The 48,943-nt window shown below is 66.6% G+C and carries 48 protein-coding genes, 2 tRNA genes and 1 pseudogene; 36 read left to right on the forward strand and 15 right to left on the reverse strand.

Translation table 11 applies throughout. The features are described from left to right. A partial coding sequence (locus ACTIF2_RS24720; RefSeq protein ID WP_439499790.1) for a tripartite tricarboxylate transporter substrate-binding protein occupies positions 1–754 on the reverse strand: 754 nt, incomplete at its 3' end. 68 nt (positions 755–822) lie between these two features. After that, positions 823–1,587, reverse strand: coding sequence for a GntR family transcriptional regulator (locus ACTIF2_RS24725; protein ID WP_439499791.1), 765 nt, complete (start codon positions 1,585–1,587; stop codon positions 823–825). A gap of 90 nt (positions 1,588–1,677) precedes the next feature. Here ACTIF2_RS24725 and ACTIF2_RS24730 point away from each other — a divergent pair, with 90 nt between their 5' ends. From ACTIF2_RS24730 to ACTIF2_RS24750, 5 genes are all read left to right on the forward strand, one after another. Next, a complete protein-coding gene (locus tag ACTIF2_RS24730) occupies positions 1,678–1,965 on the forward strand; it encodes a UxaA family hydrolase (RefSeq protein ID WP_439499792.1) in 288 nt (95 codons plus the stop codon). A gap of 189 nt (positions 1,966–2,154) precedes the next feature. Further along, entirely contained in the window at positions 2,155–3,345 is a 1,191-nt protein-coding gene (locus ACTIF2_RS24735) for a UxaA family hydrolase (protein WP_439499837.1), read from the forward strand. A gap of 94 nt (positions 3,346–3,439) precedes the next feature. Further along, positions 3,440–4,489 carry a YeiH family protein gene (locus ACTIF2_RS24740; RefSeq protein WP_439499793.1) on the forward strand — a complete coding sequence of 350 codons (1,050 nt, stop codon included), beginning with the start codon at positions 3,440–3,442 and terminating at the stop codon, positions 4,487–4,489. Between the two features lie 35 nt (positions 4,490–4,524). Then, positions 4,525–5,454 carry a hydroxyacid dehydrogenase gene (locus tag ACTIF2_RS24745; protein ID WP_439499794.1) on the forward strand — a complete coding sequence of 310 codons (930 nt, stop codon included), beginning with the start codon at positions 4,525–4,527 and terminating at the stop codon, positions 5,452–5,454. Next, entirely contained in the window at positions 5,451–6,416 is a 966-nt protein-coding gene (locus ACTIF2_RS24750) for an Ldh family oxidoreductase (RefSeq protein ID WP_439499795.1), read from the forward strand. The genes ACTIF2_RS24745 and ACTIF2_RS24750 overlap by 4 nt, the downstream gene beginning before the upstream one ends. A 111-nt stretch (positions 6,417–6,527) precedes the next feature. Here ACTIF2_RS24750 and ade read toward each other — a convergent pair whose 3' ends face one another. Beyond that, complete coding sequence (ade, locus tag ACTIF2_RS24755) at positions 6,528–8,228, reverse strand: adenine deaminase (RefSeq protein WP_439499796.1); 1,701 nt, start codon at positions 8,226–8,228, stop codon at positions 6,528–6,530. Between the two features lie 122 nt (positions 8,229–8,350). On the opposite strand from ade, the gene ACTIF2_RS24760 reads away from it, so the two are divergent. From ACTIF2_RS24760 to ACTIF2_RS24775, 4 genes are all read left to right on the forward strand, one after another. Continuing rightward, the gene (locus ACTIF2_RS24760) at positions 8,351–9,049 is read left to right on the forward strand and encodes a metal-dependent hydrolase (protein ID WP_439499797.1); all 699 of its coding nucleotides are present in this window, start codon (positions 8,351–8,353) and stop codon (positions 9,047–9,049) included. Between the two features lie 266 nt (positions 9,050–9,315). Next, a complete protein-coding gene (gatC, locus tag ACTIF2_RS24765; protein ID WP_439499798.1) occupies positions 9,316–9,603 on the forward strand; it encodes an Asp-tRNA(Asn)/Glu-tRNA(Gln) amidotransferase subunit GatC in 288 nt (95 codons plus the stop codon). Between the two features lie 151 nt (positions 9,604–9,754). Continuing rightward, positions 9,755–11,269 (forward strand): Asp-tRNA(Asn)/Glu-tRNA(Gln) amidotransferase subunit GatA, encoded by a 1,515-nt coding sequence (gatA, locus tag ACTIF2_RS24770; RefSeq protein WP_439499799.1) that lies wholly within the window; start codon positions 9,755–9,757, stop codon positions 11,267–11,269. Between the two features lie 45 nt (positions 11,270–11,314). After that, positions 11,315–11,521, forward strand: coding sequence for a hypothetical protein (locus tag ACTIF2_RS24775; RefSeq protein ID WP_439499800.1), 207 nt, complete (start codon positions 11,315–11,317; stop codon positions 11,519–11,521). 214 nt (positions 11,522–11,735) lie between these two features. Here the strand turns inward: ACTIF2_RS24775 and ACTIF2_RS24780 are convergent, their stop codons facing one another. Together ACTIF2_RS24780 and ACTIF2_RS24785 are read right to left on the reverse strand one after the other, a co-directional pair. Beyond that, positions 11,736–14,921, reverse strand: a complete 3,186-nt coding sequence (locus ACTIF2_RS24780) for an efflux RND transporter permease subunit (RefSeq protein ID WP_439499801.1) — start codon at positions 14,919–14,921, stop codon at positions 11,736–11,738. A gap of 72 nt (positions 14,922–14,993) precedes the next feature. Then, positions 14,994–16,109, reverse strand: coding sequence for an efflux RND transporter periplasmic adaptor subunit (locus tag ACTIF2_RS24785; RefSeq protein ID WP_439499802.1), 1,116 nt, complete (start codon positions 16,107–16,109; stop codon positions 14,994–14,996). Between the two features lie 272 nt (positions 16,110–16,381). Between ACTIF2_RS24785 and gatB the strand changes: the two genes are divergently transcribed. From gatB to ACTIF2_RS24805, 4 genes are all read left to right on the forward strand, one after another. Beyond that, complete coding sequence (gene gatB / locus ACTIF2_RS24790) at positions 16,382–17,863, forward strand: Asp-tRNA(Asn)/Glu-tRNA(Gln) amidotransferase subunit GatB (RefSeq protein WP_439499803.1); 1,482 nt, start codon at positions 16,382–16,384, stop codon at positions 17,861–17,863. A gap of 4 nt (positions 17,864–17,867) precedes the next feature. Then, complete coding sequence (locus tag ACTIF2_RS24795) at positions 17,868–18,374, forward strand: GNAT family N-acetyltransferase (protein ID WP_439499804.1); 507 nt, start codon at positions 17,868–17,870, stop codon at positions 18,372–18,374. A gap of 115 nt (positions 18,375–18,489) precedes the next feature. After that, positions 18,490–18,978 carry a GNAT family N-acetyltransferase gene (locus tag ACTIF2_RS24800; RefSeq protein WP_439499805.1) on the forward strand — a complete coding sequence of 163 codons (489 nt, stop codon included), beginning with the start codon at positions 18,490–18,492 and terminating at the stop codon, positions 18,976–18,978. Positions 18,979–19,100: 122 nt separating this feature from the next. Continuing rightward, positions 19,101–19,808: a glutathione S-transferase N-terminal domain-containing protein gene (locus ACTIF2_RS24805; RefSeq protein WP_439499806.1), complete on the forward strand. Its 708-nt coding sequence runs from the start codon at positions 19,101–19,103 to the stop codon at positions 19,806–19,808. 149 nt (positions 19,809–19,957) lie between these two features. Here ACTIF2_RS24805 and ACTIF2_RS24810 read toward each other — a convergent pair whose 3' ends face one another. After that, positions 19,958–20,350, reverse strand: coding sequence for a DUF2147 domain-containing protein (locus ACTIF2_RS24810; protein ID WP_439499807.1), 393 nt, complete (start codon positions 20,348–20,350; stop codon positions 19,958–19,960). Between the two features lie 350 nt (positions 20,351–20,700). On the opposite strand from ACTIF2_RS24810, the gene ACTIF2_RS24815 reads away from it, so the two are divergent. Both ACTIF2_RS24815 and ndk read left to right on the forward strand, forming a co-directional pair. Further along, the gene (locus tag ACTIF2_RS24815; protein ID WP_439499808.1) at positions 20,701–20,970 is read left to right on the forward strand and encodes an SEL1-like repeat protein; all 270 of its coding nucleotides are present in this window, start codon (positions 20,701–20,703) and stop codon (positions 20,968–20,970) included. A gap of 100 nt (positions 20,971–21,070) precedes the next feature. Next, positions 21,071–21,493, forward strand: a complete 423-nt coding sequence (gene ndk, locus ACTIF2_RS24820) for a nucleoside-diphosphate kinase (protein ID WP_439499809.1) — start codon at positions 21,071–21,073, stop codon at positions 21,491–21,493. Between the two features lie 66 nt (positions 21,494–21,559). Here the strand turns inward: ndk and ACTIF2_RS24825 are convergent, their stop codons facing one another. Next, the gene (locus ACTIF2_RS24825) at positions 21,560–22,378 is read right to left on the reverse strand and encodes a MipA/OmpV family protein (RefSeq protein WP_439499810.1); all 819 of its coding nucleotides are present in this window, start codon (positions 22,376–22,378) and stop codon (positions 21,560–21,562) included. 241 nt (positions 22,379–22,619) lie between these two features. Between ACTIF2_RS24825 and ACTIF2_RS24830 the strand changes: the two genes are divergently transcribed. From ACTIF2_RS24830 to ACTIF2_RS24840, 3 genes are all read left to right on the forward strand, one after another. After that, positions 22,620–24,707: a molybdopterin-containing oxidoreductase family protein gene (locus ACTIF2_RS24830; RefSeq protein WP_439499811.1), complete on the forward strand. Its 2,088-nt coding sequence runs from the start codon at positions 22,620–22,622 to the stop codon at positions 24,705–24,707. A 126-nt stretch (positions 24,708–24,833) separates the two neighbouring features. Beyond that, complete coding sequence (locus ACTIF2_RS24835) at positions 24,834–25,181, forward strand: hypothetical protein (RefSeq protein ID WP_439499812.1); 348 nt, start codon at positions 24,834–24,836, stop codon at positions 25,179–25,181. A 151-nt stretch (positions 25,182–25,332) separates the two neighbouring features. Continuing rightward, a complete protein-coding gene (locus ACTIF2_RS24840; RefSeq protein WP_439499813.1) occupies positions 25,333–26,112 on the forward strand; it encodes a helix-turn-helix transcriptional regulator in 780 nt (259 codons plus the stop codon). Here ACTIF2_RS24840 and purN read toward each other — a convergent pair. Further along, complete coding sequence (gene purN / locus ACTIF2_RS24845; protein ID WP_439499814.1) at positions 26,043–26,666, reverse strand: phosphoribosylglycinamide formyltransferase; 624 nt, start codon at positions 26,664–26,666, stop codon at positions 26,043–26,045. The two genes, ACTIF2_RS24840 and purN, sit on opposite strands and share 70 nt — an antisense overlap. Next, positions 26,663–27,736, reverse strand: coding sequence for a phosphoribosylformylglycinamidine cyclo-ligase (gene purM / locus ACTIF2_RS24850; protein ID WP_439499815.1), 1,074 nt, complete (start codon positions 27,734–27,736; stop codon positions 26,663–26,665). Before purM ends, purN begins: the two co-directional genes overlap by 4 nt. 143 nt (positions 27,737–27,879) lie before the next feature. On the opposite strand from purM, the gene ACTIF2_RS24855 reads away from it, so the two are divergent. From ACTIF2_RS24855 to ACTIF2_RS24865, 3 genes are all read left to right on the forward strand, one after another. Beyond that, a complete protein-coding gene (locus ACTIF2_RS24855; RefSeq protein WP_439499816.1) occupies positions 27,880–28,410 on the forward strand; it encodes a CDP-alcohol phosphatidyltransferase family protein in 531 nt (176 codons plus the stop codon). Positions 28,411–28,526: 116 nt separating this feature from the next. After that, a complete protein-coding gene (locus ACTIF2_RS24860) occupies positions 28,527–29,636 on the forward strand; it encodes an AI-2E family transporter (RefSeq protein ID WP_439499817.1) in 1,110 nt (369 codons plus the stop codon). Positions 29,637–29,643: 7 nt separating this feature from the next. Beyond that, positions 29,644–30,369 (forward strand): P-loop NTPase family protein, encoded by a 726-nt coding sequence (locus ACTIF2_RS24865; RefSeq protein ID WP_439499818.1) that lies wholly within the window; start codon positions 29,644–29,646, stop codon positions 30,367–30,369. 98 nt (positions 30,370–30,467) lie between these two features. Here the strand turns inward: ACTIF2_RS24865 and ACTIF2_RS24870 are convergent, their stop codons facing one another. Further along, on the reverse strand, positions 30,468–31,706 hold the full coding sequence (locus ACTIF2_RS24870) for an acyl-CoA desaturase (RefSeq protein WP_439499819.1): 1,239 nt from the start codon (positions 31,704–31,706) through the stop codon (positions 30,468–30,470). A 263-nt stretch (positions 31,707–31,969) separates the two neighbouring features. On the opposite strand from ACTIF2_RS24870, the gene ACTIF2_RS24875 reads away from it, so the two are divergent. Both ACTIF2_RS24875 and ppx read left to right on the forward strand, forming a co-directional pair. Next, positions 31,970–34,165 (forward strand): RNA degradosome polyphosphate kinase, encoded by a 2,196-nt coding sequence (locus tag ACTIF2_RS24875; protein ID WP_439499820.1) that lies wholly within the window; start codon positions 31,970–31,972, stop codon positions 34,163–34,165. Positions 34,166–34,187: 22 nt separating this feature from the next. After that, entirely contained in the window at positions 34,188–35,675 is a 1,488-nt protein-coding gene (gene ppx, locus ACTIF2_RS24880; protein WP_439499821.1) for an exopolyphosphatase, read from the forward strand. A 9-nt stretch (positions 35,676–35,684) separates the two neighbouring features. On the opposite strand, the gene rnd is transcribed toward ppx, so the two are convergent. After that, positions 35,685–36,824 carry a ribonuclease D gene (gene rnd / locus ACTIF2_RS24885; RefSeq protein WP_439499822.1) on the reverse strand — a complete coding sequence of 380 codons (1,140 nt, stop codon included), beginning with the start codon at positions 36,822–36,824 and terminating at the stop codon, positions 35,685–35,687. Positions 36,825–37,060: 236 nt separating this feature from the next. Between rnd and aspS the strand changes: the two genes are divergently transcribed. From aspS to ACTIF2_RS24905, 4 genes are read left to right on the forward strand one after another with little or no spacing between them, the layout of a single operon-like run. Then, a complete protein-coding gene (gene aspS, locus ACTIF2_RS24890; RefSeq protein ID WP_439499838.1) occupies positions 37,061–38,836 on the forward strand; it encodes an aspartate--tRNA ligase in 1,776 nt (591 codons plus the stop codon). Positions 38,837–38,867: 31 nt separating this feature from the next. After that, a complete protein-coding gene (locus ACTIF2_RS24895; RefSeq protein ID WP_439499823.1) occupies positions 38,868–39,215 on the forward strand; it encodes a hypothetical protein in 348 nt (115 codons plus the stop codon). Between the two features lie 14 nt (positions 39,216–39,229). Beyond that, positions 39,230–39,529 carry a hypothetical protein gene (locus tag ACTIF2_RS24900; protein ID WP_439499824.1) on the forward strand — a complete coding sequence of 100 codons (300 nt, stop codon included), beginning with the start codon at positions 39,230–39,232 and terminating at the stop codon, positions 39,527–39,529. A gap of 43 nt (positions 39,530–39,572) precedes the next feature. Then, positions 39,573–40,484, forward strand: coding sequence for a glycosyltransferase family 2 protein (locus tag ACTIF2_RS24905; RefSeq protein ID WP_439499825.1), 912 nt, complete (start codon positions 39,573–39,575; stop codon positions 40,482–40,484). A gap of 176 nt (positions 40,485–40,660) precedes the next feature. Here ACTIF2_RS24905 and ACTIF2_RS24910 read toward each other — a convergent pair whose 3' ends face one another. Together ACTIF2_RS24910 and ACTIF2_RS24915 are read right to left on the reverse strand one after the other, a co-directional pair. Further along, positions 40,661–41,374, reverse strand: coding sequence for a CatB-related O-acetyltransferase (locus ACTIF2_RS24910; RefSeq protein WP_439499826.1), 714 nt, complete (start codon positions 41,372–41,374; stop codon positions 40,661–40,663). Then, entirely contained in the window at positions 41,364–43,205 is a 1,842-nt protein-coding gene (locus ACTIF2_RS24915; protein WP_439499827.1) for a hypothetical protein, read from the reverse strand. The genes ACTIF2_RS24910 and ACTIF2_RS24915 overlap by 11 nt, the downstream gene beginning before the upstream one ends. A 213-nt stretch (positions 43,206–43,418) precedes the next feature. Here ACTIF2_RS24915 and ACTIF2_RS24920 point away from each other — a divergent pair, with 213 nt between their 5' ends. From ACTIF2_RS24920 to ACTIF2_RS24950, 7 genes and pseudogenes are all read left to right on the forward strand, one after another. Next, on the forward strand, positions 43,419–43,868 hold the full coding sequence (locus ACTIF2_RS24920; RefSeq protein ID WP_439499828.1) for a DUF192 domain-containing protein: 450 nt from the start codon (positions 43,419–43,421) through the stop codon (positions 43,866–43,868). Positions 43,869–43,936: 68 nt separating this feature from the next. After that, positions 43,937–44,013: transfer RNA gene (locus tag ACTIF2_RS24925), tRNA-Pro, on the forward strand. A 58-nt stretch (positions 44,014–44,071) separates the two neighbouring features. Beyond that, a complete protein-coding gene (locus ACTIF2_RS24930) occupies positions 44,072–44,377 on the forward strand; it encodes an ETC complex I subunit (protein WP_439499829.1) in 306 nt (101 codons plus the stop codon). A 37-nt stretch (positions 44,378–44,414) separates the two neighbouring features. Beyond that, a tRNA-Arg gene (locus ACTIF2_RS24935) sits at positions 44,415–44,491 on the forward strand. A gap of 59 nt (positions 44,492–44,550) precedes the next feature. Next, entirely contained in the window at positions 44,551–44,766 is a 216-nt protein-coding gene (locus tag ACTIF2_RS24940; RefSeq protein WP_439499830.1) for an alkylphosphonate utilization protein, read from the forward strand. Positions 44,767–44,873: 107 nt separating this feature from the next. Beyond that, positions 44,874–44,996: pseudogene (locus ACTIF2_RS24945) on the forward strand (IS5-like element ISMex42 family transposase); the annotation flags it as partial. 266 nt (positions 44,997–45,262) lie between these two features. Next, entirely contained in the window at positions 45,263–45,976 is a 714-nt protein-coding gene (locus ACTIF2_RS24950; RefSeq protein ID WP_439499831.1) for a class I SAM-dependent methyltransferase, read from the forward strand. A 152-nt stretch (positions 45,977–46,128) separates the two neighbouring features. On the opposite strand, the gene ACTIF2_RS24955 is transcribed toward ACTIF2_RS24950, so the two are convergent. Both ACTIF2_RS24955 and ACTIF2_RS24960 read right to left on the reverse strand, forming a co-directional pair. After that, positions 46,129–46,419: a hypothetical protein gene (locus tag ACTIF2_RS24955; protein WP_439499832.1), complete on the reverse strand. Its 291-nt coding sequence runs from the start codon at positions 46,417–46,419 to the stop codon at positions 46,129–46,131. 50 nt (positions 46,420–46,469) lie between these two features. Beyond that, the gene (locus ACTIF2_RS24960) at positions 46,470–46,652 is read right to left on the reverse strand and encodes a hypothetical protein (RefSeq protein ID WP_439499833.1); all 183 of its coding nucleotides are present in this window, start codon (positions 46,650–46,652) and stop codon (positions 46,470–46,472) included. Between ACTIF2_RS24960 and ACTIF2_RS24965 the strand changes: the two genes are divergently transcribed. Together ACTIF2_RS24965 and ACTIF2_RS24970 are read left to right on the forward strand one after the other, a co-directional pair. Continuing rightward, the gene (locus ACTIF2_RS24965) at positions 46,652–48,340 is read left to right on the forward strand and encodes an ArnT family glycosyltransferase (RefSeq protein ID WP_439499834.1); all 1,689 of its coding nucleotides are present in this window, start codon (positions 46,652–46,654) and stop codon (positions 48,338–48,340) included. The two genes, ACTIF2_RS24960 and ACTIF2_RS24965, sit on opposite strands and share 1 nt — an antisense overlap. A gap of 63 nt (positions 48,341–48,403) precedes the next feature. Further along, on the forward strand, positions 48,404–48,943 hold a 540-nt coding region (locus ACTIF2_RS24970), incomplete at its 3' end, for a glycosyltransferase family 2 protein (protein WP_439499835.1).

Here is a 48,943-nt window from a genome sequence, read left to right on the forward strand (position 1 = left end):
GCCAGATCGTCATTTCGAGGTCGGTCCCGGCTTCCTTTGCCGTCGGCGTGTTGGGCAGCACGTCGAGCCGTCCTGTCGAGGTCACCGCATAGGCGCGGATCTTGTCGCCCTGGATCTGCGGCACGGCGGTCGTCGACTGGTCACACAGGACGTCGACCTGACCGGAGACCAGGTCGTTCATGGCAGGGCCCGTGCCGCGATAGGCCACTTGCGTGAACTTCACCCCGAGCGCCTGCGACAGCAGCACCGCGCAAAGATGCGCATTCGAGCCGATGCCGGCATGGGCGACCGTGAGCTTGTCGGCCTGGAGCTTGGCGAACGGGAAAAAGGCCTTGGCGTCCACCGGCGGCAGCGCGAGCTTGCCCGCGACCACCATCGGTCCGGTATTGACGAGGCCGATCGGCGCGAAGGCCGTCTGCGTGTCATAGCCCAGATTGCCGTAGAGCGAGGGTGCGGCCGCCAGCGCGAGATGGTGGATCAGCATCGTGTAGCCGTCTGGCTCGGCCGAGGCGAGGCGCTTGGCCCCGGCCGTGCCGCCGGCCCCGGCGACGTTCTCGACCAGCACCTGCTGGCCGAGCGTGCGCCCCATATGGTCGCCGAGAAGGCGCGCGATCACGTCGCTGGGCCCGCCGGCCGCAAAGGGCACGATCAGCGTGATCGGCTTCGTCGGATAGCCTTGCGCCGAGGCCGGGGCTGCGAGTCCCAGGGCCATAAGGCCGGCGAGTGCGAGGCGTCTTGTCGTCGTGGCAATCATTCATTTCCTCCGGATGTGACGAACCGCTCTGCGGCGGCTTGGTGTGGAAAGAGATCGCGGCCTGAACTTCAGCGCAGGTCGGACAGGTAATGCGCCTCCTCGGTCAGGCAGATGCTGAGGCGTCTCTCGACCGGCATGCCGTCGAGCGCCAGCGCCACGCGGTCGACCTGCAAGGCCGGCAGGCCGGCTGCGACGCCGAGCGCACGCGCGTCGCCGGGGTTGAGAGCGACGGCCTTCAGCCGTTCCCGCGCATGGGCGATGGTCACGCCATAGCGCCCGGCGAACAGGCTGTAGAGGTTGTTCGGGATCGGTCCGGTTTCGAGCCCCGGAAAAAGCTGCTGCGGCAGCGACAGCGTCTCGACGATCAGGGGCGTCGAATCGAGCGAGCGCAGGCGGCGAATGCGGATCACGGACGCGGCTTCGTCGAGATCGAGCGCGGCGCGCTCGGCGGCATCGGCGGTCCCCGTCGCGATGCTCAGCACCGCGCTGTCGGGAAAGCGGCGCTCGCCATGGTCCGGGACCAGCTTGAAGAACTGGAACAGGATGCGCCGTTCGTCATGCTCGGCGACGAAGGTGCCACGGCCCTGCCGCCGCACGACGAGATTCTCGGCTGCGAGCTCGTCCAGCGCCTTGCGCACGGTGCCCTGGCTGACGCCGATCTCGGCGGCGAGCTGGCTCTCGCTCGGCAGGCCTTCGCCGGGCGCCCAGACGCCATCGACGAGGCGGCGCACGAAGATCGCCTTCACCTGACGGTAGAGCGGCCGGAAGCCCAGGGGCTCGGCTTTCTCGATGCCATCCTGCCGGTCTGGAAATTCGAGCTTGTGCACACTCATATGTCTTATATAAGACTTGGCGGAGCGCAGGTCGAGCCCGATTTTCGCAAGGGCAGTCTCGGCACTTCGCCAGTTCGAAGGAGGTCAGAAATGAGCAAGCCCCACCTCTTGGTGCATGAGCAGAAGGACACGGTCGGCGTCGTCGTGGTCGAAGGCCTCAAGGCCGGGACCGACATGCTCGGCGTCGTCACCCATGACAATTCCGATTTCCGCCTGACCTCCAAGATGGACATTCCGATCGGCCACAAGGTCGCGCTCAAGGACATCAAGAAGGGCGACACGATCTGGAAATACGGCCAGGACATCGGCAAGGCGATCGCCGACGTGAAGAAGGGCGAGCACCTCCACGTCCACAACGCCAAGACCAAGCGCTGGTGAGTTCCCGCGTCTGAGGAAAACCGCGCAGCCGCCTGAAAAGAATCGGCAATGGGCTCCCGTCACCGGTCGAGCCCGCAACGGATCGAAGGAAACCCCATGTCATCCATCGTCGCCAATTTCGACCTCGTCAAAGGCAAGCTCGGCCGCGTCAGGGGCCGCAAGATCGAGGCGCCCGAATTCAAGGCGCCGATGGTCAAGCGCCCGACCGGCCGCAGCCTCGATTCCTTCTATGGCTGGCGTCGCGAGAATGACCGCGTCGGCGTGCGCAACCATGTGCTGTTACTGCCGCTCGACGACCTTTCCAACGCCGCCTGCGAGGCCGTCGCCAACAACATCAAGGGCACGCTGGCGATCCCGCATGCCTATGGCCGCCTGCAGTTCGGCGAGGATCTCGACATCCATTTCCGTACCCTGATCGGCACGGGCGCAAACCCCAACGTCGCCGCCGTCGTGGTGATCGGCATCGAGGATGGCTGGACCAAGCGCGTCGTCGACGGCATCGCCAAGACCGGCAAGCCGGTCGTCGGCTTCGGCATCGAGGGCCATGGCGACATCGCGACCATCGCGAAGGCCTCCTATGTCGCGAAGGAATTCGTGCAGTGGTCGACCGAGCTGCAGCGGGTGAAATGCGGCATCGAGGAGCTCTGGGTCTCGACCAAATGCGGTGAATCCGACACCACCACCGGCCTGTCCTCCTGCCCGACCGTCGGCAACATGTACGACAAGTGGATCCCGCGCGGCGTCTATGGCGTCTTCGGCGAGACCTCCGAGATCACCGGCGCCGAGCATCTCTGCAAGGCGCGGGCAGTGACGCCCGAGCTCGGCGAGCGCTGGTACAAGATGTGGAAGGCCTATCAGGACGACGTCATCGAGGCCCACAAGACCGACGACCTCTCCGACAGCCAGCCGACCAAGGGCAACATCGCCGGCGGCCTGACCACGATCGAGGAGAAGGCGCTCGGCAATCTCGAGAAGATCGGCCGGGACTGCAAGTTCATCGACATCCTCGAGCCGGCCGAGGCGCCGGCCAAGGGACCGGGCCTCTATTACATGGACACCTCCTCGGCTGCGGCCGAATGCGTGACCCTGATGGCGGCTGGCGGCTATGTCGTGCACACCTTCCCGACCGGGCAGGGCAACGTCATCGGCAACCCGATCGTCCCCGTGATCAAGATCACCGGCAATCCCAAGACGATGCGGACCATGCCGGAGCATATCGACGTCGACGTCTCCGGCATCCTGCGCCGCGACCTGACGATTCCGCAGGCCGGCGATGCGCTGATCCAGAATATCGTGCGCACCGCCAATGGGCGTATGACGGCTTCCGAAGCGCTCGGCCATCGCGAATTCTCGATGACCAAGCTCTACCGCTCGGCCTGACGAGCGACTAAACGAGCCCTGCGAGCGGGTCCCCGCTCGCAGCTTTCCTTTGCCGACCGTCGATTCTCGGCCGACCCGAGCCCGGAGCGCGTTCTTGTCCGTCGCGACATCTTCCTCGCTGAGCGCCTGGCGCCCGTTCCTCGACGGGATCCTGCTCTCCGCCGCCGTCGCCATTGCCGCTGCGCTCGCCGAGCCGTTCCTGAAATCGCTCGGCGGCGGGCAGGTCAGCGTGCCCGCCGTCGTGATCGCGCTGGTGATCGGCATGCTGCTGCATCCGCTCGCCAATGCGGCGCGGTTCGAGCCTGGCATGACCTTTTGCGTCAAGAAGTTGTTGCGCTGGGCGATTGCGCTGCTCGGCCTGCGCGTCGCGCTTGGCGACATCGTCGCGCTCGGCCTGACGACCGCGCTCCTTGTCGTCCTGGCCATGGCCGTGACCGTGGTCTCGGGTTTCGCGCTGGCCCGCCTGCTCGGGCGCGAGCGCGGCTTCGGCGCGCTCGGCGGCGTCGCCACGGCCGTCTGCGGCGCTTCCGCCGCGCTGGCGACGGCGAGCGTGCTGCCGGACTATCGCAACAAGGCGGCCGATGTCGCCTTCGCCGTCATCGCCATGAACGCGCTCTCGACGCTGGCGATGCTGGCCTATCCGCTGATCTGCGTCTGGCTCGGACTGAATGCGACCCAGACCGGCATCATGCTGGGCGCGACCATTCACGATGTCGCGCAGGTCGTCGGGGCCGGTCAGTCAGTGTCGGACGACGTCGCCAACGCCGCGGTGATCGTCAAGCTCTTTCGCGTCTTCCTGCTGCTGCCGGCCGTGCTGCTGGTCGGCTGGTGGATGGTGCGCGAGGGCGGGCATGCCAGCGATGCGAAAGTGCCGGTGCCGGTCTTCGCTTTCGTCTTCCTCGCATTGTGCCTGCTCAACAGCGTGCTCGCGACGCAGCCGGCGCTGGCCGGGATCTATCTCCCGTTGCGCTCGGCCTTGCTGGAAGCCTCGCGCTGGGGTCTCTTGGTGGCGATCGCCGCACTCGGCCTCGGCACCTCGATCGCCTCGATGGCGCGGCTCGGCTGGCGGCATCTCGTGCTCGTGACGGGGACGAGCCTCGTCATTCTCGGCGTTGTGACCGGTGGCCTCCTGGCCCTGGGCTGAGCGGCGGCCAAGCAGGAAAGCCAAGCGGAAAAGCCATGACCGACATCGTCATCACCGAATTCATGGACGAGGCGGCGGTCGCGGCCCTCAAGGCCCGCTATACGGTCCATCACGACCCCGAGCTGTTCGGCAAGCCGGAAGAGCTTGCGGCGCTCGTCGCCGACGTGCCGGCTCTGATCGTGCGCAACCAGACGCAGGTGAGGGGCGCGCTTCTCTCTGGGGCGAAGCGCCTCAAGGTCGTCGGCCGGCTCGGCGTCGGGCTCGACAATATCGACATGGAGGCTTGTGCGGCCCGCGAGATCAAGGTTTTCCCGGCGACCGGGGCCAATTCGCTCTCGGTGGTCGAATATGTCATTTGCAGCGCCATGGTGCTGCTGCGCGGCGCCTATTTCGCCAATGCCGCGATGCTGGCCGGCGAGTTCCCCAAGACGAAGCTGATCGGGCGCGAGATCGCCGGCAAGCGCCTCGGCCTGGTCGGTTTCGGGTCGATCGCGCGCGACGCGGCGCAGCATGCGCGCGTCCTGGGGATGAGCATCGCGGCCTATGATCCCTATGTCCCGGCGGATGATCCGGCCTGGCAGACCGTCGAGCGGCTCGAGCTGGACGCCCTGTTGTCGACCTCGGATGTGATCAGCATCCATTTGCCGCTGACGCCGGACACCAAGGGGCTGATCGGCGCGAAGGCTTTTGCCCGGATGAAGCCGGACGCCGTGCTGGTCAATGCCGCCCGCGGCGGCGTCATGGACGAGGCGGCGCTGGTCGCCGCGCTGAAGGGCGGCAAGCTCGCCGGCGCCGCGCTCGACGTCTTCGAGGAGGAGCCGCTGCGTGGCGGCGCAAAACTCTTCGCCGGCACGCCGAACCTGATCCTGACGCCGCATATCGCCGGCAACACGGTCGAATCGAACGGCCGCGTCTCCGGCCTCGTCGCCGAACGCGTCATCGCTGCCCTGGAGGGCCGCTCATGAGCCGCCTGTCGCTGGAGGAAGCCGAGGCGAAGATCGCCGATCTGTTCGCGGCCGCCGGCGCCTCGCCGGCCAATGCCGCCTCCGTCGCCTGGGCGCTGGTCATGGCCGAGGCGGACGGGCTGAAGGGCCATGGTCTCTCGCGCGTGCCGACCTATCTCGCCATGCTGCGCTCCGGCAAGATCGACGGGCAGGCGGTGCCGATCGCGCGCCGTCCGAAGCCCGGTGTGCTGGCAATCGACGCCGGCCATGGCTTTGCCTATCCCGCCATCGATCTCGCCGTGAGCGAGTTGCCCGAATTCGCGCGCGAGCAGGGCGTCATGGCGGCCCCGATCCGGCGCTCCAACCATTGCGGCGCCGCCGGCCTGCATGTCGAGCGCCTGGCCGAGCAGGGGCTGGTCGCCATGCTCTTCGCCAACACGCCCGGCGCGATCGCGCCCTGGGGCGGCTCGAAGCCGGTCTTCGGCACCAATCCCATCGCCTTCGCCGCGCCGCTGGCCGGTCGCGAGCCGATCGTCATCGACATGGCGCTGAGCAAGGTCGCGCGCGGCCCGATCGTCGCCGCCAAGCAGAAGGGCGAGGCGATCCCCGAGGGCTGGGCGCTCGATGTCCATGGCAAGCCGACCACCGATGCCGCTGCCGCGCTCGCCGGCACCATGGTCCCGCTCGGCGACGCCAAGGGCGCGACGCTGGCGATGATGGTCGAGATCCTCGCTGCTGCGCTGGTCGGCACGCATTTCGGCTTCCAGGCCTCCTCCTTCCTCGACGACAAGGGAGGCCCGCCCGATACCGGCCAGCTCATCCTCGCCATCGACCCAGGCAGCATGGGCGGAAACTGGTTCGGCGAGCGCATGAAGCTGCTCGCCCATGCCATCGAGGATCAGGAGGGCACGCGCCTGCCGGGCGTCAGGCGCTTGAATCTGCGTGCGAAGGCCAAGGCCGAAGGGATTGAGGTCGATTTCTGAGACAAGCCGTCATGCTCGGGCTTGACCCGAGCATCTCCTGCAGGATTGGGCGTCAGTAAGCGCCATCTCGTCGTGAGATTCTCGGGTCAAGCCCGAGAATGACGGCGAAACTCAGACGAAATCGAACCGGTCGACATCGACCAGCCCCTTGTCGGTGATCTTGAGATGCGGGATCACCGGCAGGGTCAGGAAGGCGACCTGCAGGAACGGCTCGGCCAGCACCACGCCGAGCGCCTTCGCTGCCGCCCGCAGGCCCTCCAGCCCGTGCCGCACGGCCTCGAACGGTTCTTCGCTCATCAGCCCGGCGACGGGCAGCGCCAGTTCCGCCGTGACCTTGCCAGCATCGGCGACCGCGAAGCCGCCGCCGAGCGCGATCAGCCGGTTCGCCGCCGCCGCCATCGAGGCCTCGTCGACGCCGACGACGCAGAGATTGTGGCTGTCATGGCCGACGGAGGAGGCGATGGCGCCGCGCTGCATCCCGAAACCGTGGACGAAGCCGGTCGCGATGCCGTTGCCCTTGCCGTGCCGCTCGATCACCGTGACCTTGACCGCATCCTGCGCCAGATCGGGCAGGGCCTGGCCATCGCGCGAGGGCAGGGCCATGCTCAGCCGCTCGGTGATGATGCGGCCCGGCACGACGCCGATAACCGGCGTTTCGCCGGCTCGGGCTGCCACCTCGAAATCCGTTTCCGTCAGCGTGCGGCTCTTGACGCTGCCGAGTCCCACCGGCGCAACCGGCTTGCGATCTGCGAACAGGGCGTCCGCGACCAACCGGCCGCCGGCGAAGACATGACTGACCCGGCATTCCGCCAAATCCTCGACCAGCACGATATCAGCGCGCTTGCCCGGCCCGATGAAGCCGCGATCGAACAGACCGAAATTGCGCGCTGCCGACAATGTCGCGACGCGATAGGTCGCGAGCACATCCGCGCCTTCCGCGATCGCGGTGCGGATCATGAAATCGAGATGGCCTTCCTCGGCGATGTCGAGCGGGTTGCGGTCGTCGGTGCAGAAGGCGAGGAAGGGCGAGGCGTCGCGGGTGATCAGCGGGATCAGCGCATGCAGGTCCTTCGAGACCGAGCCCTCGCGGATCAGGATCGCCATGCCCTTGGCAAGTTTTTCGCGAGCCTCCTCGGCTGTCGTCGTCTCGTGATCGGTGCGGATGCCGGCCGCGAGATAGCCGTTCAGGTCCATCCCGCGCACCAGCGGGGCGTGGCCGTCGATATGGCGTTGCGAGAAGGCTTCGAGCTTGGCCAGGCAGCCAGGGTCGCGGTTCAGCAGACCGGGGAAGTTCATGAACTCGGCCAGCCCGATCACCTTCGGGTGGTCCATCAGCGGCGTCAGGTCGCCGGCATCCAGCCGCGCGCCCGCCGTCTCCAGATGCGTCGCCGGCACGCAGCTCGAGAGCTGGACGCGCAGGTCCATCCGCATTGCCTCGGCGCAACGCAGGAAATAGGCGATCCCCTCGATGCCCAGCACATTGGCGATCTCATGCGGATCGCAGATCGCAGTGGTGACGCCATGCGGCAGCACGCAGCGCTCGAATTCGAGCGGCGTGACCAGCGACGATTCGACATGGAGATGCGTGTCGATGAAGCCGGGCACGGCGATCAGCCCGCTGGCGTCGAAGCTCTCCGAACCCTCGTAGCGGCCATGCGTGCCGACGATCGTGTCGCCGCAGAGTGCGATATCGCCCTCGACCAGCGCGCCGGTGACGAGGTCGAGCAGCCGCGCCCCGCGAATGACGAGATCGGCCGGCGCGTCGCCACGCCCCTGGGCGATGCGGCGGGAAAGCGTGGCTGCATCTGTCATGACGTCACTCCGGCCCTGAATCGTTGGGTGAGCCTGCACGCGCCTCCCGGCAAAGTCGACTTGGTGTCGCCGCCGAACCGGCCTAGATAGGCGCGGCCCGCCGCCCTGCTGGAGACCCTGCAATGAAACTCACCTGGTTCGGCCAATCCGCCTTCCGCCTCGATCTCGACGGCGCCGCGCTGCTGATCGACCCGTTCTTCACCGGCAATCCCGCCTTCGAGGGCAATGCCGGCGAGATCACCAAGGGCATCAGCCATATCGTCGTCACCCATGGCCATGGCGATCATATCGGCGACACGCTCTCGATCGCCGAGGCGACGGGCGCAACCGTCATCAGCAATTATGACCTGTGCATGTACCTCGCCACCAAGGGTTTGCAGAAATTCGAGCCGATGAACACCGGCGGCACGATCGATCTCGGCGCCTTCTCGGTGACGCTGGTCCGGGCCGATCATTCGGCCGGGCTGGTCGAGGCCGGCGTCGGCTTCCCGCTCGGCAGCGCCAATGGCGCGATCATCAAGGCCAAGGGTGAAAAAACGCTCTGGCACATGGGCGATACCGACATCTTCAGCGACATGGCCCTGCTCAGCGAGCTCCATGGCGTCGAGATCTGCATCTGCCCGATCGGCGACCGCTTCACCATGGGCGGCAAGACGGCGGCGCTGGCGATGACGCGCTTCGTCAAGCCGAAGGTCGCGATCCCCTGCCATTACGGCTCCTTCCCGATCATCGACCAGACGCCGGACGCCTTCGTCGCGGCGCTGAAGGGCGGCCAGGTGCAGGTCGTGGTGCCGAAGAAGGGCGAAGCGGTCGAGCTTTGACGTAGCCGAATAAAGCGCGGGGAACCCTCTCCTGGAAGGAGAGGGCAGGGTGAGGTGTAGGCCGTTCGACCAGTTCGGTGAGCGCTCACCGGCGGTCGGGTTCAGGCTTGCGATTCCCCTCCCGAACACCTCACCCCTACCCCTCTCCTTCCAGGAGAGGGGATCCCGCGCTTGGCTTATGGCGTGTTGCGGGCTGGCCCCGCGCGCCGTATAGCCCGTGACCACAAATCGTGTTCACCAGCGCCGCGAAGTTCCAGGAGTCCGCCATGTCGGTCGATCTCGCCACCGTCAAGCGCGTCGCGCATCTTGCGCGCATCGCCGTGCCGGAGACCGAGCTGCCCAAGCTGCAAGGCGAGCTCAACGCCATTCTCGGCTTCGTCGAGCAGTTGAACGAGGTCGATGTCGAGGGCGTCGAGCCGATGACATCGGTCATGCCGATGGCGATGAAGCAGCGCGAGGATGTCGTCACCGATGGCGAGATCGCCGACAGGATCGTCGCCAATGCGCCGGCCTCCGACGACGATTTCTTCGTGGTGCCGAAAGTGGTCGAATAGTCGCCTCGTCTTTTCGTGCGCTGGCCGTCATTGCGAGCGCAGCGAAGCAATCCAGAAGGGCTCGCGCCGTCCCCCTGGATTGCTTCGTCGCTTCGTTTCTCGCAATGACGACCGACGTTCTGCCCGATCGTACAACTCCCGGAATCACCTCGTGACCGATCTCACCCGCCTGACCTTGACCGAAGCCCGCGACGGGCTGAAGGCGAAGCGCTTTTCCGCGACCGAGCTCGCCAGGACCCATATCGCTGCCATCGAGCAGGCGCGCGCGCTCAACGCCTTCGTGCTCGAGACGCCGGACCACGCGCTGAAACAGGCGGCTGCCTCCGATGCCAAGCTGGCGAAAGGCGAGGGCGGTCCGCTCGAAGGCCTGCCGCTCGGCATCAAGGATCTCTTCGCCACGGAGGGCGTGCGCACCACCGCTTGCTCAAAAATCCTCGGCGATTTCGTGCCGGCTTATGAATCGACGGTGACGAGCCAGCTCTGGCGCGACGGCGCGGTCATGCTCGGCAAGCTCAACAATGACGAATTCGCCATGGGCTCGTCGAACGAGACCAGCGCCTTCGGCACGGTCGTCAATCCCTGGCGGCGCCGCGGCTCGAATGTCGGGGCAGGGGCGGCGGGCGCCATCGAGGGCAATCATCTCGTGCCGGGCGGCTCGTCCGGCGGTTCGGCTGCGGCCGTCGCAGCCGGTCTTTGCCTCGCGGCGACGGCGACCGACACGGGCGGCTCGATCCGCCAGCCCGCCGCCTTCACTGGCACGGTCGGGATCAAGCCGACCTATGGCCGCTGCTCGCGCTGGGGCACGGTCGCCTTCGCCTCCTCGCTCGATCAGGCCGGTCCGATCGCCAAGACGGTGCGTGACGCCGCCGTAATGCTGCGCGCCATGGCGGGCCACGACCCGAAGGACGCGACCTCCGTCGACCGCGCCGTTCCTGATTACGAGGCGGCTGTCGGCCGTTCGGTGAAGGGCATGAAGATCGGCATCCCCAGGGAGTATCGGCTCGACGGCATGTCGCCGGAGATCGAGGCGCTCTGGCAGCAGGGCATCGCTTGGCTGAAGGATGCCGGCGCCGAGATCGTCGACATCTCGCTGCCGCACACCAAATACGCCCTGCCGGCCTATTACATCGTCGCGCCGGCCGAGGCCTCCTCCAATCTCGCCCGCTATGACGGCGTCCGCTACGGCCTGCGCGTGCCGGGCCGCGACATCGTCGAGATGTACGAGAAGACCCGCGCCGCCGGTTTCGGCGCCGAGGTCAAGCGCCGCGTGATGATCGGCACCTATGTGCTCTCGGCCGGCTATTACGACGCCTATTACCTCAGGGCGCAGAAGGTCCGCACCCTGATCAAGCGCGATTTCGAGCTGGCCTATGCCGACGGCATCGACGCGGTGCTGACCCCGGCGACGCCGTCCGCCGCTTTCGGCATCGGCGAGAAGGGCTCGTCCGATCCGGTCGAGATGTATCTCAACGACGTCTTCACCGTGACCGTGAACATGGCCGGCCTGCCGGGCATTGCGGTTCCGGCCGGCGTCGACCGCCAGGGCCTGCCGCTTGGCCTGCAGCTCATCGGCCGCGCCTTCGACGAGGAGACGCTGTTCGCCGTCGGGCAGGTCATCGAGGACGCCGCCGGCCGCTTCACGGTCGGCGAGAAATGGTGGGCCTAAGCGCCTCTCTTCTCCCGCAGGGGTAGAAGGGGTTAAGCTCGCGGCATGATCTTCAGCCGCGCCATGGCCTGGGCCTGCCTGACATTCCTGCAATGGGCGCTCGGGCTGGTGGCCGTTCTCCTGATCCTGCTCGTCGTCGTGCAGCAGATGCGCGGCGATATCGGCGCGCAGCCCCAGGCCAATCTGATCGGCGCCGTCGTGGCCGCCGGGCTCGCCCTGGCCTGCCGCGCGCTGGCACGCAAGTTCGCATAGCCTCCGTTGATCCAGACGGACCAGGTCATCCCGGCCGGAGCGAAGCGCAGAGCCGGGATCCATGCCTGACCCGTTCCGGCATGGATCCCGGGTCTCCCTCCGGTCGCCCGGGATGACGTAGCGCTTCGATATGAATGCCCAGGACTTTTCAGCACATAAAAAACCCCGCCCGGCCGATGAGGCGGGGCGGGGTCATTTTCGTCTGGCGGCGGGTTCAGTGCGTCGCCGGATGCGCATCCTTGGCGGGGGCCGGCTTCTTCCGCTCGAACAGCCCGGCAAGCCAGCGCACCACCACGTAGAACACCGGCGTGAACAGCAGGCCGAACAGTGTCACGCCGATCATGCCGGAGAACACCGCGACGCCGAGCACCTGGCGCATCTCCGCACCTGCGCCGACCGAGATCGTCAAAGGCAGCACGCCGAGGATGAAGGCCATCGAGGTCATCAGGATCGGCCGCAGCCGGGTCTTCGCGGCGGCGACCGCCGCTTCGCGCCGGCTCATGCCCTCGTCCTCGGCCTGCTTGGCGAACTCGACGATCAGGATCGCGTTCTTGGCGGCGAGGCCGACAAGGACGACGAGGCCGATATCGACCAGCACGTTGCGGTCGAAGCCCTGGTAGCCGACGCCGACCATCGCCGCGAGAATACACATCGGCACGATCAGGATGACGGCGAGCGGCAAGGTCCAGCTCTCGTACAGCGCCGCCAGCAGCAGGAAGACGAAGACGACGGCGAGGCCGAAGGCGATGATCGCGGTGTTGCCGGCGAGCTTCTCCTGCAGCGCGATCTCCGTCCATTCGAAGCCGAATCCGGCCGGCAGCACCTGGCTCGCGATCTTCTCGACAGCCGCGATGCCCTGGCCGGTCGAATAGCCGCGCGCCATCGAAAGCTGCACCTCGGCTGCCGGATAGAGATTGTAGCGCGGCACCCGGTAGGCGCCCGTCGTGTCGGAGAAGGTCGCGACCGAGCCGATCGGCACCATCTCGCCATCGGCATTGCGCGTCTTCAGCGCGGCGACGTCGCGGATGTCGAGCCGGTATGGATTGTCGGCCTGCGCCGTCACCCGGAAGGTCCGGCCAAGGATGTTGAAATCGTTGACATAGGCCGAGCCCATATAGACCGACAGGGTCTCGAACACGCGGGTCACGGGCACGCCGAGCATTTCGGCCTTGGTCCGGTCGATATCGGCGAAGATCTGCGGCGTCTTGGTGGAGAACAGCGTGAAGGGCTGCTGGATGCCCGGAGACTGGGCCGCCGTTCCGGCCACGGCCCAGGTCGCCCCCTCGAGCGCCGCGAGGCCGCGCCCGCCGCGATCCTGGACATAGCCCTTGAGACCGCCGCCGGTGCCGATGCCGGGAACGGCCGGGGGCTCGACCACCAGGGCGAAGGCCTCGCCGATCTGGCCGAGCTGGGCGCGCAGGTCGTTGAGGATGCTCTGGGTGGTGAGGCCGGCCTTGGCCCGCTCCCTGAAGTCGCTGAGGGTGACGAAGGCGACGCCGGAATTGGGCGCCAGCGTGAAGGTCGCGCCGTCGAGGCCGGCGAAGGCAACGGCGTGGGCGACACCGGGTCGTGCCAGCAGCAAGTCGGTCGCCTTGCGGACGACCTCGTCGGTTCGCTGCAGCGACGAGCCGGCAGGCAGCTGGAAGACCGCGATGAAGTAGCCGCGGTCGAGCTGCGGCACCAGACCCGTCGGAATAGCGGCGAGGCGCTGGCCGGCGACCGCGATCAGGGCAGCGTAGACCAGCAGCATGATGACGCCGAAGCGGATCAGCCGCGAGGTCGCCGCGCCATAGCTGCGCGAGAGCCAGTCGAAAGCCTTGTTGAAATATTTGAAGAACCAGCGGAACGGCGCGCCGAGCGCCGCTGCGAAGCCCTTCGGCTTCTCGTGGCTGTGCGGCTTCAGCAGGATCGCCGACAGGGCCGGCGACAAGGTCAGCGAGACAAAGCACGAGATCGCCGTCGAGGCCGCGATCGTCACCGCGAACTGCTGGTAGAACGTGCCCTGCAGGCCGCTGATGAAGGCGGTCGGGATGAACACCGCGCAGAGCACGAGCGCGATCGCGAGCAGGGCGCCGCCGACCTCGTCCATCGTCTTGTGCGCTGCGTCCTTGGCGTTCATGCCCTGGGCGAGATAGCGCTCCACGTTCTCGACCACGACGATCGCGTCGTCGACGACGATGCCGATCGCGAGCACCAGCGCCAGCAGCGAGATCGTGTTGAAGGAGATTCCGACCGCACTCATCACCAGGAAGGTGCCGACCAGCGAGACCGGGATCGCGACGATCGGGATGATGGCCGCGCGCCAGGTCTGCAGGAAGAGGATCACGACGAAGACGACGAGCGCGACCGCCTCGAACAGCGTCGTGACCACGGCGGAGACGGATTCCGCGATGAACTCCGTCGGGTTGTAGACGATCCTGTACTCGACGCCGGCCGGGAACTCCTTCGACAGCGTCTCCATCGTCTTGATAAGGGCCTCGGAGGCCGCCAGCGCGTTCGAGCCCGGACGCTGGAAGACGCCGATCGCGACCGCTTCCCGATTGTCCAGGTAGGAGTTGGACAGATAGTCCTGCGCGCCGAGCTCGACGCGGGCGACGTCGCGGACGCGGATGGTGCCGCCATCCGCATCCGAGCGGACGACGATGTTGTAGAACTCCTCGATATTGGTGAGGCGTCCCTGCGTGTTGACCGAAAGCTGGAAGGCGCCGTCCGATTTCGCCGGCGGCTGGTTGATCGCGCCCGCCGCGACCTGGATGTTGGCGGCGCGGATCGCGGCGACGACGTCGCCGGCGGTCAGGTCGCGCGCCGCGACTTTGGCCGGGTCGAGCCAGACCCGCATCGAGTAATCGCGCGCGCCGAAGACCTGCACGTCGCCGACGCCGTCGACGCGGGTCAGCACGTCCTTCACGTTGAGCGTCGTGTAGTTCGAGACATATTGCTGGTCGCGCGAGCCGTCGGGCGACAGCATGTGGATGACCATCAGGAAGTCGGGCGAGGCCTTGCGGACCTGGAGGCCGAGCGTGCGCACGTCCTGCGGCAGGCGCGGCTCGGCCGCCGAGACGCGGTTCTGCACCAGCACCTGGGCCTGGTCGACATCGGTGCCGGCCTTGAAGACGACGCTGATCGTGACGCGCCCGTCGCCGGTCGATTGCGACGAGATATAGAGCATGTCGTCGACGCCGTTGACCTCCTGCTCGATCGGCGCGGCAACCGTCGAGGCTACCACTTCGGCCGAGGCGCCGGGATAGGTCGCGGTGATCGTGACGGTCGGCGGTGCGATCTCGGGATATTCGGCGATCGGCAGCGCGCGCATGGTGATGGCGCCCGCGATCGTCAGCAGCACCGAAAGCACGGTGGCGAAGATCGGCCTGTCGATGAAGAAATGCGCAAAGCGAAACATTGTCTGGTCCTGGCCGGGAGGGCAGGGCGGACGGGCAATACCGTCCGCATCCGTTGACGACGGCGAAAGCCGTCAGTTGGTGGCGGCGATCTTGATCTCGCCGTCCTGCGGCGTGACGGTTGCGCCCGGTCGCACCATCGGGCTCGCGAGCCCGTTGATGATGACCTTGTCCTCCTTCGAGAGGCCCTGCGTGATCACGCGCAGGCCGTCGCTGATCTGGCCAAGCGTGACCGGCTTCGGCACGACCTTGTTGTCGGCTCCGACCGTCAGCACGATCTTGCTCGCCTGGTCCGAGACGATGACGGCATCGGGGACGAGCAGCGCATCGGCCTGTCCCGAATAGACGCGGACGCGTCCGAATGTGCCGGGCGTCAGGAACTGGTCCTTGTTCTCGAAGACGGCGCGGCCGCGAATGGTGCCCGAGCGTGCGTTCAGCGCGTTGTCGATGAAGTCGACCTTGCCTTCGCGCTTCCAGTCCTTCTCGTCCGAGAGGCGCACCTGCGCCGGCGTTCCTTCGGTGCTCGCCACCTGCTTGCGCAGGTCGGCGGTCAGGCGCGTATAGCGCAGATAGTCGGCTTCCGATGCGTCGAACACGAAATTGATCGGGTCCGAGGCGACGATCGTCGTCAGCAGGGTGGCGCCCGTCTGCCCGCCGGCGACGAGGTTGCCGGCATCGACGCGCTTGTTCGAGATGCGGCCCGACAGCGGCGAGCGCACCTGCGTCCATTCCAGGTTGAGTGCGGCCGTCTTGAGATTGGCCTCGGCCGCCTGCTGGCTGGCGATCGCGCCGTTGAGATTGGCGCGGCGCTGGTCGATGTCGCGGGCGGTGATGGTGCGGTTCTGCGTCAGCCCCTCGGCGCGCTCGACCTCGTTGCGGGCCAACTCGACCTGGGCCGCGGCGCGTGCGACTTCTGCGCGCGCGGCGTCGACCGCGAGCTTGTAGGGTCGCTGGTCGATGGTGAAGAGCAGGTCGCCCTTCTTGATCAGGTCGCCATCGCGGAAATGGATGCTGTCGAGGAAGCCCGAGACGCGGGCACGGACTTCGACCTGTTCCCGCGCTTCGAAACGGCCGGTATACTCGTCCCAGTTGGTGACGCGTTTGGCGAGCGGGGTCGCGACCTGCACCGGCGGGGCCGGCGGCGCGCCCTGGGCCATGGCAAGGCCGGTCGACAGAACCGTCGCGATCATGGAGGCGGCAAGCGCCTGAACCCGTAAAAGGCGGATTCGCATAGGTGAACTCCGGAATAGCCGGACCGGCGCAACCAAATGCGGTTTCCAGTCTCGGGCGCAACAAAGGTACGCTGCTGACGAATGTCAAGTTCTATCACTCGACAGGGTCGCCGATCGGGCCCAGTCAAGCAACATTGCGGCCAGGGGGTGTCAGGATGGCAACAGACGCTTGCCGCCCGCGCGCCGAAGTCTTACCGAAGACGCGACCTGACCAGAGCCGGAAGTCCATAATGAACGCGCATGCCCGCCCCGCCGACCCGAAGAAGCTGATCAAGGGCGCGACCGGCGATTGGGAAATCGTCATCGGCATGGAGATCCATGCCCAGGTCACCTCCAATGCGAAGCTCTTCTCCGGCGCCTCCACCGCCTTCGGCGCCGAACCGAACGAACATGTCAGCCTGGTCGACGCCGCCATGCCCGGCATGCTGCCGGTCATCAACGGCGAATGCGTGCGTCAGGCGGTGCGCACGGGTCTAGGCCTCAATGCCCGCATCAACAACCGGTCGGTGTTCGACCGCAAGAACTATTTCTATCCCGATCTGCCGCAGGGTTACCAGATCAGCCAGTATAAGAGCCCGATCGTAGGCGAAGGCGAGATCGTCGTCGACCTCTCGCCGACCGACCAGATCACGGTCGGGATCGAGCGCCTGCATCTCGAGCAGGATGCCGGCAAGTCGATCCACGACCAGCATCCGACGATGAGCTTCGTCGATCTCAACCGCTCGGGCGTCGCCCTGATGGAGATCGTCTCGCGGCCCGATCTGCGCTCGGCCGACGAGGCCAAGGCCTATGTCACCAAGCTGCGCACCATCCTGCGCTATCTCGGCACCTGCGACGGTGACATGGAGAAGGGCAACCTGCGCGCCGACGTCAACGTCTCGGTGCGCCGGCCCGGCGAGCCGCTCGGCACGCGCTGCGAGATCAAGAACGTCAACTCGATCCGCTTCATCGGCCAGGCGGTCGATGTCGAGGCGCGTCGCCAGGTCGGTATCATCGAGGATGGCGGCACGATCGACCAGGAGACCCGGCTCTACGATCCCGGCAAGGGCGAGACCCGTTCGATGCGCTCCAAGGAAGAGGCGCATGACTATCGCTATTTCCCGGATCCGGACCTGCTGCCGCTCGAATTCGACGACGCCTTCGTCGAGGGCCTGAAGGCGGCATTGCCGGAGCTGCCCGACGCCAAGAAGGCGCGTTTCATCGCCGAATACGGGCTTTCGCCCTATGACGCCTCGGTGCTCGTCGCCGAGCGCGAGCAGGCGGACTATTTCGAGGCTGTCGCGAAAGGCCGCGACGGCAAGGCCGCGGCGAACTGGGTGATCAACGAGCTCTTCGGCCGCCTCAACAAGGAGGGCCAGGATGTCGGGACCTCGCCGGTTTCGGCCGACCAGCTCGGCGGTCTGGTCGATCTGATCGGCGAGGGCGTCATCTCGGGCAAGATCGCCAAGGACCTGTTCGAGATCCTCTGGTCCGAGGGCGGCGATCCGCGGCAGATCGTCGAGGCCCGCGGCATGAAGCAGGTCACCGATACCGGCGCCATCGAGAAGGCCGTCGACGAGATCATCGCGGCCAATCCCGACAAGGTCGAGCAGGTCAAGGCGAAGCCGACCATGCTCGGCTGGTTCGTTGGTCAGGCGATGAAGGCCTCGGGCGGCAAGGCCAACCCGCAGGCGCTGAACGAGATCCTGAAGAAGAAGCTGGGTATCGAGTGAGCGCGTGACGCCCGACGGGCTCATCATCCGCGATGCGAATGCGGCCGATCTCCCGGCCGTGCGTTCGCTGCTGGTCGAGACCTGGCACGCCACCTATGACGGCATCTATGGCTGGCGGCGCGTCGCCGAGATCGCCAATGCCTGGCATTCGCTCGACAATCTCGCCGCCCAGCTCGGGCGCGATGGCGAGGCCTTCCTCGTCGCGCTGGTGGGCGACGAGATCATCGCCACCTCGTCGGCGCGTCTCGAGCGTGATCGGGCGGCGCTGCTGACGCGCCTTTACGTGCTGCCCGCCTTCCAGGGGCAGGGGATCGGCCGCACCCTGCTGCAGGTCACGCTGGCGCATTTCCCGCAGGCGCCGGTGGCGCGGCTCGAGGTCGAGCTGCAGAACGAGCCGGCGATCGCCTTCTATGAGCGCATGGGCTTCTTCTTGCAGCGCTCGGCCCGCTTCGACGGCCGCGAGGACACCCCCAATACGCTGCTCATGGCGAAGCGGCTCTTTGTCGAGTGAGGCTCCGCGCCCGGCATATGGCAGCCGAGCGGGGCAGGCGGTTCCGCACGCCGGCCGGTTGTTCTAAAGCCGGCCTCACGCTGCGGACGCTGCCGCGGCCGAGGAGCCTCACACCATGAGCAAAGCGAAAGTCGAAGCCTCCGAGATCACCATCCGGCCGGCGCGGCGCGAGGATATCGCGCGGGTCGCGAGCTTGATCATGCTCGGCGCGCCGACGCAGACGATGAGCGCGGCGCAGGTTGCGGCCGAAGCGGCCGATCCGGCCTATCAGCGCGCCTTCGACGAGGTCCAGGCGAGCGCCGACAACACGCTCTTCGTCGCCGAGCGCGGCGGCGCGGTCGTCGGCACCTTCCAGGTCACGATCATTCCCGGCCTCGTCGCGCGTGGGCGCAAGCGCGCCAAGTTCGAGAGCGTCCATGTCGCGCCGGAATGCCGCGGGCTCGGCATCGGCGCCGTGATGATCGCCCATGCGCTCGCCTTCGCGAAGGAGAGGGGCGCGGAACTGGTCGAATTGACCTCGAACAAGGCCCGGACCGACGCGCATCGCTTCTACCGCAACATCGGCTTCGACCAGAGCCATGAAGGTTTCAAGAAGCTCGTCTGATCGCATTTCTTCCGCCATCACGACATGGCGAGCCCGCGAGGCGAGCAGGTCGGCGGGCTTCCGGCTCAAAGCGAAGCGGCCTACATCTGGCGCCGACGCCAACCGCGACAGGAAAACACGACATGTCCGCAAGCCCGTCAACGCCGATCGATCTCTATTACTGGCCGACGCCCAACGGCTGGAAGATCTCCATCATGCTCGAGGAATGCGGGCTTCCCTACAACCTGATCCCGGTGAATATCGGCAAGGGCGACCAGTTCAAGCCGGCCTTCCTCGAGATTTCGCCAAATAACCGCATGCCGGCCATCGTCGATCACGACGGGCCCGGCGGCAGGCCGATCTCGGTCTTCGAATCCGGCGCGATCCTGCAATATCTCGGCCGCAAGACCGGCAAGTTCTATCCCGCGGATGAGCGCGCTCGCGTCGCCGTCGACGAATGGCTGTTCTGGCAGATGGGGGGGCTCGGGCCGATGCTCGGCCAGACCCATCATTTCCGCATCTACGCGCCGGAAAAGGTGCCTTACGCCATCGAGCGCTACACCAACGAGACGAACCGGCTCTATGGCGTGCTCAATCGCCGGCTCGAGGGGCGCGACTATATCTGCGGCGAGTATTCGATCGCCGACATGGCCTGCATCGGCTGGGCCAAGGGCTGGGAGAAGCAGGGCCAGGACATCAAGCAGTTCCCGCATGTCGGGCGCTGGCTCGAGACCATGCAGGCGCGTCCGGCCGTGCAGCGCGGCATCGCGGTCGGTGCCGAGCTGCGCAACCCCGCCGGCATCAGCACGCCGGAGGAGAAGGCGATCCTCTTCGGCCAGAAGGCGCGCTGAGGGGCGGGGGCGTCATGCTCGGGCTTGACCCGAGCATCTCGTGCCGAGTGGTCGATTGTGCCGGCCCGACGCTTCTCGTCCGGAGATCCTCGGGTCTGCGCTGCGCTCCGCCCGAGGATGACGATCTGCGTCGGACTCGACGCAGATCGTCAGTTCGCCCGCGACCACTTCACCGAGCGGCAGATCATGCCCCCGAGCACGCAGCCGGATGTCGTCAGCGAATTGCCCGACAGCGTCATCGTGCCGGAATAGGTCTTGCCGTCCTCGGGGTTGAAGGCGCTGCCGCTCCATTTGCCGGCGCCGGACGGCTTCATGTCGTAGAAGATCCGCTGGCCGACCTTTGCCGGGCCGTTCGTTTCCTTCAGCCAGGCGATCGTGCCGCACATCGCCTCGCCGCATTTGGCGAAGCGCACGCGCGAGGCGCCGGTGTCGCGCAGCCAGGTGCCGGTGACGTCCTGCGCCAGGGCCGCGCCGGAGCCCGCCAGCATCAGCGTCGCCAGTCCGAGCAGCGGCGCCTGGCCGGCCTTCCAGTGAATTCGCATGCGATCCTCCCGTTTCAGACCAGCTATGACTGCATGGTTCAGATATGAACTATATCCGAACGCGCGGGCGCTTCAAGCGCGCGAGAGCAGTGGTGGTCGGTGAGGCGACGCGCGTTCACGGTGAACGGGTCGTCAATTGTCATCCCGGCGCCTGCGGCGGCGGGCATTGGAATCACGGCGCTTTTCGCCGTGGGAAAGTGAACGGCCGGTTGATTTAACTCGGCGATTACATCTCGTTGAGCTTCGATTCATCGCGAATTTTAGCGGTCTTTTTCAGGAATCGGCCCGATTCTCATCCTCACAAGCCGGCCTGGGGACGGGACCGGCGCAGGAATAAAAGGGTGGTTGTCATGGCACGCATGGAGATGAGCGCGATCCCCGCTTCGCTGGTGATCCCGACCGAAGCCTCGGCCGAGGCCTATTACGAGCTGGGCCTGATGCACGCGTCCGGCCGCAGCGGCCCGGTCGATCTGGTCGCGGCGCAGAAATGGTTCAACGTCGCCTGGGCCCGCGGCTGCAGCCGCGCTGCGGCGCACCGTTCCGAGCTGGCGCTGGAAATGACGCGCGACGAGCTCGCCGAGGCGCTGCGCGATGCGCGCTGCTTCCTGACGCGGCATTGAGCGGAAACATCCGGCCGAAGACGACTGGCCTGCCTTGTGGGGCCGCGGGCCGGCGGCTATAAGCCGCCGCACTCCCCGGATTTTCCCTAAGGAACCAACGATGGCTGTCCAGCGTACCTTCTCCATTCTCAAGCCCGACGCGACGAAGCGCAACCTCACCGGCGCGGTCAACGCGGTCATCGAGAAGGCCGGCCTGCGCATCGTCGCGCAGAAGCGCATCCAGATGACCAAGGGCCAGGCCGAGACCTTCTATGCCGTCCACAAGGAGCGGCCCTTCTTCGGCGAGCTCGTCGAGTTCATGACTTCGGGCCCGGTCGTCGTGCAGGTGCTGGAAGGCGAGAATGCGATTGCCGCCTATCGCGACGTGATGGGCGCGACCAACCCCGCCAACGCCGCCGAGGGCACGATCCGCAAGCTTTTCGCCCAGTCGGTCGGCGAGAACACCGCCCATGGCTCGGACGCGCCGGAAACGGCCGAGGTCGAGATCGCGCAGTTCTTCGCCGGCAACGAGATCGTCGGCTGAGCGTTCCAGCTTTGCTGGTACGAGCGAACGGCGGAGCCCATGGGCTCCGCCGTTTTCGTTTGGCGCTTACTTGAAGCCGAGGTCGAACGCGTAGCTGGCGGAGACGCCGAGCGTCACGGAATCGCGCGAGCCGAACGGCTTGACGATCGGCGAGCGGGTCGCGTCGCCGACCAGGCGCTTGTATTCGACATAGGCCGTGGTCGAGAACTTCTCGCTCCAGTGATAGGTCGCCGAGGCGATCGCGCCGACGGAATGGACGCCGGCATTGTAGCGCTTCAGGATGCCGCCGCTTCCCGCGACCGTGCCGCCGAAATAGGTCCTGACATAATCGGCGCCGACCACGCTCATGCGCGGCCCCGCGGCGATCGTCCAGGCGCCGATCTTCTGGAACGCGTCGACCTTGAAATCCGCGACGATGGCGTCATGCGAGATGATGCCGCGGCGGATATCGACCCGGCCGCGCAGCCAGGAGGCCGGATAGAATTCGACGAAGCCGCCGAGCTCGGCGCCGAACTTGACGTCCGGCACGCCGATCAGGGCCGGATTGGTGCTCGCCTTGCGCTCCCAGAGCAGGTTGCCGGAGAAGCCGACGCGCCAGGCCTTGCCCGAGAAGAAGCCGATGCTGATCGCGTCGTCCTCGGCCGTCCACCAGGTGCTCTTGACGCCGCGCCCGAGCGAGATGATCGGGCGAGGGCGGAAGACATAGTCGTTCGAGCCGGAATAGTCGGGCTGGTAGCGCAGCCCCGCGCCGAGCGTCAGGTGCCAGTTCTGGACGGATTCGGGCGAGGTGAGGGTGGTGTAATCGCTTGATTGCGCCTGGGCAGGCGCCATCGACGACACAAGGAGACCGGCCAGCAGGCCTGCCGGGTACGCTACGCTACGCATCAATTGAACTCCGGCGCGAACGCGCCTCTCACGAACCGAACGCCGACAATCTGAGTCATTAAGTTTAACCGCAGGTTGATGAGGCGGGCTGCGTTCGTCGCATGCGACGGCCGGCCGCAGTATTTGCTGATGATCCGGGAAGATGCGGGACCATGACCCGATTCGCCCGGCGCTGTCAGGCGGGCAGGGCGGCTGCGCGGGCGCCTTCCGCTTCGAACTCATCTAAGCTACGCATCGGAGCATGACCGAGCTGCCCCGCATCGCGCATCTGCCCTCCGTTTGCCCGCATGACTGCCCCTCGGCCTGTTCGCTCGAGGTCGAGGTCATCGACGGCAAAAGCATCGGGCGCGTGCGCGGCAGCAAGCGCCAGAGCTACACGGACGGGGTGATCTGCGCCAAGGTCGCGCGCTACGCCGAGCGCATCCACCATCCCGACCGGCTGCTGCATCCCTTGCGCCGGACCGGCCCGAAGGGTTCCGGGGCCTTCCAGCGCATCTCCTGGGACGAGGCGCTCGACGAGATCGCAGGCCGCTTCCTGGCGATCGAGGCCGAGCATGGCGGCGAGGCGATCTGGCCCTATTACTACGCCGGCACGATGGGGCTGGTGATGCGCGACGGCATCAACCGCCTGCGCAACGCCAAGCGCTATTCCGGCCAGTATTCGACGATCTGCACCACCATGGCCTGGACCGGCTTCATCGCCGGCACCGGGCGGCTGGCCGGCCCCGATCCGCGCGAGATGGCCAAGTCCGATTGCGTGGTGATCTGGGGCACGAACGCCGTGCACACCCAGGTCAATGTCATGCACCACGCCGTCAGGGCGCGGAAGGAGCGCGGCGCCAAGATCGTCGCGATCGACATCTATCACAATGCGACGCTGGCCCAGGCCGACCTCGCGCTGGTGCTCAAGCCCGGTACCGACGGCGCGCTGGCCTGCGCCGTGATGCATGTGCTCTTCCGTGACGGCCATGCCGACCGCGACTACCTTGCCAGCCATACCGACGCCCCGGACGAGCTGGAGGCGCATCTGGCGACGCGCACCCCGGAATGGGCGGCTGCGATCACCGGGCTTTCGGTGGCGCAGATCGAGGAATTCGCGGCGCTGGTCGGGACCCGCAAGAAGAGTTTCTTCCGGCTGGGCTACGGCTTCGCTCGCCAGCGCAACGGCGCGGTCAACATGCATGCCGCGCTTTGCGTGCCGACCGTCACCGGCGCCTGGCAATATGAGGGCGGCGGCGCCTTCCACTCGAACAGCGGCATCTATCAGTGGCGCAAGAGTCTGATCGAGGGACTCGACGTGATGGACCGGCAGGTCCGTCAGCTCGACCAGTCGCAGATCGGCCGCGTCCTGACCGGCGACGCCGAGGCGCTGCGCCGGGGCGGGCCGGTCAAGGCGCTCTTCATCCAGAACACCAATCCGGTCACGGTCGCGCCCGAGCAGGAACTGGTGAAGCGCGGCTTCGCCCGCGACGACCTGTTCACCGTCGTCCACGAGCAGTTCATGACCGAGACGGCCGCGATGGCCGATATCGTGCTGCCGGCGACGCAGTTCATGGAACATGACGACCTCTATCAGGGCGGCGGCCATCAGCACATCATGTGGGGTGGCAAACTGGTCGAGCCGCCGGGCGAATGCCGCTCGAATCATGAGGTTATTTGTGCGCTGGCCGAGCGGCTCGGCGCGCAGCATCGCGGCTTCGCCATGAGTCCGCGCGAGATCGTCGACTGGACCTTGCGCGAGAGTGGGCGCGGCACGCTCGACGAGCTGATCGCCGCCGATTTCCACGATATCCAGCCGGATTTCGCACGCGCGCATTACCGCGACGGTTTCGGCTATCGCGACAAGAAATTCCGCTTCAAGCCGGACTGGCCCAAGGTGCCGAACGCCAATGCCGGGCCGGTCGGACCCTATGGCACGATGCCTGCGCTTCCCGACCACTGGGCCGTGATCGAGAACGCCGACGAGGCGCACCCCTTCCGGCTGGCGACCAGCCCGGCGCGCAGCTTCCTCAACTCCACCTTCACCGAGACGCCGAGCTCGCTGAAGAAGGAGGGCGGGCCGAGCCTGATGATGCATCCTCTCGATGCCGAGGGCTTAGGCATCGTGGATGGGGCCGAGGTGATTATCGGCAACACGCGCGGCAGCGTTCACCTGACCGCGAAACTGTTCGAGGGCGTGGTGCGCGGCGTCGTCATCGCCGAATCGATCTGGCCGAACGCCGCGCACAAGCATGGCCGCGGCATCAACACGATCACGGGCGCCGATGCGGTCGCGCCCTTCGGCGGCGCCGCCTTTCATGACAACAAGGTCTGGATCAAGCAGGCGTGACCTCGCGCGCTCTTGACCTTTCGGGAGCGCTGTGGACCATCCGCCGCGCGCGGGCGAGGCATGGATGATGCTTGTCCCGGCGAGGGCTCGTCTCAAAGGGACTGCGAGATCATGATGATGCGGCGGATGGGTGCGGTCGTTCTGGCCGGTGGTTTCCTTGCGATGATGGCGGTCACGGCACAGGCCGCGGGCGGATCGAGCGCCTTGCCGCCGCCGGACCCGACGGCGAAGAACCTGACCCCCTACATGATCCAGCTCAGGGCCTTCGACGCCTGCCTCCATACCCAGTCGCAGCTCATGGTGACGACGCGCGAGGCGGTTCACACGCCGTGCAGCTGTTATGCCAAGGGCACGGTCAATGCGATGACCAAGGACGAGATCCAGGCCTTCCGCGACACCGGCTATTTCAACGACACGGCCCGCGCCAAGGGCTATGCCTTCCTCGACCGCTGCAAGCTCAAGCGGCCGAACTGAGGGCGTCGGCCCGGATCCGGGCCTTTTTTCTGATTTCGGCATGGCCACCGCGCCTGTTTATGGGCGCGGTGGCCTCCTGACAGATTGCTGACATTTCCTGTCAGCAGCGCTAGAGCATTCTGCCTGCAAGCGATGGGTAGGAATCCTCGACATGCAACGCGCAGAACGACTGCTCGATCTGATCCAGGGGCTGCGGCGCCGGCGGCGCCCCGTCACCGCCGACACGCTCGCGGCCGAGCTCGATGTCTCGGTCCGCACGATATACCGCGATATCGGCGCCCTGATGCGCCAGGGCGTGCCGGTGCGCGGCGAGGCCGGCATCGGCTATGTGCTCGATGCCGGTTTCGACATGCCGCCCTTGATGCTGTCGCCCGACGAGATCGAGGCCGTGCTGGTCGGCATGCGCTGGCTGGGCGAGCGCGCCGACCCCGTGCTGGCGCGGGCCGCCGAGGATGTCGTCAGCAAGGTCGCGGCCGTGCTGCCGGCGCATCTGCGGCCGATTCTGCTCGACGGAGCGCTGTTCGCGCCGGCCTATGGCGTCGACCAGCCGGTCGATCAGGTCGATGTCGCGGGTATACGCGCGGCGATCCGGCAGGGCCGCAAGCTCGCGATCCGCTATCGCGACGAGGCAAGCCAGGAGACCGACCGGATGATCTGGCCGATCGGCATGACCTTCTATGAGCGTGTCCGGATCGTCATCGCCTGGTGCGAGCTGCGTCAGGCGTTCCGCCATTTCCGGACCGACCGCATCACCGATCTCGTCCTGCGCGAAGAGCGCTATCCGGCGCGCCGCGCCGACCTGTTCCGCCGTTGGCAGCGCGAGGAGGAGGAGAGGGCGCGGGCAAAATCCTGCTCGATCGATCAGCCGCGCACGACCGCTCCGCCCACGAGCCTTGCCCGGCCGGAGGCGACCTCGGCGAGCGCGCGCTGATAGAGCGCGTGCTCGACGCCGAGCACGCGCCGGGAAAGGCTCTCCTCGTCATCGCCTGGCAGCACCGGCACCTTCGTCTGCGCGATCACCGGCCCGGCATCGAGCTCGGGTACGACGAAATGCACGCTGCAGCCATGCTCCGCCACGCCGGCGGCCAGCGCCTGGCGATGGGTATGCGTGCCCTTGAACAGCGGCAGCAGCGAGGGGTGGATATTGAGCAGCCGCCCCTCCCAGCGCCGCACGAACCAGGGCGTCAGGATGCGCATGAAGCCGGCGAGCGCGACGAGCTCGATCTGGTTGACGCGCAGGACCTCGTCCATCGCCCGCTCGAAGGCCTCGCGATTCTTGGCGAACGCGCGATGATCCACCGTCGCGACCGGAACGCCGGCGGCTTCAGCCCGCGCGAGGCCGCCGGCCTCTGGCTGATTCGAGAGCACGAGCCCGATCTCGGCCGGATAATCGGCAGCCTGCGCCGCCTCGATCAGCGCGGCCATGTTCGAGCCGCGGCCGGAAATCAGGATCCCGGTGCGCCGGCGGACGACCGCCTGGCTCACAGGCCGAGCTTCCCGCGATAGCTCACGGCCTCTTCGCCCGCTGCCACCGGGATGATCTCGCCGAGCCGCACGGGCGCCTCGCCGGCGGCACTCAGCGCGTCCTCGACCTCCTTCGCCTTGCCGGCTTCCGCCGCCACGACCATGCCGATCCCGCAATTGAAGGTGCGCAGCATCTCGCGCTCGGCGACGCCGCCGATTTTGGCCAGCCAGCCGAAGACCGGCGGCACCGGGATCGCGGCGAGGTCGAGCGAGACGCCGAGCCCGTCCGGCAGCACACGCGGGATGTTGTCCGGAAACCCGCCGCCCGTGATATGGGCGAGGGCCTTGATGCCGGAGGTCGCCTTCAACGCGGCGAGCAGCGGCTTCACATAAATCCGCGTCGGCACGAGCAGCGCTTCGGCCAGGCTGGTCCCGGGCGCGAAGGGGGCGGGCGCCTCCCAGCCCAGTCCCGACAGCGCGACGATGCGTCGGACCAGCGAATAGCCGTTGGAATGCACGCCGGAAGAGGGCAGGCCGAAGACGATGTCGCCGGGCGCCAGATCGGCACGGGGCAGCAATGTGCCGCGCTCGGCGGCGCCGACGGCGAAGCCCGCGAGGTCGTAATCCTTCTCGGCATACATGCCGGGCATCTCGGCGGTCTCGCCGCCGATCAGCGCGCAGCCGGCCTGGCGGCAGCCATCGGCGATGCCGCGCACGATCTCGACGCCGACCTTCGGGTCGAGCTTGCCGGTCGCGTAGTAGTCGAGGAAGAGCAGCGGCTCGGCGCCCTGCACCACGAGGTCGTTGACGCACATCGCTACGAGATCGATGCCGATCGTCGAATGCAGCCCGCTCTCGATCGCGATCTTGACCTTGGTGCCGACGCCGTCATTGGCGGCGACCAGGATCGGGTCGCTGAAGCCGGCGGCCTTCAGGTCGAACAGGCCGCCGAAGCCGCCGATCTCGGCATCGGCGCCCGGCCGGCGCGTGGCGCGCACCAGCGGCTTGATCGCGTCGACCATGGCGTTGCCGGCATCGATGTCGACGCCCGCCTGCGCATAGGTCAGTCCGTTCGCTCCCGGCTTGCTCATGGTCCTCGGCTTTCGTGCGGTTCGCGCGAGCGATAGGCAAGCCAGCCGCCGCTTGCAAGCCGCCATGACGGATTCGGCCTTGCCCGTGCACCGTTTCGGGCTCTAGCCTCGGCTGGCGCTCCCGCCTTGCGGACTAAGTCGGCATGACCCTTCCCAACCTGATCACCATCGGCCGGCTGTTCCTGGTGCCGCTCGTGGTCGTGATGATCATCAACGGACGCTGGCAGATGGCCTTCATCGCCTTCGTCGCGGCCGGGATATCGGACGCCGTCGACGGCTTCCTCGCCAAGCGCTTCGGCATGGCAAGCGAGCTCGGCGCCTATCTCGACCCGGTCGCGGACAAGGCGCTGATCGTCTCGATCTACATCACGCTGGCGATGATCGGCGTCATTCCGGTCTGGCTGGTGATCCTCGTGGTCTCGCGCGACATCATGATCGTGGCTGCCGTGATCCTGTCCTGGGTGATGGCGAATCCGGTCGAGATCGCCCCCTTCGTGGTCAGCAAGCTCAACACCGCGGCGCAGTTGATCTTCGCCGCCCTGGTCCTGGGCTCCAACGCCTTCGGCATCGATCCCGGCCCGGCGACCCAGGTCGGCCAACTCGTGGTCGCCATATTGACGGTGGGTTCGATGGCGGCCTATCTCGCATTCTGGCTGCGGCACATGGCGGCCTGACTGCTTGAGGTCGCACCGGCTCTGGTTCGCGGCTTGGAACTTAGCTCGCGCCCAGCCATTTGGGTGAGGGCGTAGCCGATAAGCGCGTCGCAAAACCTGCCGAGGGCCATTTGTCCATGACCTTGCAACGCCAAATCGGTTTCTGGCTGATCTCGCTCGTCGTGCTCGTGCTGCTGCTCGTGCTGCTGCGCGACGTGCTGCTGCCCTTTATTGCGGCGCTGGCATTGGCCTATTTGCTCGACCCGCTCGCCGACCGGCTGGAACGGCTGGGGTTGGGGCGCCTGGCGGCGACCATCGTCATCCTGGTCGTGTTCATCCTGATCTTCGTCCTGGCGCTGGTGCTGCTTGCTCCATTGCTCGGTCAGCAGCTCACCGGGCTGGTCGCGCGCCTGCCCGAGGACGCCACCAAGCTCCAGGCGCTCATCCTCGAGCGCGGCGCGCCGCTCCTGGAGCGGCTCGGCGGCGCCAAGCTTGCCGAGGACGCCCAGAGTTCGCTCGGCAACCTCGTCGGCGAGGCGACGAAATGGATGGGCAGCGTCCTGCAGTCGCTCTGGTCGGGCGGAACCGCCATTATCGGCGTGTTCTCGCTGCTGGTGCTGACCCCGGTCATCGCGTTCTACCTGCTCGTCGACTGGGATCGCATGTGCGCGACCGTCGACAGCTGGCTGCCGCTCGACCATCGCGACACGATCCGTGGGCTGCTGCGCGAGATGGACCGGGCGATCGCCGGCTTCCTACGCGGCCAGGCGCTGGTCTGCCTGCTGCTCGGCACCTTCTACGCCATCGGCCTGAGCCTGCTCGGCGTCAATTTCGGCGCGCTGATCGGCATCATCAGCGGCTTCCTCTCCTTCATCCCCTATGTCGGGTCGCTGACCGGCCTCGTCTTGTCGGTCGGCGTCGCCACCGTGCAGTTCTGGCCGGACTGGACCATGCCGCTGGCGACGCTCGCCGTCTTCGCCGCCGGCCAGTTCCTCGAGGGCAATATCTTCCAGCCGAAATTCGTCGGCGATTCGATCGGTGTCCATCCGGTCTGGCTGATGTTCGCGCTGCTCGCCTTCGGCACGCTCTTCGGCTTCGTCGGCCTTCTGCTCGCGGTGCCGCTGGCGGCGGTGATCGGGGTGCTTTGCCGCTTCGCGCTCAGGCAGTATTTGGCGAGCAACATCTATCACGGCGGCGACGCGGCGAAGGCGGCCGAGACCCACGAGCGCCTCAAGGCCGATGTCTGAGCCAGGGATGTCTGAGCCCAAGGTCGAACCATCCAAGGCCGAGCCGCCACGCCGGCCGCGCCAGCTCGCCTTCGACCTACCGGTCGACAGCCGCCACGGCGTCGAGGACTTCCTGATCGGCCCGTCCAACGAGGCGGCCTATGGGCTGGTCGAGGCCTGGCCGCACTGGCCCGAGGCCTGGCTGCGCCTGGTCGGGCCGGAAGGGGCGGGCAAGACGCATCTCGCGGCGATCTGGGCGCAGCGTGCCCATGCCTGGACCGTCCCGGCCTCGCAGGTGACGCAGGCGAGCGTGCCGCATCTGGTCTCGGGCGGAGCGCTGGTCGTCGAGGATTGCGACAGGCAGGAGCGCGACGAGCCGGCGCTGTTCCATCTGATGAACGCGATGAAGGCGAAGGGCGGCTCGCTGCTGCTGACCGCACGCTCGGCACCGGATCAGTGGGGGCTGCGGGTCCCGGATCTGCTGTCCCGGCTCAGGCTGGCGCCCCATGCCACGATCGCGCCACCGGACGACGCCTTGCTGCGCGCCGTCCTGGTCAAGCTCTTCATCGACCGGCAGCTGGTCGTGGATACCGGCATCATCGAGGCGCTCGCGCTCAGGATGGAGCGCTCCTTCGCCGCCGCGCGCGCGCTGGTCGATGCGCTCGACCGGCTCTCGCTCGAGCGCGGCCGCCGGGTCACTCGCCCGCTCGCCGCCGAGGCGCTGGCGGAGCTGTTCCCGGGCGAGGATTCCTAGATCGCCGCGCATCCTGACGGACGCAAAGTGGCGATCTATCTCTTTGTGTAAGCATCAGATTTTTCCGAAAAGTGGATTCCACTTTTCGGTCCGATGCTCTAGCTCCGGGCCTGCGCCGATCCGCCGGCCGGCGCGACCAGCCGCGCATGCATGGCTTCGATCAGGAGCTCATGCGCCCGCGCCGCGATGGCGTCGAGCGACGGTGTCCGCACGAACATCGCGGCGGCCTTCTCGCTGAGCTCCTCGCGGCTCGGCAGGACCGGCATATGCCATTGGGCCACGGCGTCGTGGGCCTGCTGCTGCATCAGGGCCAGGCGGTCGCCGGCGCGGTGCTGCAATTCGGCCAGCGCCTCGCGCAGGTCGGCGAGCGTCATGGTCGGCAGGTGCAGTTCCGACAGGGCCGGGCTCGCCGCATAGGCCTCCCGGAAGGCGCTGACGACGCGGTCGAGCGGCACCGAGGCGGCGAGCCGCTCGGCCGAGCGCTCGATCACGCGCGGCGGCAGGGCCTGGGAGCGTTCGACCACGGCCGGCGGCGGCGCCTTCAGGTCCCAGACGAGCCCGATCTTCGACAGGCCGAGGATGAGATAATAGGTCGGATCCCACTGCCACCAGCGGAAACCCTGGCGCACGCTGTACTGGTAGGCGTGGTGGTTGTTGTGCCAGCCTTCGCCCATGGTGATGATGGCGAGCCACCAGTTGTTGCGGCTCTCGTCGCCGGTCACGTAATCCTTGTCGCCATGCACATGCGCCAGCGAGTTGATGCAGAAGGTGGCGTGATAGACCGCGACGGTCGACCAGAAGAAGCCGACGAAGAGCCCCGCCCAGCCATCGATCGCGAAACAGATGACCGCCAGCAGTACCGCCGGCACGAGCTCGAACCGGTGCAGCCAGCGCAGCTCGGGGAACTTCGTCAGGTCGCCGATCGCGGAATCGTCGAAGCTCTGATGGTCGCGGCTGAAGATCCAGCCGAGATGCGAATAGGCGAAGGAGGTCAGCACCGGCGAATGCACGTCAAGCTCGGTATCGGCATGGCGATGGTGATGCCGATGCTTCGCGGCCCACCAGAGCACGCTCTTCTGCGCCGTCGATTGAGCGAGTGCGGCGAGGAGGAACTGGCCGAAGCGGCTGGTCTTGTAGGAGCGATGCGAGAAATAGCGATGATAGCCGCCGGTCACCGCGAACATCCGCAGCCAGTAGAGCCCGATCGCCAGCCAGACCGAGGTCCAGGTGACGCCGCTCCAGATCGCGCCCAGGCAGGCGAGATGCGCCAGGACGAAGGGGATCGCGGACGGATAGACGATGTCGCCATCGTCATGGGGGGCGGCGCTGTCGCTCAAGAATGGTCTCTGCAGGGCTTTGCGCGGGTCCGCCGCGTCGGCGCGGCGCGCGGCCGCTGGTCAGCGTCACCAAACAGGAGCGGCCGCGGCCGCGCAAGTGGGCCACTCGCCGCATGCAGGGGAACACGATGGCGGGGAACACGGTTTCTCGCGCACCACGCAAATCCGGCTCGCCCGTCATCGAAACGTCACGCTAGGATGTCTTCAAGGCCGAAAGGGAGACCGATGTGGCCAAGGCAGCTTCCCAAGCGAAGGCGATTTCCATGAATGTCGAACCCACGGATCTCAAGGTCGCCGAGCGCGCTCCTGAACCTGGCGCGATCGATCTGCGGCAGTCGCCGTCGCGCTTCATGAACCGCGAGCTCTCCTGGCTCCAGTTCAACCGGCGCGTCATGGAAGAGGCCTCGAACCGCAACCATCCGCTGCTCGAGCAGCTTCGGTTCCTGTCGATCTCGGCCAATAATCTCGACGAGTTCTTCATGGTCCGGGTCTCGGGCCTGCGCGAGCAGCTCAAGGCCGGCGTGGTCACGCCGAGCCAGGACGGGCTGACGCCGGCCGAGCAGCTCGTCGCGATCGGCAAGGCGACGGCGGACCTCACCGACGACCAGCAGGCGCGCTGGGTCGAGCTCAAGCGCGAGCTTGACGACAACCGCATCGTGCTGCTCGGGCCGAAGGATATCGGTGCGCCGCATCGGACCTGGCTCGAGGACCATTTCCTGCACTACGTCTTCCCGGTGCTGACGCCGCTGGCCATCGACCCGGCCCATCCCTTCCCCTTCATCCCCAATCTCGGCTTCACGCTGGCGCTCGCGCTGGAGCGGACGAATGACGGCCGCCTGCTCGACGCGCTGATCCGCGTTCCCATCAAGATCGACCGCTTCATCGAGCTGCCCGACCTGGCGCGCGACGGCATCCACCGCTTCATCACGCTGGAAGACACGGTCTCGCTGTTCATCGGCAAGCTGTTCCCCGGCTACGACGTCAAGGGCACAGGCTCCTTCCGTGTCATCCGCGACTCCGATCTCGACATCGAGGAGGAGGCGGAGGACCTGGTGCGTGTCTTCGAGACGATGCTGAAGCAGCGCCGCCGCGGCGTCGTCATCCGGCTCGAGGTCAGCGACGACATGCCCGAGCATCTGCGCCGGCTGATCGTGCGCGAGCTCAAGGTCGATCACGATGAGATCGTCGCGGTCGAGGGCATGATCGGGCTCAACGAGCTGTCGCAGCTCGTCGGCGTCGATCGGCCGGACCTCAAGTTCAAGCCCTACAACGCCCGTTTTCCCGAGCGCATCCGCGAGCATGGCGGCGATTGCTTTGCGGCCATCCGCCAGAAGGACCTGCTCGTCCATCATCCCTATGAGAGCTTCGACGTCGTCGTCCAGTTCCTGCAGCAGGCGGCGCATGACCCTAACGTCGTCGCGATCAAGCAGACGCTGTACCGGACCTCGTCCAACTCGCCGATCGTGCGTGCGCTGACCGAGGCCGCCGAAGCCGGCAAGTCGGTGACGGCGCTGGTCGAGCTCAAGGCGCGCTTCGACGAGGAGGCGAATATCCGCTGGGCGAAAGACCTGGAGCGCGCCGGCGTCCAGGTCGTCTACGGCTTCATCGAGCTGAAGACCCATGCCAAGCTCTCGATGGTGGTGCGGCGCGAGTCAGGCCAGCTCGTCAGCTACTGTCATATCGCGACCGGCAACTACCATCCGATCACCGCGCGCATCTATACCGACGTCTCGTTCTTCACCGCCGACCCGGTGTTGAGCCAGGATGTCGCGCGCGTCTTCAACTTCATCACCGGTTATGCCGAGCCGGCCGAGCTCGAGAAGATGTCGGTTTCGCCGGTGGGCCTGAAGCAGCGCCTGCTTTCGGACATCGCCGAGGAGGTCGCGCATGTGAAGGCCGGCCGCAAGGGCGCTATCTGGGGCAAGTGCAATTCGCTGGTCGATCCCGAGATCATCGATGCGCTCTATGATGCGAGCCGGGCGGGGGTGGAGATCGACTTCGTCGTCCGCGGCATCTGCTGCCTGAGGCCGGGCATTCCGGGTCTCTCCGAGAACATCCGCGTCAAGTCGATCGTCGGGCGCTTCCTCGAACATACCCGCATCTACGCCTTCGGCGCCGGCCATGGCATGCCCTCGGCCAAGGCCAAGCTCTATATTTCCTCGGCCGACCTGATGCCCCGCAATCTCGACCGCCGCGTCGAGGCGCTGACGCCGATTCTGAACGCAACGGTGCACCAGCAGCTGCTGGAGCAGATCATGCTCGCGAATTTTCTCGACAACGAACAGAGCTGGACCATCTTGCCCGATGGCGGCTCACGACGCATTGTCCGGCCGGCCAGCGACGAGTCGTTCAACGCCCATAAATATTTCATGACCAATCCGAGCCTGTCCGGACGTGGAAAATCGCTCTCCAATTCAAGCCCTCGCAGCCTTGCGCGCCGCACCGGCAGAAAGGTTTGACCCGAGCCTGGTTCCGGGGCGGTTGAGCCTCGGCGAGACGCTTGCGATCGTCGATATCGGGTCGAACTCGGTTCGCCTCGTCGTTTACGAGATGCTGTCGCGTTCGCCTGCGCAGGTCTTCAACGAAAAGGAGATGGCGGGCCTCGGCCGGCAGGTCGCCACGACCGGCCGGCTCGCCGACGACGCCATGGCGAAGGCGCTCGACGCGCTCGTGCGCTTCCGCATCCTTTGCGAGGCGATGCATGTCGGCAATATCCGGGTCATCGCCACCGCGGCGGCGCGCGACGCCGCCAACGGGCCGGATTTCATCGTCCGGGCCGAGAAGGCGATCGGCCAGCCGATCGAGCTGATCTCGGGCGATCGCGAGGCCTATCTTTCAGCCTTGGGGGTGATCTCGGGCTTCGAGGCGCCGCACGGCGTCGTCGGCGATCTCGGTGGCGGCTCCCTCGAGCTTGCCTCCGTCGATGGCGACCGGGTCGGGGAGGGGGTCAGCATGCCGATCGGCGGGCTCGCGCTGATCGACCGCTCCAAGGGCTCGCTGAAGCAGGCCGAGAAGATCGTCCGCGATTCGCTCGACCATCTGCCGCAGGTCGCCGCCATGCGCGGCCGCGACTTCTACGCGGTGGGTGGGACATGGCGCGCGCTCGCGACGCTGCATCAGCGCCAGAGCGGTTATCCGCTGAGCGTGATGCATGGCTATACCGTTCCCGCCAACGACGTCGCCGAATTCGCCAAGCTGGTCGAGCGCGCCGACAGCGCCGTGCTGGAATCGATCGAGGCGGTGTCCTCGGCCCGGCGGCCGCTGCTCGCCTATGGCGCGCTCGTCCTCGACCTGCTGATCAAGCGCGGTCGGCCGCGGGCGGTGGTGGTCTCCGCGAGCGGCGTGCGCGAAGGTCTGCTGCACGAACAGCTCCCCGACGAGGAACGCCGGGTCGATCCGCTGCTGCAAGGCGCGCAGGACTACAACCAGTTGCGCGCCCGCGACCCGCGCCACGCCGCCGACCTGATCGGCTGGGTCGAGAGGCTCGTCACCAGCAGCGGGCTCTACGAGGACGCCGCCACCCGGCGCCTGCAGGATGTCGCCTGCCTTCTCTCCGATATCGGCTGGCGCGCCCATCCGGACTATCGCGGCGAGCAGAGCCTCAACGTCATCGCCCATGCCGCTTTCAGCGGCGTCGATCACCCCGGCCGGGCCTTCCTGGCGCTGACCGTCTTCCACCGCTATGCCGGCGCCAAGGGCGACACGCCGATGGCCGCGGGGCTGCGACGGCTGCTGACGCCCCGGCTCCTGGAAAAATCGCAGCTCCTCGCCAGCGCCTTCCGCGTCGCCTACCTGCTATCGGCCGGAATGCCCGACATCCTGCCGCGCATCTCGCTGACCTGCGTCGATCGCCGGCTCGTGCTGCGCTTCCCCGAGGATCTCAAGGCCCTGTCGAGCGACCGGGTGTCCGGCCGGCTCAAGCAGCTCGCCAGGCTGCTCGGCCGCGAGCCCGAGATCCGGGGCGGCTGAGACGGGCCCTCAGGCGACGGCGACGCGGCCGCGGATGATCTTCAGGCTGAGCTGCCCGTTCTTGAGCGCCAATGCCTTCTCGCCAAAGACCTCGCGCCGCCAGCCCCGCAGCGCCGGCACCTCGGCTTCGTCGTCGGAGGCGATCGCCTCCAGATCGTCGGAGGAGGCGAGGATCTTGGGCGCGACGCGCTCGGTATCGGCCGTCGCCTTGAGCAGGACCTTGAGCAGGTCGAGCACGGCGCCGTTCGAGGGCCGGCCCCGTTCCCGCTCCAGACGCGGCAGCGTGCGCGGATCGAGCGCCAGGCCGCGTTCGATCGCCGCCAGCACCTCGCCACCGGCGCGTGAGCGCTCGAAGCCGTTCGGCACCGAGCGCAGCTCCGCCAGCGCCTCGGTCGAACGCGGCGCCCGCTGGACGACATCCATCATCGCGTCGTCCTTGAGCACCCTCTGGCGCGGCACGTCGCGGGTCTGCGCCTCGCGCTCGCGCCAGGCCGCAAGCTCCATCAGCAGCGCCAGCTCCTTGGGCTTGCGGATGCGGCCCTTGAGACGCAGCCAGGCGTTCTCGGGCTTCACCTCATAGGTGCCGGGCGAATTCAGGATCGCCATTTCCTCGGCGACCCAGCCTTCGCGGCCGCTCTCCGCCAGATCGGCCGAGAGCGCGAGATAGATGTCGCGCAGATGGGTGACGTCGGACTCGGCATAGGTCAGCTGCGCCTCGGTCAGCGGCCGGCGCGACCAGTCGGTGAAGCGGGAGGACTTGTCGATCCGCGCCTTGGCGAGATCGTTGGCGAGCTGCTCGTAGCCGACGGAATCGCCATAGCCGCAGACCATGGCCGCGACCTGGGTGTCGAAGAGGGGCGTCGGGATCAGCTTGCCGATGATCCAGACGATCTCCAGGTCCTGCCGCGCCGCGTGGAAGACCTTGACGACGTTCGGGTCGGCCATCAGCGCCAGGAAGGGCGCGAGATCGATGCCGGGCGCGAGCGGGTCGATCAGGACCGCCTCGTCGGGCGAGGCGAGCTGGATCAGGCACAGCTTGGGGTAATAGGTCGTCTCCCGCAGGAACTCGGTATCGACCGTGACGAACGGATGCCGGGCCAGGCGCGCGCAGGCGTCTGCCAGATCCTGTGTGGTTGAGATGAGGCTCATGGAAGCGGCTCATAGAACATGCGCCGCCGCAGGGGAATGTTGTTTTCGCATGGGCCGGCCGGCAGCGTCGGCGCGCGACGCATTTTGACGGCGGCGGGGCGGCTGCAGCGGCCGTTCCCATGGCCGTTCTGCCGCGGCCATTCTTGACAAGCTGCCCGCCTGCGTGTGCTTACGCACAAGCTTTCGGCCGGCTGCGTGCGGGCCTCTTCGTGTTTCGAGAGACGATACCCGTGACCCTGCATCGCTACCGTTCCCACACCTGCGGCGCCCTTCGCGAGAGCGATATCGGCAGCCAGGTCCGCATCTCGGGCTGGTGCCACCGCATCCGCGACCATGGCGGCGTGCTCTTCATCGACCTGCGCGACCATTACGGCATGACCCAGGTCGTGATCGATCCCGACTCGCCGGCCTTCGCCGAGGCCGAGAAGGTCAGGGCGGAATGGGTCATCCGCATCGACGGCAAGGTCAAGGCGCGGCTGGAAGGCACCGGCAACGCCAATCTCGCGACCGGCGCGATCGAGGTCTTTGCCACCGGGCTCGAGGTGCTGGGGCCGGCCGGCGAGCTGCCGCTGCCGGTCTTCGGCGATCTCGAATATCCCGAGGACACCCGGCTGAAATATCGCTTCCTCGATCTGCGCCGCGAGAAGCTGCACAACAACATCATGCTGCGCGGCAAGGTGATCGACTCGATCCGGACCCGCATGAAGAGCTCGGGCTTCTCGGAGTTCCAGACGCCGATCCTCACGGCGTCCTCGCCCGAGGGCGCGCGCGACTTCCTGGTGCCGAGCCGCCTGCATGCCGGCAAGTTCTACGCGCTGCCGCAGGCGCCGCAGCAATACAAGCAGCTCCTGATGATGGCGGGGTTCGACCGCTATTTCCAGATCGCGCCCTGCTTCCGCGACGAGGACCCGCGCGCCGACCGGCTGCCGGGCGAGTTCTACCAGCTCGACGTCGAGATGAGCTTCGTCACGCAGGACGATGTCTTCCGCACGATGGAACCTGTCATTTCCGGCGTCTTCGAGGAGTTCGGCGGCGGCAAGAGCGTGACCAAGAACTGGCCGCGCATCCCCTATGCCGAGTCGATCCGCAAATACGGCTCCGACAAGCCCGACCTGCGCAACCCGCTCGAGATGCAGGACGTCTCCGAGCATTTTCGCGGTTCCGGCTTCAAGGTCTTCGCCCGCATCCTCGAGGACGAGAAGAACCAGGTCTGGGCCATTCCGGCGCCGGGCGGCGGTTCACGCGCCTTCTGCGACCGGATGAACTCCTGGGCGCAGGGGGAAGGTCAACCCGGCCTCGGCTACATCATGTGGCGCGAGGGCGCCGGCGCGGGCCCGATCGCCAACAATATCGGCCCCGAGCGGGTCGAGGCCATTCGGGTGGCGCTCGACCTGAAGGATGGCGATGCCGCCTTCTTCGCCGCCGGCAACCCGGAGAAGTTCTACAAATTCGCCGGCAACGCACGTAACCGGGTCGGCTCGGAGCTCTCGTTGATCGACGAGAACGCCTTCGCCTTCGCCTGGATCGTCGATTTCCCGATGTATGAGTACAACGAGGACGAGAAGCGGGTCGATTTCTCGCATAACCCGTTCTCGATGCCGCAGGGTGGGCTGGAATCGCTGCAGAACGACGACCCGCTGGCGATCAAGGCCTTCCAGTACGACATTGCCTGCAACGGCTACGAGCTCGCCTCGGGCGGCATCCGCAACCATCGTCCCGAGGCGATGGTCAAGGCCTTCGAGATCGCCGGCTATGGCGAGGAGACGGTGATCGAGCGCTTCGGCGGCATGTATCGCGCCTTCCAGTACGGCGCGCCACCGCATGGCGGCATGGCGGCCGGCATCGACCGCATCATCATGCTGCTGGCGGGCGCCACGAACCTGCGTGAGGTCGCGCTCTTCCCGATGAACCAGCAGGCGGTCGACCTGCTGATGGGCGCGCCGTCGGATGTCGGTCCCAAGCAGCTGCGCGAGCTGCATATCCGTCTCAACCTGCCCGAAAAGAACGGCTGACCCTCCCATGCCTGCCCTGTCCGGAGCGCGGTTGCCCGCGCTCGCCTGCCTGCTCGCGCTGCCGCTCGCTGCTTGCGTCTCCCCCCATTCCAACCCGAGCGCGGGGCGCGCGGCAGAGCTCGCCAACCTGGTGTCGCGTTCGATCGCCTGCCGCGCCGGGGCGCCGCGGGCGAGCACGCTGGAGCGGTTCCTGGCGTCCGAACGCGCGCGCGGCGCGACGCCGGAGCAGGTCGCGAGCGCACGCTCGACCTATGTCACCGTGTCCGAGGCTGCGACCATCAATCAGGATGTGCGGCCAGAGGCTTGCGCTCCCGAGGAGCGCGGCGCGCTGAGGCCGCGCATGGCGCGCGTCCGCGCCGGCGATTTCGACGGATTCTGAGCGGTCTTACGTCGGTGCGCTTCGCCAGATATTTCGCCTGCGGGCTGGTCCTGCCCGTTCTGGCCGGCTGCACGACGACCGGTCCCGTTCCCGGCACGCCGGAATTCACGGCCGCCCGGGTCTCGCGCGGCTATGATTGCGGCGTCAGGATCGACCGCGGCCGCGTGATCGCGAGGCTCGCGCCCGCCGACCGCGGGCGCTTCATCGCTGCCAATGCCAGCTTCGCGGTCAAGTCCTATAAGGCGCCCCGTCTCTGCGACGCGTCCGAGCGCGATGCCGTGCAGCGCGAGCTCGCCAGTCTCGCCAAGCGTTGAATTCCGCTTGCCTGCCACGGCCGATCCCGGCCAGAAGGCAGGAATGCCGGCCGACGATTTGCCCCCGACCCAGGAAACAGTCACCGCGATCGTCGTCGCCTATGACAGCGCCGAGGTCCTGCCGGCCTGTCTCGACGCGCTTGCAGGCGAGGGGGTGCCCGCGATCGTCGTCGACAATGCCAGCGGCGACGCCTCGGCGAAGGTCGCGAGGGCGCATGGCGCGACGGTGATCGTCAATCCACGCAACCAGGGCTATGGCCGCGCCAACAATCAGGGCGTCGCGGCCTGCCGGAGCCCCTTCGTCCTCATCGTCAATCCCGATCTCGTGTTGCAGCCGGGAGCGGTTGCAGCGCTCCTCGCCGCGGCGGAACGCTACACCGACGCGGGAATGTTCGCGCCGCGCATCGTCGAGCCTTCCGGGCGGATCTTCATTCAGCCGCGCTCGCTGCTCTCGCCGGCCCATCTCAATGCGGCCTCGGCCGCGGTGGTCCCGGATGGTGATGCCTGCCTGCCTTTCCTCTCCGGCGCATGCCTCCTCGTGCGGCGCGAGATCTTCCTTTCGCTCGGCGGCTTCGATCCGAGAATCTTCCTGTTCTACGAGGATGACGATCTCTGTCGGCGCATGCGCGATTCGGGACATGCGCTGGTCCATGTCCATGCTGCAGAGGCGCAGCACGCGCGCGGGCGGTCGAGCAAGCCGAGCCCCGCCCGCCGCTTCAATGCGCGCTGGCACCTGGCCTGGTCGCAGGCCTATGTCGCCGCCAAGCACGGACTGCCGGCGCCGCCTTTGGGGTCAGTTCTCAAAAATGCAGCGAAGACAGTCGGTTATGCGCTGATCTTGAATCAGATCAAGATGATGGCCCATGCGGGCTCGGTCGCAGGCGGCATTGCCTGGCGGCGCGGCCAAACGGCCCTGACCCGGCAAAAGCTCGCGGCGGAAGGGCCAGGCGCGTGATCTCCCTGCCGCTGCCGCCCTGGTACGGCGCCGAGAAACCGGCGCTTAGAGCAGGATGCGAAAAAGTGGGAACCGGTTTTTCGCATTGATCTTGCTCTAACTTGATAGTGAGAGACGGATTCAGACTTCAGTTGGAACCGCAAAGCGATTCCAACTGAAGTCATCCGGCTCTAGTCTCAAGCGCTGGTTGCTGCGCCGCTCCTGATCCGCGCCGCCAGCTCGTCGACGCGATCCGACATCAGCAGCGGCAGCAGCGCGGCGACCTCCGCCTCCGGCAAGGCCCACCAGCGCGCCGCCAGCAGGGTCGCGATATCGGCCTCCGGCAGGCGTTTCCTGATCTCGCGCGCCGGATTGCCGGCGACGATGGCATAGGGTGCGACATCCCTTGTCACCACCGCGCGGGCCGCGACCACCGCGCCATGGCCGATCGTGACGCCCGACAGGATCATCGCCTGAGAGCCGAGCCAGACGTCATGGCCGATGGTGACGTCGCCGCGGGTCGCGTCATGGCCGCCCATTCCCGCCGCTGCCGGCCAGAGACCGGGCAGGGCAGGGAAGGGATAGGTCGTCGCCCAGTCGGTGCGATGGTTGCCGCCGAGCAGGATCTCGACATTGTCGGCGATCGAGCCGTAGCGGCCGATGCTCAGCCGCGCGCCGCTTTCGGGAAAGCGCACCTTGGGCCGGCCATAGGTATAGGGCCCGACGATGATCTGGCCGGGCCGGCGCGCGATCAGGTGCGCCAGATGCAGGCGCGCCTGGTTGTCGGGGTTGACGCGCCGGCGCAGCAGGCTGCGCGGGCCCTGCGGCAGCCCGGCCCACCAGGCGGCGAGGGCACCCGGCCGCCAGGCGTTGTCTTCGGCAGGAATCTCGTCCTCGGCGCTATTCGGCATTGGCCTTGAGGTCGATCTTGTCGAAGATCTCGGTCGGATCGCCCATCGTCAGGACGTCGGCGAGGCCGAGCCCGCCGCCCGATTTCGCATTCGCCTGGACCGTCAGGGTCCCCGGCTGCGCCGCGAAGCGCGCGACAGCGGCCGTCAGCGCCTTGGCGGCGTCGGACGGTCCGAGGATGGCGGCGAGGCCGAGGCTCGCCATCATCGCATATTCGCGGCGCAGCTCTTCCGGCTTGCGCTTGGCCTTGCGCGCCTCGTTCTCGATGACCTTCTCGATCAGCCCGAAATTCCGCAGTTTTGCCTCGAGATTGCGCGCGGTCGCGCCGAGCGCCGCGACCTGGGCCAAAGCGAGATCGCTGGAGAACAGGTCCTTGGTGACGTTGCCGAGCGTGCCGGACGCCTCGAATTGCGCCATGTCGGCGCCACCGAACGAGAGCGTGCGGATCGCGAGCTCGTTGCGCGCCGCATCCCAGGCGAGGTCGAGCTTGGCCGACAGGTCGATCGCCTTGTAGCCCATGGCGATCAGGTCCTTGGCGGCCGGATTGGAGGGGCCTTCGGTCACCGGGGCGGTGAGCTTGTCGATGGTCAGCGTGAGCTTGGTTGGCACGCCGTTGAGCTGGTCCTGCGCCTTGAGCTCGAAGGTGCCCAGGCCGACCCGGATCGGCGGCAGCGCGGGTTGGCCCGGCTTGTCCGGGCGCGGCGCATCGACCGAAAGTCCCGTCATCCGCATCGTGCCGAGCGTCGGGATCAGCTTGCGGTAGTCGGCCGTGTCGAAATCGGCATCCGGCTTCGCGAGCAGCTCCTTCAGCCCCTTCAGCGCCGGGCCGAAGGAGAAGCCGGAATAGCTCAGCGAATCGATCGCGCCCTTGGCGCCACCGCCGGCAAACTCGAAGCCTTCCATCACATAGCCGGACTTGGCCGGCGTATCCTCGCCATAGGCGACGCGGGTGACGCGCATGTCGAATGGCACCGGGGCGTCGCCAGGCTTGGGCGGCGCCTTGATGGTCATCGCCATGTCGCGGACTTCGCCGCTGCCGTAATCTATCGAATCGAACAGCGCGAGCACGGACAGCGCCAGGCGCTTGTCGACTTCGGCTCGCGCCGGGTCGCGCTTGGCCTTGGGGTCGCGCAAGGCTTTCTGGTCGGCCTCGGCCTGGGCGGCAATGCGCGACAGGATCTCGCCCAGCGGCTCGTCGCCGACCCGGGCCTTGAGATTGCGGCTGCTCCCCTTGCCGATCGAGATCTTGCCGGCCTGCCCCATGTCGAGCGTATAGCTGTCCTGGTCGAAACGGCCGAAGATCGGCAGCATCGGCTCCTCGACGCCTGACTTGGCGCTCTCGGTGAGCACGCGCGCTAAATGGCGCGTATCGAAGGCCTCGAAGCTGAAGCGTTTCAGCTCGCCCGTCATCGGTCCCGCCTCGCCGCCTGTGACGGCGATCGTTCCGCTCGCGGTCAGGCCGGTCCCGATCTTGCCGTCCCGGATGTCGCTCAGGCGGATGTCGCGATAGATCGTGACCTGGCGTTGCGGCCCGAAGGACTGCTCGATCGTCAGCTCAGGCGCGCTGATCTCGGCGGCGTTGAGCCGGCCCGTCCGCGCGACGGCGCTTTCGCCCGTGCCCGCGTTGAACAGCGAGACGAAGGCTTCGCGCTCGAGGCTCGATCCCCTGACCACGACCTTCGGCGCCGCGACGACGAACGTACCGAGATCGAGCCGCAGGTTCTCGACCTCGAAATCGGCCGCCCACGCCGGCACGGCCAGCACGATCAGGGCCGTGACGCCAAAGCCGCGCGCGAGACGCGCCGGGCTGCGAAGGGGGGTCGATGCGATCATGCTGGTCTCCACATTGCGGCTGCGACCCTGCCGCAAGGCGGCGTCGAAAGAAAGACGACATATCCCGGCGATTGCGGGAAAAACTTGACGGCTTGCGCGTGATCTCCCGTATCTGTCGCAGATTCGCCATTCGATGCGTGCAGGAGCCGCAGGCGAGCGACGCGATGGAGCCTCAAGACGATGCGGACCGCCGGACGATTCCTGATGACCTGCATGGCGTGGCTGTTGCTCGCTTTCGTGCCCGCGCATGCGCAGGCGGCGCCGGCGCCGGCGCCGGCGACCGGGCTGGAGCAGCTCGCCATCATTGGCGGCGGCGGGCAGCGCCATGTTTTCCAGGTCGAGGTGATGCGCACGCCCGAGACGCGCGCCCGCGGCCTGATGCATCGCAAATACATGCCCGGCGACCGCGGCATGCTGTTCGATTTCGGCCAGGTCGAGCCCGTGTCGATGTGGATGCAGAACACCTATATCCCGCTCGACATGCTGTTCATCCGCGCCGATGGCACGATCGCGCGCATCGCCGAGCAGACCGAGCCGCTCTCGGTGCGCACGATTCCCTCCGGCGAGCCGGTCCTGTCGGTGCTGGAGATCAATGGCGGCGTGGCGAGCAAGCTCGGCATCAGGCCGGGCGACCGCGTGGAACATTCGCTGTTCAAGCGTTGAGCGCGGCCTTTCGCTTGCCGCACGAGGCCCGGCCGTGATAGCGAACCGCAACGACGAGAATGGCCATTCGGGGTATAGCGCAGCCCGGTAGCGCATCTGCTTTGGGAGCAGAGGGTCCCAGGTTCGAATCCTGGTGCCCCGACCATTCCTCGACCCGCCCGTCCGGCGGCATGACGAAACCGAAGTGACGGCCGAGCCAGACCATGACCGCACGCATCTATCGCCCGACCCGCAACGCCATGCAGTCCGGTACCGCCAAGACCGAGCGCTGGCTGCTGGAATACGAGCCGGAGCAGCCGCGCCAGATCGAGCCGCTGATGGGCTGGACCTCGTCGGCCGACATGAAGAGCCAGGTCAAGCTCTGGTTCGACACCGTGGACGAGGCGGTCGCCTATGCGACGCGCAACGGCATTCCCTACCGGGTCGAGCAGCCGCACGAGACCAAGCGCCGCTCCATGGCCTATTCGGACAATTTCAAGTTCAACCGCGTCGGGCAATGGACGCATTGATCGGCTGGGCGCCGCCTGTCGCGGCGCTTTCGACTACGGGCCCGTAGCTCAGATGGATAGAGCAGCAGCCTTCTAAGCTGCTGGTCGCAGGTTCGAATCCTGCCGGGCTCGCCACCATCCCGATTGCCTGCCGCGCGAGGCGGGATCAATCATCTCACCGGCCGGGAATCACGATGAGCGATGTGAAGGACAGCAACGGCAACCTGCTGAAGGACGGCGATTCCGTCACCTTGATCAAGGACCTCAAGGTCAAGGGAACCTCTGTCACCCTGAAGCGCGGCACGCTCGTCAAGAACATCCGCCTGACCGGCGACGAGAGCGAGATCGAGTGCAACGCCGAGAAGGTGAGGGGCCTCGTGCTCAGGACGGAGTTCCTGAAGAAGGCGTGAGTGGGATAGATCTTCGGGAAAGTCTTGGCGCAAGTTGATTTTGCGACGCCGCGCGCTACCCAGATTCTTGGGCCGCGTGGGCGGAAGCGGTGCGATTGTCGGAAGAGGTCGAGCGGCTTCGGGCGCGGCTCAAGGAGTGGCAGGCGATGGCCACTCGCTACGAGAAGACCGCACGCTCCTGCGTCGGCCTGCTCTGCCTCGCCGCTGCCCTCGACTGGATCAGGCGCTAACGGGCTTAGCCTTGAATTCCGCTATCTGCACCAAGTCACCTAGACTTGATATTGATCAACATCGATCTTCTCTGAGTGATGAAACTGCATTCATGATCGATGGATCGCGTCGATTTGTGCATGAATTTTCTGTGTGCTCGGCGAATTTGCCAAATCCACGCGATCGTCCTTCCCCAGTATTACAGTGCTCTGCTGTTATAAATATCGAGTAAATGCTAAAATAGACCGATATATGTCTGCCATGCTGAAAACGACAGGGTTCGCAGATGGATCTTCTGAAATTTTACAAGAAATTCAAAGGTAGCTATGCGGATGAATTAGCTAAAAAATTCATCTCATGGAATGTCCATAGCCATGAGAGCGCAAGGCGGCTCAATGCGCTACTTGAGAGTGGCGACTACGCGCGAAGAAATATGGAAGGCGCATTTTCAAGTTCAATAACTAGAGATGTTTTTAACTACAGCATAGCGTTAGCTCCTCCAAATGGATTGTTGATGGAATTTGGTGTCTGGAGCGGAGAAACGATTAATCGTATCGCTGATCATGTGGGTTCATCGCGAACTGTACACGGCTTTGATTCATTTGAAGGGTTACCGGAAGATTGGACGGACGGATATCGAAAAGGCACGTTTAACCTTCACGGCAAGCTTCCAAGCGTTCGTCCTAATGTGGAATTGCACGTAGGTTGGTTCAACGACACCTTACCGAAATTCATGAAGAATTCAGACGATACGATATCCTTCCTGCATATCGACTGCGATTTATATTCAAGCACAAAAACTATATTCGATAATGTTGGCGATAGATTGGTTCCGGGGAGTATAATACTTTTCGACGAGTATTTCAATTATCATGGCTGGAAAGACCATGAGCATCGGGCCTTTGAAGAATTGATTCAACAAAAATCTTTGGCATTCAAATACATCGCTTATAATACTTCAGAATATAACGTTGCCGTTCAGATTATGGGTAGGTCCTGAAATATCTAGTGTGGAGGACTTGACTGCCGCTGGCATTACAGTCGCGGTCTTCGCGATGTCAGCGGCTCCAGCATCACCCACTGCGCATCCGTCGGCACTGCCATCCCCATCCTCCGCCAGGCGGGTGGGCACGCCCCAGACGCTAACAGATCCTAATCCTCGCGCCCCCAGGTCCTCAGGCGCCTGATCGCCGTGCCCCAATCCCGCGGACGCAGCGTCCACAGGTCCCGGAGGAGGCGGAGGCCGAAGAAGGTCGCAAAACCCGGGACCACGAGGACGGCCGGCACGGTCACGAGCCCCATGGCGCAGCCGCCGGAATCGCCGGGGCTGCCGCATTTCGGGTCGAAGATCATCAGGCCGAAGACGAAGAGAAGGCCGAAGAGCGGGACGAGCAGCAGTCCCCACAGCCCGGCGCGGATCGCGTTCCACAGAAGTCTGCCCACGTCGCGCCCCCGCTGACCGCGGGGCAGGATATCGAGGCTCCGGCGCGATGTCATGCCGTCCGGCTTGCGGCCGGGGAGGTGGCGTCGTAAACGGCGCTGGCCGTCGACGCGGGCGGTTTTGCCTTGATCGCGCCCGAAAGCCTCGCCATGCCGGCGGCGCTGCGGCGATCGTTCGGCCCGCGCTGTTTACCGCCTGTGATGAACGCGGCCTGGCCGGTCGCGAGGATGGACAATGTTTTCGCTCCGGCCCGTTTTCGATCGTCTGACCGGTTTCGCTGCCGCCAGCCATTGGCGCGCCTGCCTCGTCCTGCTGGCGCTGTCGCTCGCCTGCTTCTTGCCGGGCTTCACCACGCTGCAGCCGCTCGACCGCGACGAGCCGCGCTTCGCGCAGGCGAGCAAGCAGATGCTCGAGACCGGCGATTTCGTCGATATCCGCTTCCAGCAGGAGGCGCGGCACAAGAAGCCGGTCGGGATCTACTGGCTGCAAAGCGCCGCGGTCTCTGCCGGCGAAGCGCTCGGCGTCACCGAGGCGAGGCGGCAGATCTGGCTCTATCGCCTGCCGTCGCTCGTCGGCGCCGTCGCCACGGTCCTCTTGACCTATTGGGCGCTGCTCGCCTTCCTCAGCCCCGGCATGGCCTTCCTTGGGGGGGCGTTGATGGCCGCGGCCGTCCTGCTCGGCGTCGAGGCGCGGATCGCCAAGACCGACGCCGTGCTGGCTGCCTGCGCGGTCGCGACCATGGGTGCGATGGCGCGCACCTGGCTCGACTGGACGCGCTCGCTGCCCTTCGCGCCCGACCGCCGCAACTGGCTGGTCTTCTGGGGCGCAACCGCGATCGCCCTGCTGATCAAGGGACCGATCGTGCCGATGGTCTGGGGGCTGGCGGCGCTCGTGCTCTGTCTCCGTGAGCGCTCCTGGCGCTGGATGGCGCCCTTGCGCTTCGGCCCCGGCCTCCTGCTCTGCCTCGTCGTGGTACTGCCCTGGTTCCTCGCCATTGCCTGGAAGACCGGCGGCAGCTTCTTCGCCGACAGCGTCGGCGCCGACATGCTGGGCAAGGTCGCCGAAGGCCAGGAGAAGCACTGGGGGCCGCCCGGCCTCTATCTCCTGATCTTCTTCGGCACCTATTGGCCGGCGGCGGCCTTCGCGGCGATGGCGATCCCCTTCGCCTGGGCGCGCCGGCGCGAGCCGCAGATCCTGTTCCTGCTGGCCTGGATCGCGCCGTCCTGGATCGTCTTCGAGGCTGTGCCGACCAAGCTGCCGCATTATGTCCTGCCGCTCTATCCGGCCGTCACGGCGCTGCTTCTGCTGGCGCTGGTCAATGGCGGCATCGACCGCTTCCGGCGCGGCTCGACCGCGACGGCGGCGCTGGTCGTCCTCGTCCCGGCCGCCCTGGTCGGCGTCATCCTCTACGCCAACTGGACCTTCGACGGCACCGTGCCCTATCTCGCGCTGCCGGCGCTCGCGCTCGCGCTGGCGGCCGCCCTGCGGGTCGTCGCAGCCTTCCGGCGCGGCGATCTCGAAGGTGCGCTCTGGCGCGGCGTGCTGGCGAGCCTGCTGCTCTCCATCGGCGTCTACGGTTTTGCGATCGAGAGCCTGCGCTCGCTGAAGCTCTCGCCGCGGCTGGCCGAGGCCGCGCGCGCCGTCGGCTGCGCCGATCCGGCGATCATTACGGTCGGCTATCGCGAGCCAAGCCTGGTCTTCCTGACCAAAACCGATCTCGCCATGGGCGCCGACGGCTCTGCCGCCGCCGCATTCCTGAACCAGCCCGGCTGCCGTGTGGCGCTTGTCGAGAAGCGGTTCCAGCCCGATTTCCAGGCTGCCATCGCCGCGGCCGGCATCGCGCCGCGCCTCGTCACCAGCATCCCGGGCTTCAACCTGAATGGCGGCCGCCGGCTTGAAGTCGCCGTTTTCGCGCGCCAGTGAAACCCGCTTGCCCTGTTGCCCGGCTTGACGCAGTTTGCGCGCCGTTTCCCGGATGAAGCTTTCGTGACCGAACCCTCTCCCAACGCTCCGCCGCTGCTCAGCGTCGTCGTGCCTGTCCGCAACGAGGTCGGCAATGTCGGGCCGCTGCTGGCGGATATCGAGACGGCCTGCCGGAACCTCGGGCCTTTCGAGGTGATCTATGTCAATGACGGCTCGAGCGACGGCACCGCCGAGGCATTGGCGAAGCTCGCCGAGACCCGCCCCTGGCTGCGCGTGCTGCGGCATGAGCAGTCCTGCGGGCAGAGCGCCGCCGTCCGCAGCGGCGTCCGCCATGCCCGCGCGCCGGTGGTGGTGACGCTCGATGGCGACGGCCAGAACGACCCGGCTTTCATCCCGGCCATGGTCGAGGCCCTGCAGAAGGCGGGTCTGGAGGCCGGGCTCGTCCAGGGGCAGCGCGTCGGCCGCAAGGATACGGGCTTCAAGAAATGGCAGTCGCGGGTCGCCAATGGCGTGCGTGCGCGCGTGCTCAGGGACGATACCCGCGATACCGGCTGCGGCCTGAAATGCTTTCGCCGCGAGGCCTATCTCGCCTTGCCTTATTTC

The sequence above is a fragment of the Allobosea sp. genome (assembly GCF_051860145.1).
GTDB lineage: Bacteria > Pseudomonadota > Alphaproteobacteria > Rhizobiales > Beijerinckiaceae > Allobosea.

Bases quoted from the DNA above. Each gene is read 5' to 3' on its own strand.
- ACTIF2_RS24825 (WP_439499810.1), bottom strand. From the start codon at position 22,378: ATGCGTAGCGTAGCGTACCCGGCAGGCCTGCTGGCCGGTCTCCTTGTG.
- ACTIF2_RS24745 (WP_439499794.1), top strand. From the start codon at position 4,525: ATGACCGACATCGTCATCACCGAATTCATGGACGAGGCGGCGGTCGCG.
- ACTIF2_RS24950 (WP_439499831.1), top strand. From the start codon at position 45,263: ATGGATCTTCTGAAATTTTACAAGAAATTCAAAGGTAGCTATGCGGAT.
- ACTIF2_RS24815 (WP_439499808.1), top strand. From the start codon at position 20,701: ATGGCACGCATGGAGATGAGCGCGATCCCCGCTTCGCTGGTGATCCCG.
- ACTIF2_RS24920 (WP_439499828.1), top strand. From the start codon at position 43,419: ATGGCGTGGCTGTTGCTCGCTTTCGTGCCCGCGCATGCGCAGGCGGCG.
- ACTIF2_RS24730 (WP_439499792.1), top strand. From the start codon at position 1,678: ATGAGCAAGCCCCACCTCTTGGTGCATGAGCAGAAGGACACGGTCGGC.
- ACTIF2_RS24735 (WP_439499837.1), top strand. From the start codon at position 2,155: ATGGTCAAGCGCCCGACCGGCCGCAGCCTCGATTCCTTCTATGGCTGG.
- ACTIF2_RS24875 (WP_439499820.1), top strand. From the start codon at position 31,970: ATGAATGTCGAACCCACGGATCTCAAGGTCGCCGAGCGCGCTCCTGAA.
- ACTIF2_RS24725 (WP_439499791.1), bottom strand. From the start codon at position 1,587: ATGAGTGTGCACAAGCTCGAATTTCCAGACCGGCAGGATGGCATCGAG.
- ACTIF2_RS24855 (WP_439499816.1), top strand. From the start codon at position 27,880: ATGACCCTTCCCAACCTGATCACCATCGGCCGGCTGTTCCTGGTGCCG.
- ACTIF2_RS24865 (WP_439499818.1), top strand. From the start codon at position 29,644: ATGTCTGAGCCCAAGGTCGAACCATCCAAGGCCGAGCCGCCACGCCGG.
- ACTIF2_RS24965 (WP_439499834.1), top strand. From the start codon at position 46,652: ATGTTTTCGCTCCGGCCCGTTTTCGATCGTCTGACCGGTTTCGCTGCC.
- ACTIF2_RS24940 (WP_439499830.1), top strand. From the start codon at position 44,551: ATGAGCGATGTGAAGGACAGCAACGGCAACCTGCTGAAGGACGGCGAT.
- ACTIF2_RS24750 (WP_439499795.1), top strand. From the start codon at position 5,451: ATGAGCCGCCTGTCGCTGGAGGAAGCCGAGGCGAAGATCGCCGATCTG.
- ACTIF2_RS24775 (WP_439499800.1), top strand. From the start codon at position 11,315: ATGATCTTCAGCCGCGCCATGGCCTGGGCCTGCCTGACATTCCTGCAA.
- ACTIF2_RS24860 (WP_439499817.1), top strand. From the start codon at position 28,527: ATGACCTTGCAACGCCAAATCGGTTTCTGGCTGATCTCGCTCGTCGTG.
- gatC (WP_439499798.1), top strand. From the start codon at position 9,316: ATGTCGGTCGATCTCGCCACCGTCAAGCGCGTCGCGCATCTTGCGCGC.
- ACTIF2_RS24915 (WP_439499827.1), bottom strand. From the start codon at position 43,205: ATGATCGCATCGACCCCCCTTCGCAGCCCGGCGCGTCTCGCGCGCGGC.
- ACTIF2_RS24930 (WP_439499829.1), top strand. From the start codon at position 44,072: ATGACCGCACGCATCTATCGCCCGACCCGCAACGCCATGCAGTCCGGT.
- ACTIF2_RS24805 (WP_439499806.1), top strand. From the start codon at position 19,101: ATGTCCGCAAGCCCGTCAACGCCGATCGATCTCTATTACTGGCCGACG.
- ACTIF2_RS24785 (WP_439499802.1), bottom strand. From the start codon at position 16,109: ATGATCGCGACGGTTCTGTCGACCGGCCTTGCCATGGCCCAGGGCGCG.
- ACTIF2_RS24840 (WP_439499813.1), top strand. From the start codon at position 25,333: ATGCAACGCGCAGAACGACTGCTCGATCTGATCCAGGGGCTGCGGCGC.
- ACTIF2_RS24830 (WP_439499811.1), top strand. From the start codon at position 22,620: ATGACCGAGCTGCCCCGCATCGCGCATCTGCCCTCCGTTTGCCCGCAT.
- ACTIF2_RS24810 (WP_439499807.1), bottom strand. From the start codon at position 20,350: ATGCGAATTCACTGGAAGGCCGGCCAGGCGCCGCTGCTCGGACTGGCG.
- rnd (WP_439499822.1), bottom strand. From the start codon at position 36,824: ATGAGCCTCATCTCAACCACACAGGATCTGGCAGACGCCTGCGCGCGC.
- gatB (WP_439499803.1), top strand. From the start codon at position 16,382: ATGAACGCGCATGCCCGCCCCGCCGACCCGAAGAAGCTGATCAAGGGC.
- ACTIF2_RS24910 (WP_439499826.1), bottom strand. From the start codon at position 41,374: ATGCCGAATAGCGCCGAGGACGAGATTCCTGCCGAAGACAACGCCTGG.
- ACTIF2_RS24835 (WP_439499812.1), top strand. From the start codon at position 24,834: ATGGGTGCGGTCGTTCTGGCCGGTGGTTTCCTTGCGATGATGGCGGTC.
- ACTIF2_RS24800 (WP_439499805.1), top strand. From the start codon at position 18,490: ATGAGCAAAGCGAAAGTCGAAGCCTCCGAGATCACCATCCGGCCGGCG.
- ndk (WP_439499809.1), top strand. From the start codon at position 21,071: ATGGCTGTCCAGCGTACCTTCTCCATTCTCAAGCCCGACGCGACGAAG.
- ACTIF2_RS24780 (WP_439499801.1), bottom strand. From the start codon at position 14,921: ATGTTTCGCTTTGCGCATTTCTTCATCGACAGGCCGATCTTCGCCACC.
- ade (WP_439499796.1), bottom strand. From the start codon at position 8,228: ATGACAGATGCAGCCACGCTTTCCCGCCGCATCGCCCAGGGGCGTGGC.
- purM (WP_439499815.1), bottom strand. From the start codon at position 27,736: ATGAGCAAGCCGGGAGCGAACGGACTGACCTATGCGCAGGCGGGCGTC.
- ACTIF2_RS24905 (WP_439499825.1), top strand. From the start codon at position 39,573: ATGCCGGCCGACGATTTGCCCCCGACCCAGGAAACAGTCACCGCGATC.
- ACTIF2_RS24760 (WP_439499797.1), top strand. From the start codon at position 8,351: ATGAAACTCACCTGGTTCGGCCAATCCGCCTTCCGCCTCGATCTCGAC.